Here is a 57,671-nt window from a genome sequence, read left to right as displayed (position 1 = left end):
AGGAACAAGACAAGAAAGTATTGAAAAAATGCAACACGAAAAGTTGGATCTGCTGATTATTGGTGGCGGTATCACAGGGGCTGGTGTGGCGCTTCAAGCCGCAGCATCAGGAATTAAAACGGGGCTAATCGAAATGCAAGACTTTGCAGAAGGTACTTCTTCACGCTCCACAAAATTAGTACACGGAGGGATTCGTTATCTTAAAACTTTTGACGTCGAAGTTGTAGCAGATACTGTAGGCGAACGAGCGGTGGTCCAAGGCATTGCACCGCACATTCCGAAACCTGATCCAATGTTACTACCGATCTATGAAGATGAGGGTGCAACGACGTTTAATATGTTTTCAGTCAAAGTGGCAATGGATCTCTACGATAAATTGGCAAATGTGACTGGAACAAAATATGAAAACTATACGCTGACACCAGAAGAAGTGTTAGAACGAGAACCATTTTTGAAAAAAGAAGGGTTAAAGGGCGCTGGTGTTTATCTAGATTTTCGGAACAATGATTCACGTTTAGTGATCGATAACATCAAAAAAGCAGCAGAAGATGGTGCTTATCTAGTAAGTAAAATGAAAGCGATTGGCTTTTTATATGAAGGAGATCAAATCGTGGGTGTCAAAGCACGTGATCTGCTAACGGATCAAGTCGTGGAAATCCACGCAAAAATAGTGATCAATACAAGTGGTCCATGGGTCGATAAAATCCGTAACTTGAATTTCAAACGTGCGGTATCACCTAAGATGCGACCAACCAAAGGTGTTCATCTAGTCGTAGATGCTAAAAAACTGCCTGTTCCACAACCAACATATTTTGACACGGGCAAACAAGATGGCCGAATGGTTTTTGCCATTCCACGAGAAAATAAAACGTATTTTGGAACGACAGATACGGACTATCAAGGGGACTATACGGATCCAAAAGTAACGCAAGAAGATGTGGACTATTTATTAGATGTCATCAATCATCGTTACCCAGATGCAAACATCACCCTCGCAGACATCGAATCAAGTTGGGCAGGGTTACGACCATTATTGATTGGTAATTCTGGTTCTGACTATAACGGTGGCGACAACGGCTCTATTTCAGATAAAAGTTTTAGTAAAGTCGTTGATACGGTTACTGAATATAAAGAAAACAAGGCTTCTCGATTAGAAGTAGAGGACGTATTGAATCATTTAGAAAACAGCCGTGATGAAAAAGCCCCTTCTTCGATTTCTCGAGGCAGCTCGTTAGAACGTGAATCGGATGGTTTGGTGACACTATCAGGCGGGAAGATCACAGACTACCGTAAGATGGCAGAGGGTGCACTAAAATTAATCCGCCAGTTATTGAAAGATGACTACCGGATGTCAGTAAAAGAAATCGATTCGAAACATTATCCCGTTTCCGGTGGAGATTTTGATCCAACGAAACTGGAAGAAACTGTGGAAGAATTGACAAAAATCGGAGTTGAATCTGGTTTAGCAGAAGCTGATGCAAAATACATTGCAGATTTTTATGGAACCAATGCGAAAAAGATTTTTGCTTTGGCAAAAGAAATGACACCGTATGAAGGACTAAGTTTAGCTGAATCTGCTCGTTTACGTTATGGGTTAGAAGAAGAAATGGTATTAGCACCAGGCGACTACTTGATTCGCCGCACGAATCACTTGTTGTTTGAACGTGATCAACTTGATGCAATCAAACAACCGATCATTGATGCCATTGCGTCTTACTTCGCTTGGTCAGCAGAAGAGAAGAAGCGTCAAGAAGCTCATTTAGAAGAATTGATCGCAGAGTCGGATCTACGTGAATTGAAGGGGGAAAAATAGATGAGTGCAGAAATGACGCAGATCATGGGAGAATTTATTGGTACGATGATTTTAGTTTTACTTGGTGATGGGGTATGTGCTGCGGTTAACTTGAACAAGAGTAAAGCCCAAGCTTCTGGTTGGATCGTAATTGCTTTTGGTTGGGGACTAGCCGTTACAATGGCTGTCTATATTTCCGGATTTATGGGACCTGCTCATTTGAATCCAGCCGTATCTTTAGCGATGGCGATGACCGGTGCAATTGGCTGGAACCTAGTGATTCCGTTTATTATTGCGCAAATGTTAGGTGCGATCGTCGGAGCTGTTTTAGTATGGTTGACGTATTTACCACATTGGAGTGTGACGAAAGACCAAGGCGCAATTTTAGGTACATTTGCGACAGGTCCTGCCATTCGAAATTATCCAGCGAACTTTATCACCGAGTTGATCGGTACCTTCGTTTTAGTACTAGGATTATTAGCGTTTGGACAAAACTCATTTGCCGATGGTACGAATGTCTTTGCTGTCGGAGGTTTGATCTTAGCAATCGGTCTTTCCCTAGGTGGACCAACTGGCTATGCGATCAACCCAGCTCGTGACCTAGGTCCACGTCTGACCCATGCGATTCTACCAATTGCAAACAAAGGAAACTCAGACTGGGGCTATTCATGGATACCAGTAGTAGCGCCAATGGTCGGAGCTGTCGTGGCTGTGGGCATGTACATGTTGATGGTATAAAAAAGCGATAAAGTGTGTTATTCCTTAATAAATAATATAGAAAACGGTAAAATAGGTCTTCTATTTTACCGTTTTTTAGAACTTGACAAAGAGCAGCGCTTTAAAAAATGGGTTATTGAAGATCGCAAAATCAACGGGGTGCTTTGCTGACAAACAGAAAATTTTTTTAGATTTGTTCATGGGTCTTGATTGAACTAACCAGAGTGAAATAAAGGGCTTTCGTTATTGATTGACAGTGACAGCTAAACTTGCTATAGTGAATTTGAAAATAAATAAAACCTAGATGAATGAGGTATTTTGATGAGTGTAGCAGGTATCTAACGTAGTAAGTTGAATAGCCAATAGAGCCGTAAGCTTATTTGGCATGCTTATAGATGATACCTGTCATTTCATAACCAACAATTCTATTAATGAGGGATGGGGCGCGTCTTATTTGAGATGTTCCTCATCTTTTTATTTTTCCTAGGTCTTATTTATTTTAGGACAGGTATCTCTTCAAAAAAGGAGAGAATATGAAACAAACAATCGATAAATTACAATTTAATCAAATCAAAGAAGAAGTGAAAAAACGAGCTATTGGACAATATAGCAAAAAGCGTATCGAAGAAATGACCCCGCAAACTAATCTACAGACAGTCAAAAATCGCCAAGAAGAAACAAAAGAAGCGCGACAAATCTTAGAAAGTCAGCAACACGTTCCCTTTATGGGATTGACACGGATTGATGCGTTGACTTCCCAAGTGAAAAAAGGCTTTTTACTGACACCAACTGAATTGATCGAGTATGCAGACTTTTTAAGAAGTAGTCGAATGATCCGTCGTTTTTTTGAAAAAAATCAATATCAAACACCCTTGTTGCATGTGTATAGTAAGAATATGCCTGATTTGTCGATGGTCGAAGAGTTGATCTATCAACAAATCAAGAACCAAAAAGTGAGTGATGAAGCCTCACGAAATTTACGGAAAGTACGAAAACAATTACAATTAACAGAAAAAGAAATCCAAGATCGTCTTTTAAAGTTTCTAAGACATCCGCATAACAAAGAAATGATCCAAGAAGCAATGATTGTTCAAAAAGGCGATCACTATACGATCCCAATCAAAGCTAGTTATAAAAACAAAGTGCTAGGCACGATTATTGAACAGTCAAATAAAGGAACGACCGTCTTTATCGAACCAACGGCTGTGGAAAAAGCGAGTATGAATTATCAATTGTTAAAAGCAGAAGAAATAGCAGAAGAATATCAAATTTTAGCTTATTTGACTGGTGCTTTAGCAGAACAAGAACAAGCAATCGATTTGATCATCGAAACGATTACTAGATTAGATATCATTTTCGCCAGAGGGAAGTATAGTCGAGAAATCCATGGTGTGACACCACTGATCAATCAATCAGAATACATCAAGATCAAACAAGGGAGGCATCCGCTGATTCAAGGAAAGGCTGTTCCGTTAGATTTTGAACTTGGTAAAGACTATCGAGGATTAGTGATCACAGGAGCAAACGCAGGTGGTAAGACCGTCGTATTAAAAACAGTCGGGTTATTAACATTGATGGCGATGTTTGGTTTACAGGTTCCGGCAGCCGAAGGAACAGAGCTAGCTGTTTTCGATGAGATTTTTGTGGATATTGGAGATCAGCAAACGATCGAGAATGCGTTAAGTACGTTTTCTGGTCATATGCAAAATATTGCCGAGATGTTACGCAAGGTGAGTAGAAATACCCTTGTATTACTTGATGAGATCGGCAGTGGCACAGAACCTAATGAAGGGGCGGCGCTAGCAGTTGCTATCATGGAAGCCATGTATGAACAAGGGGCACTGATCGTTGCAACTACTCATTATGGCGAAATCAAAAAATTTGCGAATGATCATGAAGATTTTATTCCAGCCGCAATGGCATTTGATAAAGAAGCATTGAAACCTAAATACCTTCTTCAAGTGGGGGAAACAGGAGAAAGCCAAGCGCTATGGATCGCTCAAAAAATGAACATGTCGCAAACCTTGATCGAACAAGCCCAATATTATATCCAGCATAAAGCTTATCGGACAACCAAAAAATTGTTTCAGACAACGAAAGTAAACGAGCCTAGGACGAAGACACAAGTGCAACAATTTTCGAAAGGGGATCGGGTATATTCTGCGGTCCACCAACAAGAAGCCTTAGTTTATGAAGATACAGCAGAAGAAACGGTTACGATTTTCTTGGATAAAGAGTTAATCAATGTCCCACGAAAACGTCTCACGTTAAAGATGTCAGCAGAAAAGTTATATCCAGTCGGTTATGAATTAGACCATTTGTTTACAGACTTTCAAACTAGAAAATGGCAAAAAGATCTAGCGCGAGGATCGAAAAAAGCGCATAAAAAATTAGCCAAAGAAGCTAAAGAACGACGAGAAAAAAGAGACTAGGGGTTAAATGAAGGCATTGTTTTAAAGAGGAATAGCCAATAGCTCTCGTCTTTTTTCGACAGTCGTTCCAGTAGTTTTTACGATCTAAGTATGTGAATAGCTAAATTGGAGAGTTATTCATGACTTTAGACAACGGGAAAAAATTGGCACTTGTACCGATTTAGGTTAAAATGGAACAAAGTTTATTTAGGGAGATGTCATGGATGAAACTGACTTCGAATTGGCGAAAAGAAATAGGAACGATCCCTAATCTCTTATCAATTTTTCGTGTGGTTCTTTTGCCGTTTTATTTTTACTTTGTTTTAGAGCAATCGTTTATGCTTGCCGGTATCTTGATTGCTCTATCAGGAATCACTGACTTTTTAGATGGATTTATTGCTCGTAAGTTCAACCAAATCACGGAATTGGGGAAATTATTAGATCCAGTGGCAGACAAGTTGACGCAACTGGTCTTGATCCTTTCCATGGCTTGGTATCGACCGATGATTTGGTGGATATTCGGTTTATTTCTGATCAAAGAAGGGTTCATGTTTTTTGCTGGTATCATTGGATTGAGAAAAAATGTGAAATTAGATGGAGCAAAATGGTATGGGAAATTAGCAACTGCGGTCATTTACGCAGGCATGGTGCTTTTACTGTTGTTTCCCGAACTTCCTGCGATCTGGGTCAATTGGATATTTGGATTGATCACTTATAGCTTGCTTCAATCCTTCGTTTTGTATATCCGTGAATATCATAAACTATTGAAATAAGAGAGTAATGTCTTAAATACAAATAAAAGAACTCAAACCAAGGAAGTGGTTTGAGTTCTTTTACTTGATGAGGGGATGGATTTCCGCTCATTGTTTTAAATTCTGTAGGAGAACCTTGCTTAACTCTCGAAGCTAGTAGTCTTAAGGTTTGATATAAGCATAGCCTTTTTCTTGTAATTCAATGAGGTCTAAAATACCAGCTGGTACCACGATAACCTTTTCAGGCAAGGATTCTGTACTGATGTGATTGCCACGTAGCGCATTAGCACAAGCGTGGAAGGTAACCCCTAAAGCAAGAAATTCTTCATTTGCTGGATCAAGGTAGCCGGTGATGCCTTCACCGTTGACACTAACCACAATCGTCGTTTCAGGAGCGATTTTCAATAGGTTCTTGACGTTATTCATCGTTTCATGCCACTTTCTCGTTTCATCGATATGAAAAACAACTTTCATTTGAGTCTCTCCTTATTTTTTGATGATCAAGTTGATTGCTTGTTCCATTTTTTTGGCTTGCTCTTCTGCGCTGTTTTCTGGATGCTCCAAACAGTCTTTTAAGTTTTCTGCCACGATCATTCCCATGACACGATCAATGCTAGAACGAACGGCACTTAATTGTGTGATAATTGCCATACAGTCTTTCTCTTCTTCAATCATCTTTTGGATGCCGCGAATTTGTCCTTCTGTTCGTTTTAGTCGATTGATGATGTTCTTGTCATTGATTTCCATTTGAAAACCTCCTTTATGCTTCTAGTGAGATGATACCCTATGTAGGTATATTTTGTAAATAATTATGTCGATTTAAAAAAGCTAGAATTTGAATAGTTGACAATTCTCTCTTTTTTGTGTTGAATATACCCCGTAAGGTATTTATAAAAAATAAAAAAGGTGGAAATCAAGATGTCACTATTTCAAACAGTCAAATCAATCTCAACAGCGGAATTAAAAGAAAAATTGAATGGTTCTATTCAGTTGATCGATGTAAGAACACCAGCAGAATACCAAGGGGGGCATATCAGACAAGCGAAAAATATTCCACTTCAACGTATTCTAAGTTTCAAAGGAAAACAAGAAGCGCCTGTCTATATCATCTGTCAATCGGGAATGCGGAGCAAACAAGCTACGAAAGAGTTGAAGAAAATGGGGTATGATGTTATCAATGTACGTGGTGGAATGAATCAATGGTTTGAACCAATAGTAGGAGGGAAATAAATGAAAATTGTTATTGTCGGCGGGGTAGCAGGGGGAATGTCTGCTGCTACTAGATTACGTCGTTTAAAAGAAGATGCTGAAATCGTCGTGTTTGAAAAAGGACCGTATGTCTCATTTGCCAATTGCGGGTTACCTTATTATCTCTCTGGTGAGATCAGTGAGAGAGAGAATCTTTTGGTACAAACACCAGAATCATTGGCTGCTCGTTTTCAATTAGATGTGCGTCCCAATCATGAAGTCACAGCCGTTTATCCAGATGAAAAGAAAGTTGAAGTTTTATCTGACGGGAAAAAATGGCAGGAAAGTTATGATGTGTTGCTTCTTTCCCCAGGGGCAAAACCAGTCAGACCAGCTATTTCAGGATTAGCAGAAGCCAAAAATGTTTATACTGTTAGAAATGTACCGGATATTGATATGGTAATGACTGCTCTTGAAGAACAACCCAAAAAAGCTGTCGTAGTAGGGGCAGGCTTTATCGGATTGGAAATGGCAGAGAATTTAAAAAAACGTGGACTGGCAGTTTCAATTGTAGAACTGGCACCACATGTCCTGCCTTCTTTAGATGAAGAAATGGCGGTGCATATCCAACATGAACTCATTAAACAAGGCGTCCATGTCCAAACAAAACGTTCTGTCACTGCATTTGAACATGGTGGCAAGCAGTTACGATTAGATGATGGCACAACGATCGATTCTGATTTAACGATCCTCTCAGTAGGTGTTCAGCCAGACAGTACATTGGCAAAAATGGCTGGACTTGAAACAGGGCTGCGTGGGGGGATCGTAGTCAATGAACACTATCAAACAAGTGACCCTTCCATCTATGCGGTGGGAGATGCCATCGTTGTCAAACAACAAATTACAGGTGCCGATGCGTTGATTTCTCTCGCTTCTCCTGCTAACCGTCAAGGGCGACAAGCAGCAGATAATATAGCGGGAATCGTTCGTAACAATCGAGGAAGTCTTGGTACGTCAATTGTGCGGGTCTTTGACCTTGCTGCCGCTTCTACTGGATTAACAGAAAGAATGGCCCAACAAGCCAACTTACCTTTCTCAGTAGTCCATGTTTCTGGGAAAGACCATGCTAGTTACTATCCTGAAGCTACAGATATTTTATTAAAACTGATCTTTCATCCTAAGACAGGTGAAATCTATGGTGCACAAGGAGTGGGTGCCAAAGGTGTTGATAAACGAATCGATAGTTTAGCCACAGCCATCAAAGGACAACTAACGATTTTTGATTTGCCGGAATTAGAATTTACCTATGCGCCACCTTTTGGTTCTGCGAAAGATCCAGTGAACATGTTGGGATATGTGGCCATGAATGTCGCAGAAGGGCTAAGTGATACGATCCAATGGCATGAATTGCCAGAAGCACTTGCACAAGGAAAAATCTTACTCGATGTTCGTAATGAAGGCGAGTTGCAAAACGGTGCTTTTAAAGATGCGCTGAATATTCCTTTAAATGATTTACGCTGTCGATTGGCGGAATTAGACCATGAGAAAGAATACATTGTCAGCTGTCATAGTGGACTGCGTAGTTACTTAGCAGAACGTATCTTGAAACAAGCAGGCTTTCATGTCCAAAATCTCGATGGCGCCTTTGCTTTGTATCACGCTGTTCGTCCAGAAGACTTGATTTATCCAGAAAAATAGAGCTTTGCCTTGCATTCTTAGTAAAATGGCGCTAGACTGGTTAGTTCTACTACTTCGAATCAAAGGAGAATGTGTATGGTCAACACACGAAATTTAGAAGAAGCCTATCTAGCGTCAGTTTATCGGCAATTACTAGAAAAGCAGGAAGAGTATCAGCAACTATTACAAGAAACCAGTGCGTACGGTCGGGACTCTCTACAAACGATGTCTGAAGATATTCGGATCAATTTTGACAGTTATTTAGACAATCTTGATACGTATTCACTGATTGAGATGAAAAATCGCGAAATCGATCAATTGAATCTCAAGATCCAATCAGCTAATGAGACTTTGAAAAAAATCGAACGGCTATTGATGAGTCCCTATTTTGGGAAGATCGAAATTGATTTTTTAGAGGAAGAAGCACAAGGAAAAAACAGTCACGAAGCTTTTTATATTGGGACGGCTAACTTTACCAATGATGAAGATGAAACCTTGGTTTATGATTGGCGTTCGCCGATTGCTTCTCTTTTCTATAACAACGATTTAGGTCATTCTTCTTATTTAGTGAATCAAAACCAAATCGAGGTAATGATCCATGAGCGACGTCAATTTATCATCAAAAAAGATCAATTGCTCCACTTTTTTGACACCTCGGTAGCAATCCAAGACGATGTCTTACTTGATGCTTTAGAACAAAGTGAGACGTCAGAGATGAAGGCAATCACGGCTACGATCCAATCCGAACAAAATACGATCATCCGAGACACTACAAGCCAAAATATCTTAGTCAATGGCGTGGCAGGCAGTGGGAAAACCTCAACGATCATGCAGCGAATTGCTTATTTGCTTTATCAATACCGAAACCAACTTTCTGCGGATGATTTGCTGATTTTGTCACCGAACCATCAATTTATTGATTATATCGGTAAGGTATTACCTTCGTTAGGTGAAAAAAATCCGTTGAATGTCACGATGCTTCAGTTGGTGGAACAACTTTTTTTAGGGAATGTTGAGTCAGAAAAAGCTTATTTTCATCGGATTACGCAGACGGATGTGGATGACCGGACAGCAGTTCTCAGAAGTCAGGCATTTATGAAGCAGATCGAGCAAGCGACCTCCTTGTTTACTGAACAGGCTGATTTCTTTTTAGCTATCAAAAAGAAGGAAAAAATCGTGATCTCAAAAGAAGTGATCAAAAAAATCTATGATAGCACGCCCGATTACCCGAATCTAAGAGAAAAACTTCAAGCGACTAAAGACCGATTGTTGCGCTACTGGGAAAAGCAATTGCTGAAACAAGCAGGTAGTGACGCCATTAAAGATCAATTATTATCCTTACCAGAAGAGATGCAACAAAAGTATTTCCAACAGTTGATCACCGATGAATCGCCAGAGAAATTAGTCAGTTATGGCAAACAATTGCTTCAAAGAAAATATCGAACAGTAACGAAACAAATCAAACAGATGGCGTGGGTTAATGAACAATTTTTATTTGAGGAGATTTATCAAAGTTACACTGGGAATAAGTATCAGCGGACAATTCCTTGTACATTAGATGAAGCCGTCGCACGTTTACATGTACGCCATCTGCTGATCGAAAAAATCACCCAAGTCAAAAAGTTCGTGTTGATCGATGAGGTGCAAGACTATACGAGTGCGCAACTTTTGCTCTTGTTAAACATCTTCCCCAACGCTCGCTTTACACTCGTAGGAGATGAAAATCAGGGGATTTTTAATTCCACGACTTCTTTTGAAGCAATTGAAAGCTATTTTTCAACGGCTGGACGATCTGTGACGAGATATGATTTATTGAATAGTTATCGTTCAAGCGGGGCAATCACGACTCTCTTTACCCAATATTCAGGGGAAAAAGAAAAGATCGCTATTGTTCCCGTTCGTCCTTATGGGGAAGAGCCGGAATTTGTGACTGCAGCGACTTTCGATCAGTGGCTCAGTCAGGTCAATGAACGACAACAGCACACGGGTGAACAATTAACAGTCATTACGTTGGAAGAACAGCAAGCCACGATGTTACAGCAAAAAGTAGAGCAAAACAACCAGCTGAACATCCAAGTACGCCCGTTGAGTCTTTCTAAAGGACTCGAATTTGATCACGTACTGATTTATCTAACAGCTGAACCGAACACCCCACGTGAAAGAAGGCAAATGTACACGGCTATATCTCGAGCAATGAAAACTGTCGTTATTTCTTTGGTAACAGATCAATAGAGAAAAAACAAGTTATCTTTAGTGAGACTCGCTAAGATAACTTGTTTTATATTTTTATTATTTTAGTTATTTTAATTTATTAAGAAAACCTTAACGTCAAGATCAAATCTCATACATATTTCAAGAAACAAGCTACTATTAAATAAACAAATTTAAATAAATACAATAAAAGTAAAGTATAAGTAAGGTCTAGTTGGTCATTTTGATGAATTGTTCGTCTAGCTGTCATCATCAAAAAATGTAAAGGCTTTTATAAAAGGGGACTAAATTTATTTTTTAAAGGTGGGAGAAAAATGAATACTCGAATAAAACGTGAAGAAGTAGCAACTCTTTTGATTAAGGATAAGTTTTTTGCCAAAGGAAATCGACGGTTAAAAATCAAGCAATGGATTGTTGCGATTCTAGGATGGTGTGGCGTGATTTTTCCATTTATTTGGGTAACTATTTCGTTTCGGGCTTCAATGAAAGGGAGAGGATTACAATGGCATTCGTTTCCGGAAGAACGAAAAACGTTTTCTTTTTTGTTGCTATTTTTAGCGGTTGCTTTTTTAGGCTTTGTTCTTTTATTCTTATTCATGACTCGTTGGAATAATCGTCGTTACCAAACGATGCTAAGAAGTGAAAAAATGTATGATGAAGAAAAATTAGAAAAGCGTCGAGATATTTTAGAAACGGAATTCAGCATGCGCTTTGGACCTAAGGAAGAGCGTGAAGCGGTTTGCTATTACGTAGTATCAGAAGAGCAAAATCTTGAAAAAGATTTGATCGAAACCCTCTACAAAAACGAGGGGGTCGAACTCTAATGGTCAGAGTCATTCATACAGGTAATGAACTACTGGATTTTGTAGCTACGATCATTTATTTTATCCTTGTTTCTTATCCAATCCTTGGCAGTTTTGCATGGTTTATTGGGGTATTATGCTATTCGTTTTTATTTAAATATAAGCACATTGATTGGGCGGAGATTCCGACAGAGGTCGAACCGTTTATCACGATCATGGTACCGGCCCACAATGAAGAAGTGGTGATTGAAGACACAATCGATTATTTAATGACAAAAATCAATTATGGGAATTATGAAGTGTTAGTGACAGATGATGGTTCAACTGACGAAACCCCAGCAATATTAGCTCGTTTACAAAAAAAATACCCCAAATTACGAGTGATCCGCATTGATAAAAATAAGGGGAAAGCTCACGCATTTGATATTGGGATGGCTTTTGCCAAAGGTCGGTTGATCTTAAGCAATGATGCGGATACGGTACCTGAACCAGATGCTTTGTCAAATTATGTGAATTACTTTATTCGCCCTGGTGGTAGAAATATCTCTGCTGTTACTGCCAATATGGACGTGAAAAATCGTACGTCTTTACTTGGAAAATCCCAGACTGTTGAATTTTCGAGCATCGTAGGGATCATCAAACGAACACAAGCAGGTGTACTTGGCGGTCTTTATGCGTACAGTGGGGCAAATACCATGTATCGAAAAGACGCATTGATCGATGTTGGCGGCTTTCGTCAAGATCGGGCAACAGAAGATATCAGTATTGCGTGGGATCATCAGTTGAATGGCTGGATCTCGGTGTTTGCGCCAACCATCATATTTTTTATGGAAGTTCCAGTAAGTTTGCCGATGCTTTATCGTCAGAGAAAACGTTGGGCAAAAGGGGGGACGGAAGTCTGGTTGACGAATTTTAAAAAAGTCCTCTTCCATCCTTTTGAAAATATCGGCAGGACGTTCATGTTTATTGATCAAACTTTTAGTATTATTTGGTCGTTGTTCTTTTGTATTTCATTTTTCGTTTTTATTATTTTAATGGGTATTTATCTTTATCAAGGAAATTTTGAACAAATCTATCGGACATTGACGATTAGTTTTCTGTTTGTTTGCTTCGAAATGATCTCAGGCATCATTCAACTGATTGCATCTTTGGTGGTAGACGATCAAGGAAGAAAATTGAAATATATGTTATTTGCCCCATTGTATATGTTGTTATTCTGGATGGTCAATGCGATCACCATCATGACAACCTTTATCCCAGCAATCAAAACGATTTTAGGATACGGAAGTGGCACATGGAAAAGTCCAGAACGAAAAAGTGAATGATGCAACTGAAAAGGACTAGCAAACAAGTGACTGTAGCAGAAGACGAAAGCCGTCTTTTACTACAGTCTTTTTGGTTACATAACTAACTAAATGATCTTAAAAAAACAGCTAAACGATTCCTGGAAACCGTTTACTAACTGTTTTTTATAATAACCATTATAATGTTTAATATAAACATAAAGGAGGAGATAATGTGGAATTGTACTATCTGACGGGGTTGTTTTTAATAATTATATTGTTGTATTTGTTGGCAAAAAAATATGATTTTGTCAAACAGCTTTTTTCAAAGATCACGATTACTTTTTTAGCTGTTTATTTGATATGGCGCTTGTTTTATACCATACCAATAGATAGTTCTGTTTCTTTAATATTTGGGATCATTCTTTACATTGCAGAATTTATCGGGTTATTTGTCTACGGTTTTTTTATTTACCTATTTTCGAATAAATTGTCAAATGAACATCTCTATGAGGCCTATGACGAGAGTTTTCAACCAAGTGTTGCGGCGTTTATTTGTACGTATAACGAAAATAGTAAATTAGTGATCGCCACGGCTTTGGCTGTCAAAGCGTTACGATATCCCAATAAAAAAATATATATTTGCGATGATGGTCATCGTGAGGAATTAAAAGAGATGGCGGAACGTTTTTCCATCGGTTATTAATCACGAGAGGGCAATGAGCATGCGAAAGCCGGCAACATCAACTATGCACTCTCACAAACGACTAGTGACCTCGTACTACTATTGGATGCAGATTTTATTGTCAAAAAAAATATCATTTTTGAAGCCGTTAATTATTTCAAAAATCCTAAAATGGCACTCGTTCAATATCCTCAAACCTTCTATAATAAAGATCCATTTCAGCTTTTAAGAAATTCCTTTTATAATGAGCAAGAATTATTTATGCGCTTTTTGGAGCCAGCTCTTTCTCGAGAAAATGCCCTGATCCATATCGGGACAAATGCAATTATTAGAAGAAGTGCTTTAGAAGAAATCGGTGGGGTTCCAACGAATAGTATTACAGAAGACATGGCGACAGGGATGTTGTTACAAAATGCCGGCTACGAGACTCTCTTTATCAACAAGGCTTATGCATTGGGAATTACCCCTTATACAGCGAAAGAACTAGCTTCCCAACGCTCGCGTTGGGCACAAGGTACGAAGCAGATTTTTGACCACTTCAAGCCACGAAAGTTAAAAGGGTTGTCATTGATGCAAAAATTATGTTATTACAACTCTTATTTGTATTGGTTTACTTCTTTCCAAAAAATTATTTTTTTATTAGCTCCTACGCTGTTTATGGTTTTTGATATTTTTATTGTAAGAAGTAACAACCATCAATTGTTACTATTCTTTTTACCGCCGTTTGTTATGATCACCTTATCCTTTAGGTTATACGTGCCTAAAATAAGAAATCTAACGAGTTCTCACATTTATGATTGCTTTGTGGCACCGATCCACACAGGAGCATTATTAAAAGAATTTTTCAAACCACAAAAGAAATTCAACGTAACGAAAAAAGAAATTGTCGGGAGTAACGCATTTGATTGGCGTACGGTGTTCCCGCATATCGTTCTTTTTTGCTGGATTCTTTTTGCTTTTATCATTGCTCTTTACCGATTGATTCGTGGGGAAGGCTATGAATTTGGTTATATTGTTACGTTAGTATGGTCAGTCTATAATCTTTATGGCTTGTTTTATGCCATCACGATCGGTAAAAACCGAGATATCGAAAGTGACAGTGAAGCATTAAGTATTACAGTCAATCGTCAGTTATCCTATGATTCGAAAATTTTTGAGATGTATCAAATGAGTTTTAATGGCTTTCGGATCAGAACGGGTGGGGAATCATTCATTCCGGGAGAAAACTATATGTTTGTTGATCAACAACAAGGGTTGCAGATTACTTCAGTGTGTCGAGAAACACAGGAAGCTTACACCACTTTCTCATTTGAAGATTTGACCCCACAATCAGCGGAAGAACTAGCGAGTTATTATAGTGACCAGCTGAATGCTGCCAAACAACTAGAATTTGATATGGAAGATGATTTAGTAGAAAGCTAAAAAAGAAGAATCACTCGCTTTTCAAAAAAGGCGAATGATTCTTTTTTCATTTTTTATCAGCTATTCAAGACTTCTCCACAGGCTCGACATGTACATCTGTTTCGTGGACTTGGAATTGTTCAAATAAAGTGTGTTCGATCAAATCAGAAATATCATGACTTTCTTTGACAGTCAAATTAGGGTCCATGGTAACAGTGATATCTACATAAGTATTTGAACCATAAGTACGCCCTTTGATACTCTTCACGCTTTGGACTTCCGGGATGTTATTGACTGCTTGTTTGTAGCGCTCTAATTTTTGTTGGTCAAAGCCATCAGATAAAGAAAAGGAGCTTTCTCTAAAGATATCAACTGCTGTTTTTAAAATCAATAAACCCACGACGATTGCAGCGGCACTATCCAACCAACCCAAATTGAAGGAGGCCGCAAACACTGCCACGGCTGTACCGATACTTGTCCACGCGTCACTAAGATTGTCTTTCGCTGCAGCTAGTAAACCAGGACTGTTGACTTTTGTGGCTAGTTTTTTATTAAAGAGATAAACCCCGTACATGATCAACGCTGAGACAATCCCAACAATGGCTGCGGTCATATCGGGTGATTCCATTTTTTTGTCAGTAATCGAGAGAATCGAAGAGTACAAGACTTCCAGACCAACCAATAACATAATAAACGAAGTGATTAAACTCGCAATATTTTCGGCTTTCCAGTGACCATAGCGATGTTCAGTGTCTGCAGGTTTGCGTGAGATTCTCAAACCAATCAATACAGCAACTGAAGCTAGGATATCCGTAAAATTGTTTAAGCCATCGGCTCTTAACGCTTCAGAATTTGCGAGATTCCCGATAGTCAACTTCAGTATCGAGACTACGATATAAGCGACAATACTAATGATTGCACCTAATTCTGCTTGTTTCAATTGTTTATATCTGTCTTTGTTCACACATTTTCACTCCAACATAAAGTATTTTATTATCTTATAATATTTTCGAATAAAATCACTAAAAGTGTGGAAAATATAATGGTTTTGGATAGGCGAAATTTGGAACTATCCCGAACTTAACTGAATCGATAGGAGCAGCGAATCAAAAGGGATCAGCTATGATGGCACCTGCAGTAGATTCAGAAATCACCTAAAAACAAAAAGCAGGAAAGTCATCTGATGCGTATGCTTTGAGCTTTAAATTTAACCGTGTTAGGGTAGATTTGTACCGAATAAGAAGGAGGAAAGAGACACATGGCAAAAAGAGATTTACCAAAAGTCGAAACTCGTCTTTATATCAATGGCAAATGGCAGACAGGAACAGAAGGTACCTTCGAGGTGATCAACCCTGCAACAGGTGAAACCTTAGCGAATGTTCAAAAAGGTGGAGAAAGTGAAACCCACGAAGCAATCAAAGCCGCTAAGAAAGCATTTGAAGAGTGGTCAAAAACTTCTCCTGCTCAACGGGCAAAATTAATGAACAAGATGGCAGATCTAGTGGAAGAAGACAGTGAACGTTTAGCTACGATCATGACGATGGAACAAGGAAAGCCACTCAAACAAGCTGCTTCAGAAATCAACACGAATGTTGAAAATTTGCGGTGGAATGCTGCCGAAGGGCAAAGAATCTTAGGCGAGATCATTCCTTCTCCGGCAACCAATGAATGGCAAGTACGTAAAGAATCAGTTGGAGTAGTAGGTGCAATCACTCCTTGGAACTTTCCATCCAATATGATTATCCGTAAGATATCTCCAGCAATCGCGGCTGGCTGCACGGTTATCTTAAAACCAGCAAAAGCGACACCGCTTTCTGCATTGGCGTTAATGGAGCTTTTTGATCAAGCTGGCTTTCCTCCAGGAGTCGTCAATATCGTGACTGGAGACTCCTCAACGATCGGTAAAATTCTAACCGAATCAGAAGACGTGCAAAAAATCACTTTCACTGGTTCGACAGAAGTAGGACAAATCTTAAATAAACAAGCAGCATCAACGTTGAAAAAAGTTTCCATGGAACTAGGCGGACATGCGCCGTTGATTATTTTTCCAGATGCAGATTTAGAATTAGCAACGGATCAATTGATCAAAACAAAATTCATCAATAACGGACAAGTATGTACGTCGCCTAATCGAATTTTTCTTCATGAAGCAATCAAAGATGAAGCTACGAAATTGATCGTCGAAAAAATCAAACAAGTATCCGTTGGTAATGGCTTAGATGATCCAACGACAGGACCTTTGATTAATCAAGAAGGTGTGGAAAAGGTAGAAGAACAAATCAAAGATGCCGTAGATAAAGGAGCCAAGATTTTAGCAGGTGGGCAACGACTGACAGAAGGAGAGTATGCGCATGGCTATTTCTTTGAACCCACTGTTTTGGATGGTGTCACGAAGGAAATGGACATCTTTTATCAAGAAACCTTTGGACCAGTGATTCCGTTGATTGCGTTTAAGGAAGAAGAGGAAGTGATCAAAGATGCCAATGATACCATCTTTGGGTTAGCTTCTTACTTCTTCTCAACGAATATCCACACGATCGCGAATGTTAGCCAGAAACTCCAATATGGGATGGTCGGTGTCAATGATACAGCTATTTCAAATTCAGCTACGCCATTTGGAGGGGTCAAGCATTCAGGCTTTGGTCGGGAAAATGGAACTTACGGTGTGGAAGAATATGTAGTAGCGAAGTTTGTGACGATTCGGACAGCTAAATAACTAGCATATCAAAAAGCAAAAAAATACCAAAGAAGCTAGATTCTTCCCAGCTAGTTTCTTTGGTTATTTCTACGTTATTTCTGTTGCTCTTGCTTTCGACATTCATGATAGACATGATAGAGATTTAGTTCATATTCTTTTTTGGCATTCGTTACAACAGTATCTAAAATCAACCCAGTAACTAATGAAAGTAAGGCAAGGATCATCAATCCGGTACTTAAAATAGCAGAAGGCACCCGTGTGATAAAGTGAGTCAGCATATACTCTCGGATCACTGGAACACCGGCAAATAAGCCGAATACAAAAAAGAAAAAGGTCCAGATGCCAAAAAACATCAATGGTTTGTAGTCTTTCCACATTTTAACGATCATCATGATCACTTTAAATCCATCAGAAAATGTATTCAGTTTCGATTCACTGCCTTCTGGACGGTCTCGGTAATCGATCGGCAATTCGACCAATTTGAATTTTTTGTCTAAGGCATGGATCGTCAGCTCAGTTTCGATTTGGAATCCGGAACTCATGATCGGGAAACTTTTGACAAAAATACGATTAAATCCTCGGTAGCCTGTCATGACGTCTCGTATTTTTGTTTTATATAATCGTGTGATTGTGTTTTTCACTAAATTGTTCCCAAAATCATGAAACGGACGTTTGTTTTCGTCAAAGTAAGTCCCATTTGAAAGTCGGTCACCAATTACCATATCCGCTTCACCTGAGCGAAGTTTATCCAGTAATCCATGCACCGCTTCGGCAGGATAGGTATCATCACCATCCACCATGAGATAGTAATCTGCATCAATATCAAAAAACATTTGCCGAATGACGTTTCCTTTCCCTTGTCTTGGTTCTTTTTTGACGATTGCCCCACACGCCACGGCAAGTTCATAGGTGGTATCAGTCGAATTGTTGTCATATACGTAAATCTCTGCTTCCGGTAATTCTCGTCTAAAGTCTGCAATGACTGTTGAAATCGTCGCTTCTTCATTATAACAAGGAATCAGAACAGCAATTTTCTCTTGTTGTTCCATTTTTCACTCTCCTTAAATCATAGAAAACAAAATCTCTATTAAGAATACTGTATCAAATTCTTAAATGCTAGTACCTAGAGAGAATTTTCACTTCTTTTTGTTTCTATTGTAAAAAGCCCCGTATAAAACCACTATTTTTATGTTCATGGTGATAGCTGAGGCTTCGCTTTATTAAATCAACTCATTCTTTTTTCTTGAAATCTCTAACACGGTGCCGGTATACGCATCCGCTAAAAATTCGTAGCAAATGATTTCGCCATCTTCCAGGCGGGAAATCCCTCCACGATAAGCTTTGGAATGGATCGCAAATTTTCTAGTCGGTTCTTTTTCAAATGAGATCCAAGACCCCTCGATGGAGCCTTCTTTTAAGAATGATTCTTTGACTTGTTCTAAGACTTGATCAGCTGATAACGTTTTCTTACGTTGATACAAAACCATTGAAGTGATGCCACTGATTAAACCAAGTCCGATACCTATAGCAAGACCGTTTTTAAAATTATTTGACTCACATTCTTCAGAATACATACGTCTTACCTCCTTCTTTGTCCAAAAAGATTATCTTCATTTATTCTACCATACTCTGTGTTTTTCTTAGAAATAAATAACCGCTATCAATTAAAATAAGCTATAATAAATGTGAGTGATTGACTAAGAGCAATACAAATTAGTCAGTCAACTATAAATTTGAGAGGAGCATAGTCTGAATCTTAGGCGAACTTTATTATGGATGAAAAAACATTTCAACGAATCAAAGAGTTAACAGAACTTCAAGGAACAAGTGGTTTTGAACAAGACATTCGTGCGTATATGGAAGCGCACATGGAACCCTTAGTGGACGAATTACAACTAGATGGTTTAGGTGGAATCTTTGGCTTACGCCAACATGAAGAGGCAGATGCCCCACGCGTGATGGTTGCGGCTCATATGGATGAAGTAGGATTTATGCTAACCCAAATCCAGGACAACGGTTTATTCAAAGTTGTACCTTTAGGTGGCTGGAATCCGTATGTGGTTTCTGCTCAACGCTACACATTGAAGACTTCTTCTGGCAAAAATTACCCATGTATTTCTTCTTCTGTTCCACCACATTTATTACGTGGAACAAGCGGCCAAAAATCAGTGGAAGTGACAGATATCTTATTTGATGCTGGTTTTGAATCACGTGAAGAAGCAATGAGCTTTGGCGTATTGCCAGGCGATACGATCGTACCATTCGCTGAAACCATCAAAACGGCTAATGGTAAAAATATCATCAGTAAATCATGGGATAACCGCTATGGTTGTACAATGGTGTTAGAAGCGTTAGAAGCGCTGCAAAATGAAAAACTAGGTCATACATTGATCGCAGGAGCAAACGTGCAAGAAGAAGTTGGTTTACGTGGGTCAAAAGCTTCTGTCAACAAATTCAAACCTGATCTATTCTTTGCAGTCGATTGCTCAGCAGCAGACGATACGGTAACAAAAAAAGGGACATTCGGACATCTAGGTGAAGGAACGTTGATGCGTATCCAAGACCCAGGATTGATCATGTTACCACGCTTGCGTGAATACTTATTAGACGTGGCTGAAACAAACAACATTCCATATCAATACTTTGTCTCAAAAGGCGGCACAGATGCAGGTGCGGCACATACACAAAACGAAGGAATCCCAAGTACGGTGATCGGAGTCGTAGGACGCTACATTCATACGCATCAAACAATGTTTAGCATTCGTGACTTTGAAGCAGCAAGAGAGATGTTGATCCAAACATTAAAAGGATTAGACAAATCGACTGTCAATACGATCGTTTACGGAAAATAAGAATACATCCTTTAAACGAAGTGAAACGAGAACCATGGATCGTGGAACAGAGACTGAAGGATAGTGTAAATAGTTAAGAAGTTCAGAAATAGAGGAAGTCCTATTATTGGGCTTCCTTTTTAGGTCTTCTTGTTTTTTCGTCAGTCAGTAAATACGGGGGAAATCGGTGAATCGTTTTTTTTGTTGAAGCACCTGAATTTTTTGAATACAAAAGTGAGGACTGGTTAGGAGTTGGTGACTTTTAAAGAAAGGTGTATAATTTAAATATAAGAAGAAAAGAGGGACAGCAATGATTATTCCAGAAAACTTAGAAGAATTAGCAGGTTACGTTGAAAAAGGGAACAGTGTCTTTTTCTTTACCGCAGATTGGTGTGGCGATTGTCGCTTTATCAAGCCTCAAATGCCAGAAATAGAAAATGATTTTGCCGCATGGCGTTTTATTGAAGTCGATCGTGACAAATACATAGATGTAGCCGCTGAGTGGAACATTTTTGGAATCCCAAGTTTTGTAGTGATCAAAGACGGTAAAGAATTAGGTCGTCTAGTGAATAAAGATCGGAAAACAAAACAAGAAATCGAGGATTTTTTAAATCGTGTGACGAACGGCTAACATCTGGATATTTGTTAGGAGGGATCAGGATGGAACAAGAATATAAAAATATTTTGGTCGGGATCGATGGAAGTGAACAAGCACTTTCTGCCTTTAAAAAAGCAGTTGAGGTTGCTCGAAGAAACGACGGAACCGTCTATGTAGCAAATGTGATCGACCAACAATTTTATAATTTCATGGGCTATGTCCCAATAGATCAAACGCTAGTTGACCAACAAACAGAAGCAGCGAAACAAATGATTGAAGACTGCAAAGCTTATGGAAAAACAGTTGACTATCAAAAAATCGAAGGAATCGTTGCTTATGGTTCTGTTAGAGAATCAATGGCAGTCAACTTACCAAAAAAATATGCGATCGATTTGATCATGGTCGGTCAATCAGGATTAAATGCGGTTGAACGATTTATGACAGGTAGTGTTTCCAGCTATGTCATCCGCCGAGCACCATGTGATGTCTTGATTGTCTCTGATGAAGTGGAGAACAACACCGTCAATTAAATACGTTAACGAAGAGATAGTGAAATGCCTAGCTCTAAGAAATAAGCCGGAGAATCCGAAAATAGTTCCTCCTATTTTTGGGATTCTCCGGCAAATTTTCTGATAGAGTGACTTTTTGCATGCTGTTTACTCGTTTTTTAGAGTGAAGGGCAAGGATATCTTTCACAGGCTCGTTGCTATTGAAAATTCTTGCGATTCCATAACTAAGAACATAGTTGTTCGCACTTTTTTTGAAGAATGAAAAAAAGCATGCACAAAAACTTTTTTTTTGTTAAGATAAATGTCAGCAAAGGATAATGGAGGAAAAAACATGATTTTTGCTTATAATAAAGCGCACGTGGGAGATACCTTGATGGTCATCGTCTCAAATGACAATGGAACCGAAAATACGGTCATCCGTAAATGGAATGTTGCTCAAATCAAAGATGAAACAGGACAAATCGTTGGCTGGAATTTTTTCCATATCTCCGACCATCTTACGATCGAAGGTAACGGACAAGTCAAACTAACAGAAGAACAAATTGCACAGTTGAACCGCTTGATCAAAGAAGCTGGTTTTGAAGAAACGTTAACAGAAGAAAATGAACCAAAAATCGTTGTTGGCTACGTCAAAACTTGCGTACCACATCCTGATTCTGATCACTTATCGATCACTGAAACACAAGTAGGTAAAGAGGAAGTCTTACAAATCGTTTGTGGCGCTCCGAACATTGAAGCAGGACAAAAAGTCGTTGTTGCCAAACCAGGAGCTATGATGCCTGATGGAATGATGATTTGGCCAGGAACATTACGTGGGGTTGAAAGTCACGGAATGATTTGTTCGGCAAAAGAATTACAATTACCAGATGCACCGAAAGAAAAAGGGATCCTTGTTTTACCAGAAGATGCAGTGATTGGCGAAGCATTTCCAAAATAAGCAAAAAACAGCACAGTTGCCGAGCAACCGTGCTGTTTTTGTATAGGAAATTAGTTATTAGTTACCAGAGTTCTCTGATTGACTTTGTTTTAATGCGGATTGATCAATTGTTAATTGAATCGTTGTTGTTTTCTTTTCTTTTCCGCGATAGTAAGTGACCTTCACTGAATCGCCGACTTTTTTCTGATACAAGACAGATTGTAATTCTACACCAGAAGAAACATCAGTATCATCGATTTTTGTAATGACATCATATTGTTTCAAGCCAGCTTTTTCTGCAGGTGTCGCCGGTTGAACGCTGGTAACAATCACACCATTTGTCACAGACTCAGGAATTTTCAAGATTTGTTCTTGTTGTTGGGTTGAAACGGCTGAAAGGTCAACCATTGTGATCCCTAGAGCAGGACGGGTTACTTTTCCATCTTTTTCAAGTTGGTTGATAATATTTACTACATCGTTACTTGGGATCGCAAAGCCCATTCCTTCCACGCTTACACCTGATGAAGAAGCAGAAGTACTTGCAATTTTACTTGAATTGATCCCGATCACTTGTCCTTCAATATTGACTAATGGACCACCAGAATTACCAGGGTTAATCGCAGCATCTGTTTGGATCGCATTGATATTGACCGTTTGATTTGACTCGTTCGTGCTGGTTACTTGGCGATTCAATGAAGAGATGATCCCCGAAGTCACAGAGTTGGCATATTCAGAACCTAGAGGAGAACCAATTGCGATCGCAGGTTCACCTACTTTCAATGAATTAGAGTCACCAAATGAAGCAACTTTGTTCACTTTATCTGCACTGATTTTCAAAACGGCTAAGTCAGAATAAGCATCCGTTCCGACTAATTCAGCTTTGACTTTGGTTCCATCTTTTAATAAAACTTCTAATCCTTGTTGCCCTTCTACTACGTGATTATTCGTTACGATATAAGCGGAATTACCACTTTTTTTGTAGATGACACCACTACCTTCACTAGAAGCCTCTAGATTGCTATCATCAGAACTTTCTTGTTGTTGTTGGCCAAACAGTTGACCAAAGCCGTTGGTCCCTTGATTTTGGCTTTGAAGATTGATAACAGATACCACCGCATCTTGGACTTTATCGACCGCATTCGTGATATCTGAATCGACATTGACTTTGACATTCTCAACGACAGTTTCGCCCGCTGAATTTTGATGACCACCCGAATTTGACGCTGCGTTTCCAGAACCCATGACAGCATAAAAAATACCAGCCGTTACCAAGCCCCCAATAATTCCACCGACTAAGCCTAGACCCAGCTTACGCCAGATTCCATTATTCTTTTTCATTTTTGGTGTCACATCTTTTCTCTCCATGTGATCTGCCTCCATTTATCATTTTCTTCTATCTCTAAGTATAGACTTATTTGTTAAGATTAGTCTACTTGGAGACTATGAACTTTTTATGAAAAACTTTAGGAAAAATCATTGCGTTCAGATGAAAAAACAAGAAAAAAGTTTTCCACAAATCCTGTGTAGAAATCAGCGGAAAACTCGCAGAAAAACAATACCCTTTTTTATCCACAAGATGTGGAAAACGTGGATAAATCGGTGCAAAACATACGTTTGCTTAAGAAATACTTATAAAATAAGCCAAAATCATCGTCTTTTCTGTGGATAAACCTGTGGATGATGTGCATAACTATGTGGGAATCTTTAAATAAATAAAAAATAACTCGCTTTTTCTTTTAGCAAACATTTCGTTATAATAGAAAAGAAGGAAATACGAACAACGAACAATGAAGAGGAAAAATGAAGGAGTAAAGCAATTGAATATCAAAATCATTTCAGTCGGTAAACTAAAAGAGAAATACTTGATCCAAGGAATCAATGAATACGTCAAAAGGCTGCAAGCATACGCTAAAATCGAACGAATCGAAGTCCCCGATGAAAAAGCACCTGAGAACTTGAGTGAAGCTCAAATGCGCCAAGTCAAAGAAAAAGAAGGCGAGCGGATCTTGAGCAAAATCAAAGAACAAGAATACGTCTACGCACTAGCGATCGAAGGGAAAAATCCAACCAGTGAAGCTTTCGCCAAAGAAATCGACCAACTAGGAATCCAAGGGAAAAGCCAGATCACTTTTGTCATCGGTGGCTCACTCGGCTTAAGCGAAGCCGTCATGAAACGCAGCAACACCCAAATCTCATTTGGCAAAATGACCTACCCCCACCAACTCATGCGCTTGATCCTCGTCGAACAAATCTACCGCGCTTTTCGAATCAATGCGGGTGCGCCTTATCATAAATAATGATATTTTTTCTGAGACAGGGAAAAAATAGTGAAACAGAGGAGTATAAATGAGTGAACTTAAAAAATTTTCTACATCTACTTTAGCTGAGTTGCAAAAAGATGAAAAACATCCTTACTATGTTTACTGTTTGGTTGATCCTAGAAACAACCAGACTTTTTATATCGGGAAAGGAAAAGAAAATCGTATTTTTGCCCATCGTCAAGCGGCACTGGGTACGCTGAGAGAAGATGATTTACTTGAAGAAAATGAAACAGCTAGAACCTTGAAAATAAGAATCATCCAAGAAATAAACAGAATGAACCTACAAATATTAAGCTATATACTCAGCTATGGGTTAACTGAGAGCGAGGCTTATGCCAGTGAGAATGCGTTGATCAATTATGCCCAACTGGTTCAAGGACTTTCGTTGACAAATTTAGTAAAAGGGCATGGTTCTAAGGCAATGTTAGTAGAAGAGATAGAAGAACAATATGGCTTCCAAGAGATGTCTATAAATGAAATAGCGACAGATGAGTTGATTTTAGCGGTAAAAGTGAGAGATGCTTTTAATCTTTGTAAAGATGAGTCAAAAGAATATCCGATTGATGACAGATTTCGTGATGATAATAATTTAAAATCTCGTACGCTAGGTAACTGGGCAATTGGTCGTGACAAAATTCATCGTATTCGCTATGTTATAGCTGTTAATACCGGAGCAGACAATGCGGTTGTTGCAGCATATAAAGTTTCTTCTCAATATTCTGAATCGAAGAAATTTGAAAATGGTCGAACACGCTATGCGTTTCAGGCATTATCGAATAGAGAAGATACTTTGCGAGAACTTAATTTATATAAACGATCTTTACCAGATATCAAATTTGGTAGTGGGAGTGCAATTGCATATATTAACAATTAGAACAATGATTATTATAATCATTTCCAATGGTATTTTTGGTAGTAGTAGTTACCTGAAATAAATATAAATTTAAATATATATTATATCCATGAAGAGAGTGGGACAATAGTCAGAAAAAATCTGATTATTGTCCCATTTTTTGATTTTAAGGTACGCAAAAATCAAAAAAATTTGTATGATTATAAATCCGTTTTTTACTCATATTCCAACATCTTAATAAATGTTTTTTACGTTTTTTTGAAAGAAAGTACGTTACTTAATGAAATTTGGCACGATAAAGTCTATCAATGGGTATCTAGAGATAGGGGACTATTTTTTGTTGGTTTCGGCTTATTTCAAGGGGCTACTGCTTAAACAGCGCTTTAGAGTTAGGGATAAGCTTGAGGTTTCAAATAAATCTTTAAATAAAAATAACGATATTTTTAATCATCAACTTGATGAAGCCTTTTCATGTCTATGTTATAGGTTATTAAATGACAAAACTAGTTGTTTTTTGATAAAATCACATACGTTATAAATTGAAATCTGTCAGTCCTTTAGAAGGGAGAAGGGATAATGAAACCATCTATTCGTCAATGGATAGCTTAAGGTTTAATAATGGATTTTGAGGGAACTAACTCATATGTTGAAAATAATCACACCTTTTCATTATTCAAAAGATGAAAAAAATAATGAATGAGTGAGAGAATAGAAAAAATATTTTCTTGCTGATTAGGTATAGTGTATTTCATGTTAGTTAAGAAAAATAAGTATGTCATAAACATAACTAGCAAGCTCTTTTAATATGAAATGATAAAAATGAGAGTGATTCACCCAATGAATAATCACTGAGTCATTTCAAATAGAGTGACGTATGAAAGGAGAAATAAAAATTGTTATGAGATTCAATCGAAAAATCATTTTGTTTGTTCTGCTAATAGCTATTGCAAGCACTTATTCCTTTATCTTTTTTAATAATACAGAAAAGATCGCAACGACAGGAGATATCGCTTTTCATTTTTCCAGGATCAAAGGATTGGCTTCTGTATTTTCGGGTCCGATCAATTTTACTACATTCAATAGTTATGGTGGTGGGGTCAACTTTTTTTATCCTTATCTAACCCTATTTCCAGCTGTGATCTTTTACTGGATTACCCATAATTTGATCTTAAGTTATATGTTATATGTTTGGGTACTGAATGTGTGTACAATACTCATCACCTTCTATTACGGACGGAAATTTTTTAAACGTGTAGATGCGGCATTTTTATTTAGTTGTTTCTATACTTTTTACGGGTATCGAATGATCGATATTTACCAACGTTCAGCGATTTCAGAATCAATTGCTCTGACGATTATGCCAGTAGTCCTCTACTACACGCATAGACTTCTTTTTGAAAAGAAGAATTGTGTGATTTCTTTAGCTGTTAGTATGAGTTTGCTTATTTATACGCATGCTCTTTTTACGTTTATGAGCGTGATAGTTATTGGGTTTCTGTTTATCGGTTCACTTTTGGCTAAACGAAAAAAGAAAGAAAATATTTTGGACTTGTTTGTTGGAATGGCAAAAGCTGTCGGCTGGACGACTCTTTTAACAGCGTATGTTTGGTACCCAATGCTGCAGCAAGTCCTGCATCAAAGCATCAATCGTCCTTTCCGCACAAACCTTCAGGAGCGGGGAGTGAACATTTTTGAAAGTTTGTTTGGTGCGATGACTAATGATTTGACGACATTTACAATGGGAACGATTGGTGTCGTGTCATTAGTCCTCCCGCTTTTCTTTTTGAAAAGATTTGAACGAAGAGAAAGAGTCATTTATTTTTGTGCAGTAGCTACGTGGTTTTTATCGACGAATGTTTTTCCATGGTTTCTTTTCCAAAATACACCTATCCAATTGATTCAATTTCCTTGGAGAATCTTAGGGTTTCAAGTGCTTTTCGGATCATTGATCTTGGTGATAGTCTTTTTGAAATGCAGACCAGATCAGAAAAAAAGTATATGGTGGATTGGCGGAATCGTCCTCCTGCTTTTGACACTAACAGTAGTAACGAAAATAAATTATACGCAAAAAATCCAATCCTATAACGGTCGTCTGATTATGACAAAAAAAGAGATTAAGCATTACACGACTTCAGGGACAGGGGGACTTTATGATTATGCACCGTCTGATGCACTGAAATACAAAAAACAGTTGAAAAAACATGAAGTAAAAGTTGGGAATGAATGGAAAAGTAGTTCTCATAAAGCGTATGATTCAAAAATCATTTATACAGTGGAAGATGCGCAAGGGCAAAAAATCACGTTACCTGTGTTTGATTATTGGGGAACCGTTGCGAAAGTAAATGGTCAAACGACTAGCATAGAAAATGATGACGGGTTAGTAGCGGTTAAAGGAAAAGAAGGAACGACTACGATTGAGGTTTCCTCCACCTATCCGCCAACGATGATTCTTGCATTACTAACAAGCGTTGGAACTTTTTTATTTATCTTTATTCGATATTTGCTGAGAAGAAAAAATTTAGTAAAAAGTAAAATGGTCCTCCAATGAAGGGATCTAAAGTGAATGGCAGTGCAGAACAAACGTGAAAAGAAAGAAAATTTATAGAGTTGCCTTTTATTTTATGGGTGAATAAATTGTCTATTAGAGACACCATTTTCAGCCATTTTTGAAATAGCAACCAATGATCGTATTCCTCAACGATACCGCTAGAAACAAGGCGGACGTTGAGGATTTTTTTGTTAATTGTATCAGTCTATTTGTTTTAGCTGTTTCTCTTGTGCCTAATGGTTTAAGTTCTGTATATTCACAGCAATTACGGAGAATATCTGAACAAAGAGTTAGATGTATTTGATACTAGTCATAATTGATAAATGAGGGAGTGCATTTTTCCGTGTCTCCTTATAGTTGATCAGTATTTTCTATGGCGAACTACTCCTTAGAAATCTACATAAAACTTTTCTTGAGTATCTGATTCTGATTTCGTAACGGTTAAACCAATTTTCTAGTTTGCAGATGAGGGATTGGTTAGAAATAATTTTTCAAATTTTCGGCATAATCTCAAGTTTGGTTTGTTAGAATGAGTGAAACAATCAAGGAGGAGTTTTATTAATGAAAAAGGGGATATTGTTGGCTGTGGGGTTGTTGTTTGTACTAGCTGGTTGTGGAACGGATCAGGCAAAAGATGCTTCAAGTAAATCGACAGACACTATTGTTACAAAAACAAGTAAGACAGGTTCAACAACGACGAAAGAATCTGATAAGACTGAATCATCCAGCTCATCAGAAACAAAGGTAAAAACAGAGTCCACGGCGACGAGTACATCAGAGTCAACTCAAACTACAACGGCTGAGTCTGCGACACCAAGTAGTCAGCCAGCTGAAAAAAATAGCTGGGATGCGAGTAAGGCGACTGAATTAGCTACGTTTATGTCAACTTGGGGTCAGGAAATGGGACAACAGTATAGAAGCTACAATGATCATGTGAATGCTAATTATTATGGATTGCAAGTACCACAATACATTTTTGATGGGCAATGGTCTATGGTGATTGATCAAACACCGGTTACCGTAGAATGGTCAGAAAATGGCAGAGGACAAGCGGGATTTGAATTAGTGGCGATCTACTCTGATATCGATCATCCAAAACCGTCTGGAGCTCATTTGTATTTCTTTGGTTTCCAACAAAATCAACCTAAGGTAATGGTGACTCAGCAAAATCAAGGAAACCCAAACAATTATTTGTATTTCAACGAAACTGAGAATAATGAATTGAAGAACGGTTTCGAGCGGATTGTGAATAGCTAGAGGAGACGTCCTTCCAAACTTAGAAAGAAAATTTCTTGGAAAAGAGGTTGTGAAAGCATCGGTTAGCTCCGATGCCAATAAGAAAGAATTTTTTGAAACAGCTCCTCATGTTTTGAAAAATTCAGGCTTATTGCAAGGAGCTGATGCTTGAACACCATTTATCTGTTTCCAGAGCAAAGAGTGAGATGGATGTCTCAGTCTTTTTTTCTGTTTCTAAAAGGATAGTTTACTAAATAAAACAGAAAAAATTATGAAAAATTCCAATAATTACGTTATACTTATTATGATTTTTTGAAAGGAGTCACTAATGAAAATAAAGAAAAAATTGCTCTTATTTGTTATATTAATACTTATTGCGGGTCTTTATTCTGTGAATTATTTTAGGCATGCACAAACGATTTCTACGACAGGAGATATCGCATTTCATCTTTCCAGAATTAAAGGATTATCCTCTATATTCTCAGGACCAATCAATTTTACGACTTTTAATAGTTATGGCAGCGGTGTGAACTATTTTTACCCCTACTTTACCCTTTTTCCATCGGTAATTTTTTATTGGATTACCAATAATTTGATCGTAAGTTATATTTTATACGTATGGGTGTTGAATGTTTGTACCATCCTATTGATGTTTTATTATGGTCAAAAATTTTTAAAGCGAGTAGATGCTGCCTTTTTATTTAGCTGTCTGTATACATTTTATAGCTATCGAACGATTGATATTTACCATCGTTCAGCGATTGCAGAAGCGATTGCACTGACGATTATGCCTGTAGTATTGTATTATGCTTACAAAATGATCTATGAGAAAGCAACGGCTGCGATCCCGTTAGCAATCAGTATGAGTTTGCTTGTTTATACGCATGTTCTCTCTACTTTCATGTGTGCGTTTTTCATTGGAATGATGATCATAGGCAAACTGATTGTGAATAAACTAAATAAGGAAGAAACCATTCGCTTGGTGTTGGAGATGTCAAAAGCTGTGGGAATGACGATTCTTTTAACGGCCTATTTTTGGTATCCTATGTTCAAGCAAACCATGTATCAATCCATCAATCAGCCAGGAAAAACAGATCTGCAAAATCAAGCGATCAATGTATCTGATAGTTTGATTGGGGCCATGAATAATGATTTGGCCTCCTTTACAATCGGGATTATCGGGGTTGTTTCCTTGATTCTTCCGCTTGTGTATTTTAAAAAGCTAACGAGCAAGGAAAAAGTGATTTACCTGATTGCAGTAGCTACTTGGTTATTATCAACTAAGCTGGTCCCATGGGCACTATTGCAAAATACTCCAGTTCGTTTGCTTCAATTTCCTTGGCGGATATTAGGGTTTCAGGTACTTTTTGGCTCATTAATTTTATCCATTGTTTTTAATAGGATGATATTTGGTCAGAAAAAAAGAATACTTAGTATCGCAGCAATTGTTTGTTTCATGTTTGTTGTTTCGGCAGCCACTAAAGCCAATTATAATCACAAAGTGCCAACACTAGGTGACCATTTAGAGGTGAATAAAGACACTCTAGGTAGTTACATCACTGTAGGTGTTGGAGGGGTCTTTGACTATGCACCACTAGAAGTCATGAAATATAAGGAGCATTTGCAAAAGCATGAAATAAGAGTAGACAATGAATGGCAAACAGCAGCATATAAAGCTTCTGATTCCAAAATAGTCTATACAGTCAAAGGTGCTAAAGATAAAAAAATCACGTTACCCGTGTTTGATTACTGGGGAACTACAGCAAAAGTGAATGGGCAAAATACCAAGATTGAAAACAATGAAGGATTAGCAACATTTGAAGGAAAAGCAGGAACAACGGTAATTGAAGTTTCTTCTAAGTATCCCTTTACAATGATTCTTGCTTTTATTGTCAGTCTAGTAAGCTATCTTTTTGTTTTTATTCGTTTCTTGATCGGCAAATGTTTCGTTTCGAAAAAAATTGCGTAACATAAATATTCGTACTAGGACAAAAAACTGAAAGATTCGTTAACATCTAGTGAGATCACTAGGTGTTTTTTTATTCTTATTTAGTTCATGATGAATTTCATCAATGATTATTGGATAAGGCAATCTTTCAGATTCGACAGAGATCCTACGCTTATAAGCATTCTTTTTCACCCAGTCAATAGTTAATACAGAATTTGAATAGATCATCTTCTAGCAGTCTTGCTTTTAACGCATTGATTAACACTTAACAAGCAGAACCCCAGATTCAACATTCACTTGTTCGTTTATTAATTTTTTTTCATAACTAAGTTATTGCTAGTCAATTTATTGTAAAGTAACGTATGAAATAAATGGACTGATAACATAGCTTCTGAAATTGCCGAGCTAGTGTAGCAATGAGGGATTTCAGCGTTAGATTGTTGCTAACAGAAGATGAATGGGGTGGGGGAACATGAAGAAACATTATTTGGCTTGTTTGTTGTGTCTGTTCTTTTTATTGGCTTTGCCAGTACAGGGCTTTGCAGTAGCGGGTGGACATGGAGGTGGCTCAACGAGAAGCGGTGGATCTGGTGGAAGTTTTGGTGGTAGTTCGGTCGGACATCATTTTTATGACGATCGGCCAATTATCGGACGATCACGAGGGTATTATCGATCGAGTTCATACGGTGACGTAGAGGACTATGTATTAATGGGGGCGTCTGTTGGTGGTTTTGCGGCGTTTGCTTTATTTAAAAGGAAGAAAGAACAGCACAGTGTGACCAGAGAGCTATTTTCTCGTATGCCGGGGAAAAAGAAAGCGAAGAAAAGATTGCTTTCAGAGATCGAAACCAGCTTCTTTGCGATTCAAAACGCTTGGGAACATGAAAAAATGGAAAAAGCCTCGCGCTATTATACGAAAAAATTATTTTTGGAGCATCAACAAGTCTTACAAAAGAATCAAGCAGAAGGTATTAAAAATCATACTAAAAAAATCGTCCTGCAACAGTTGGGGAACTATCGTCAAATAGAGGAAGACAGTTTCTCGATCCGAATTGATTTTAGTTGCTATGATTATACGATTGATCGAAAAAATAACCTGCTCTTATCAGGGTACAAGCATCAGCGACAATATTTTTCTCAGATCTGGTATTTCAATTATTCAGACAAAGAACAAAAATGGCAGGTAGATTATATCCAACCGATTTCATTGGGTTAAGGTAACGGTAGGAATGATTAGTGGATGCTGAGTTTATTGATAACAAAGCATAAATCAAAAAATGTCATAGTGGGGGGAGCCGTGATCAGAATGAATCTGGTCGGCTCTCTTTTTTTGTGGGAATGTTTTTCTTTATTAGTGAAGTACGGGGATACTCGTAGGAATGTTAGCCAACAGAGGGTATGAACCTGGCTATCATAGTACATTTTTCAACAGGACTTGTGGAGCAATGAAAAGTGGAGAGTGTACCCTATAATAGCTAAAAGAGAACCTCACGTTAATTAATTTCCGCTACCTAGGAAAAAAGTAAATTTGAAAGCGCATACCTTGGTAGCTAAACTAAACGTGTAAGAAAAAAAGGGGAGATGGTAAAGATGGCAAAAAATATTTTGTTGATTTGTGGTTCTGGTGCTTCTAGTGGATTTATGGCGGCTGCTATTCGAAAAGCAGCGAAAAAAAGAGGGGAAGAAGTAACTGTAAAAGCGGCTAGTGAGTCGCAATTGGATGAACGGATCAATGAGATCAATTATCTGTTGATTGGTCCGCATTTGTCTTATATGTTGGCAGATCTCAAAGCACAAATTGAAGGAAAGAACGTGAAAGTAGCAGTCATTCCACAAGCAACCTATGGCACTTTAAATGGAGATAAGGCACTAGATCTGATTTTAAGTATGGAGGGCTAACGAATGATGAATAAAATTATGGACTTCATGACGAACAAATTTGCGCCAAAAGTAAATAAAATTGTTAAGAATCCTTGGGTCTCGGCGATCCAAGATTCGATCATGGCGGCTTTGCCGTTAGTTTTTGTTGGTTCTTTAGTTACAGTGGTTTCTCTGCTAAAAAATCTTTTTGCAGGTTTACCTGATTTTTCAATGATTAGTAATTTTTCTTTTGGGATGTTTGGTTTGATTGTTTCTTTTTTGATTCCTTATTATCTCATGGAAAAAAAGGGAAACAGCGGTCAAAAGCTGATTTCAGGTGCTACCGGATTAGTGTTATTCATGATGTTACTATTTCCCACAGTATCTGCTGAAGGAAATGCTACGTTTATTCTTTCTCGGTTTGGCGCTACAGGCATGTTTCTTGCGATTATTTCTGGTCTTTTTGTTGCCTGTGTGATGAATTTTGCTGCTAAAAGATCATTTTTCGATGAAGATACACCGATCCCTGATTTCGTGGTGGGGTGGTTTAATAGTTTATTGCCGATTACGTTTATCTTGATCGTTGGTTGGTTTATCACGGTACAAATGAATGTTGACTTCTTTGAAGTGGTCGTTTGGGCATTCAGTCCATTGGCAAAAATCGTGCAATCTTATCCAGGTTTTGTCTTATCCGTTTTTATCCCAGTCTTTTTATATACGTTCGGTATTTCAGGTTGGGTGATGATGCCGGCCATCTATCCTGTATATATGGCTGGATTAGCTGCTAATGCTGAGGCTGTTGCAAATGGTGGACAAGCAATGAACATTGCTACTCAAGAAACTTGTTATGCTTTTTCATCAATGGGTGGTGTGGGGACTACCTTGGCCTTGTCTGTGATGATGTTGCTGTTAAGTAAATCAGCACAATTAAAAGCGATTGGTAAAGCGGTCTTTATTCCTTCAATCTTTAATATTAATGAACCGTTGGTTTTTGGGGCACCGATTGCTTTTAATCCTTATTTGATGATTCCTATGTGGATCAATGCACTGATCGTACCAACGATTTCTTATGTGGTGATGAATATGGGCTTCGTGAATATTCCTAGTCAATCATTCTTGTTGTGGTACATGCCATATCCATTTACATCTTATTTAGCCACTCAAGATTTCCGTGCGGTCATCGTCTGTCTGTTGATCTTTGTTATTACATGGTTTATCTTCTTACCATTTTTTAAAGCATATGATAGTTCATTATTAAAACAAGAAAAAATTGCTGAAGAACAAGAAGCGGCGCAAGCAAAAGCAATGCAAGCTTCAACGGCTCAATAATTGGAGGTAGTAGTATGTCACAACAGTTTGTGGAAGAAACAGATAGCCTAAACGAATTATCGATGAATATTTTGATCCATGCAGGTAATGCTCGTGAATTACTGGTAAAAGGTCTGAATGCACTGGAGGAAATGGCGTTCGATGAAGCAGAAGAATTGATTCAATCGGCACATAAAGAAGTGGTGATTGCTCACGGCTTGCAAACAGATACGTTACAAATGGAAGCTTCAGGAGAGCAGATCCGCTATTCTACGTTGTTCTGTCATGCGCAAGATACGCTGATGACAGCGCAAAGTGAGATATTGATTGGTGAACATATGGTGCGGTTGTTTCGAAACTTTTCAAAAAAATTAACTAAATAGGAGGTATTTCATGTTTAAAGAATACAAAATGCCAAAAGATTTTCTTTGGGGAGGGGCGATTGCTGCCAACCAAGCAGAAGGGGCGTATCAAGTTGATGGTAAGGGCATCAGCCTCGCTGATTTACATGTTTTCCATGCGGATAAAACAAATGCAGAAATTGCGGAAGAGCAACATAAAGGAATGTCTTTGGCTCAGTTGAAGGCGAATATGACAGACGAACAAGGCTATTATCCTAAACGCCATGGGATCGATTTTTATCATACCTATCCTGAAGATTTAGCGCTATTAGCAGAGATGGGCTTTAAAACGTTTCGGACGTCGATTGATTGGTCGAGGATTTTTCCTACGGGCGATGAAACGGAACCGAATGAAGCGGGTTTGGCTTATTATGATGCGTTGATTGATAAGATCCGTGAGTTAGGGATGGAGCCGATTATTACGATGCTTCATTATGAAACACCGGTAGACATTACTTTAAACTACGGGGGTTGGCATAATCGGAAAGTGATCGATCTATTTGTAAAATATGGAAAAACAATTTTAGATCGTTACAAAGATAAAGTGAAGTACTGGATCGTCATCAATCAGATCAACTTGATCCAATTTGAACCATTCAATTCAACTGCTATACCTTATGATACGGTGGATCATTACGAAGAAGCTAGTTATCAAGCGATCCATAATCAGTTCGTTGCCAGTGCTAAAATCTATGAATATGGGAAAAAGCTCAACCCTGAAATGCAAATCGGAACGATGGTTGCAGATTGCACTGCCTATCCATTTTCTTGCGATCCAGATGATATCATTTTGGCTTTACGTCGTAATCGGATGGAGTATTTCTATACAGATGTGCAATTTCGAGGGGAATATCCTCAGTATGCGTTGAATTATTTTGCTGAAAATAATATCCACCTCGAGATCACTGAAGAAGACAAAGCCATTTTACAAGCGAATACGATGGATTATTTGGCTATTTCTTATTATTATTCGCAAATGGTCGACTCCAAGAAAAACGATTTGAACCCTGCATCGGTGACACCTAACCCGAACTTGAAAGCTAATCCATGGGGATGGGCAGTGGATCCTAAAGGGTTGTATCATTCACTGTCGCAATATTGGGATCGTTATGGTAAAGCGATTATTATTGCAGAAAATGGCTTTGGAATGTATGACCAGTTGGAGAACGGCAAGATTCATGATGATTATCGGATCGATTATCTGGCTAGTCACATTGAAGAAATGAAACGTGCGATGTATGATGGAGTCAATGTGATTGCTTATTGTGCATGGGGGCCGATTGACATTATCAGCTGTTCATCTGCTCAAATGGAAAAACGTTATGGATTTATCTATGTGGATCTGGATAATGAAGGAAAAGGTAGTGGTGATCGAATTAAAAAAGATAGTTTTTACTGGTACAAAAATGTGATTGAATCGAATGGAGAAAATTTGTAAAGTCGCCAGTTTAAAGAATAGGTGTGATGCGAGACATGGATCTTCGTATCCACCTTTTTTTGAGATAGTGTGGCAAATCAATGGATAGCAACACATGTGTGGGGGAGATAGAAAGTGGCAACGAAAAGGCAAAGAGAGATTATTGCGTATCTTGCAAAACGACAGCAGCATTGGGTCACTGCGACGGAACTAGCAACATTTTGTAACTGTACGACTCGAACCATTCGTAATCAAATCACAAAGATCAATGAGACAGAGCAACAAATTATTTCTAGTAATCAAGGGTATCGGATCAAACAACCTACCCAGGATAAGCAAGTGATCCAAACAACGAATGACCGGCAATCACAGTTGTTTTTGACGTTGTTAAAAAGCAATCATGGCATTGATCTCTATGATTTGGCAGACACGATGTTTCTCTCTGAGTCAACGTTAAAAAATGACATCCAGCTTTTACGTAACGAGATTCAAAACAAACAATTGAAATTAACGATCAAAGCCAATCAAATTTATTTAGAAGGATCAGAAAGTGATAAAAGGCGTTACATGATTTCGCTATTGTATGAGGAAGGCGATTACCAGGAAAAACTAAAGTATCATGTCCAAGATATGATTGGCACGCTTTCGCTTATTGATCTAGAGCAAACCATCCATGATGTCTTAGCTTCACACAAAATCAAAATCAATCGCTATTCGATGAACAATATTGTGCTTCATTTTGCGATTAGTATTGAACGGATCCGCCAAGGAAATGATTTGAAAAGTGTGAAGGACTTTCCATTAAGAAATGATGCAACGGAATTTCAATTGTGTGTGGAGATTACTGAACTTCTTTCGAACACTTATCACATTCATTTTTCTGATGCTGAAGTCAAGCAGTTATCCTTACTTTTTATTGGATTACAAAATGAATATCTTACGAATCGCAAAGAGCTATCCTTGTCCAAAATTGTTGAAGCTCGAGTGATCGAAACACTAAATGAAGTTTTAGAGAAAGTCAAAGAAACCTATTTGATTGATTTACAAGATGAAGCTTTTTTCAATAAATTAGCTATCCATCTGCAAAATCTTTATGATCGCTCTCAATATGAACGGTTCACCCGGAATAGTAGCCTTTTAGATATTAAAACAGCCTATCCGTTAACGTATGACATTGCGGTTTACTTGTCGATGTTGGTACAGGAAAAATTAGCGATTTGGTTTAATGAGGATGAGATTTCTTTTATCGCTTTACACATCGGGGCTTACTTAGAAAGCAAAAAAGAAAAAAGACCAAAGTTGCGAGTGCTAGTTGATCACAACAATTACCATGATTTTGAAGAAACAAACGTTCAAAATATTCGTAGTATGCTAGGGGAAGATGTGGAGATCGTGGCGGTTGATCATCATGAAGTAAGCATACAGGAAAATGATGTGTATGTCTCTTCTGACCGTGACAGAGTGACTGAAATCAATGGCGCAGTATATGTCCATCCTATTTTGACACGCAAAGATTTTGCAAAGATCCAAAAACGGGTGACTGCCAAGCGAAAAAGTAATTGGCGGAAACAGATGTTTCATTTGATTGATCGGTTTATTATTGAAGATCTCTATTTTAATCAATTTGATCCGACCGATCAGACGCCTAAAATGATTCGGGAAAAATTGTTTGATCGATTGTTAGTGACAGGGTATGTGGAGGAAGAATTTTCCCAGAGGATGGAAAAACGAGAAGCGATGTCATCGACCAGTTTCCCATCAGGTATCGCAGTACCCCACTCGTTGGAACAACAGGCGAAAAAAAGTGCCCTTTCGATTATGACCTTGCAAGAAACTCTCAAATGGGACGAATATCCTGTTCAGATCGTGGCTTTAGTTGCGATTTCACAAGATGAAGCCAAAGAATTTAATGATTTTTTTGAAATGTTTATCGAAATCGTTTCTGATCCGATCAATGTGCGATTGTTAGCGGGTGCAGAAAATTTTACAGAATTCATCTTAAAAATGAAAATGTTGGTCGAAACGGAAGAATGATCCGTGAATGTTGAGGGCGTTGGTTTTATTCTTGCATGATAGGAAAGCTCGCTTTTGTCTTAGGGATCACTGCTAATCGATTATTGTCAAAGTAGCCGAAAGCTTTCTAGTGATTTTTGGTTACTTTGTTTTTTTGTGCTTGCAGTGATGGAAGGAAGTAATTTGAAACATCTTTCTGCTAACTTCCAATTGAACGGAGAAGTTTAGGATTGCCCATTTTTCTCTTAGGCAAGCTGATTTCACGTAAAGTAGTGTAAAAAGAAGGCTAAGCTATAGAATAAAATTGTGTAATAAATCTTAGATAGGTATAATGTAAGGCAAAAGGGAGGAATAAAACATGAAAATTGCAATTGCAGGAGCTGGAGCGATGGGAAGTCGTTTCGGTCTGATGTTACATCAAGGTGGAAACGAAGTACTATTGATCGACGGCTGGGCAGATCATGTCCAACAAATCAAAGAGCATGGGTTAAAAGCAGATTTCAATGGCGAAGAAGTAGTTGAGAAGTTACCAGTCGTTCTTCAATCAGAAGTAGGCGAAGAAGATCAGGTAGATTTGATCATCTTATTTACTAAAGCGATGCAATTAGAAAAAATGCTAACAGATATCCGTCCATTGATCAAAGAAGAAACGGAAGTATTATGCTTATTGAATGGTATCGGACATGAAGATATCATTGAAAAATTTGTTCCAATGGCAAACATTTATATTGGTAACACCATGTGGACGGCGGGCTTAGAAGGACCTGGAAAAGTCAAACTGTTTGGAAGTGGTTCAATTGAGCTGCAAAATCTTGGAGAAGGCAAAGAAGAACAAGCGAAAGCACTAGCTGAAAAATTATCAGAATCAGGCTTACATGCGAAATTCTCTGATAACATCCATTATTCCATTTACCGTAAAGCTTGTGTGAATGGCACGATGAATGGATTATGCACGATTTTGGATGTGAACATGGCAGGGTTAGGTCAAACTTCGACTGCGCATAAGATGGTGGAAACGATTGTTCGTGAATTTGCGGCAGTGGCAGAAGCTGAAAATATCTACTTAGATATCCCAGAAGTGATCGCTCATTGTGAATCTTGTTTCGATCCAGAAACGATCGGATTACATTATCCATCCATGTATCAAGATTTGATCAAGAATCACCGCTTGACGGAAATCGACTACATCAACGGTGCGGTTTCAAGAAAAGGGAAGAAATATGGTATTGCAACACCTTATTGTGACTTCTTAACAGAATTGATCCATGCGAAAGAAGATAGCTTGCAGGTAAAATAAAGGGGGATAATTGATGGAACAGACACAAAGCATGTCACCAAAGATTTTTCTGAACAAAGTACTAGCTGGTACAGCAACGGGGATTATCATCGGATTGATTCCTAACGCAGTATTAGGGGCGATTTTAAGATACTTTAGTGGTTCTTCTTTTGCGATGGCTGTTGCTCAAATGGCGGTCATCTTCCAATTAGCGACACCGTTGATTATCGGTGGATTGATTGCTTTGCAATTTGGTTTTGCACCGATGAAGATGATGGTGGTGGCTGGTGCCGCATTTGTCGGGTCAGGGGTGGTGAAGTTTACTCCTGAGCTTGGTGAAACAGGTGTGTACGTTGGTGCTGGTACAGGCGATATCATCAATACGATGATCACTGCTTCTATCGCAGTTGGGTTGATTTATCTGATTGGTGAACGGTTTGGTTCGGTAGCGATTGTGTTGACTCCGATCGTTGTTGGTGTCGGCGCAGGGGTGATCGGGTTTTATCTCTATCCTTATGTGGCAGATATTACCTCAGCCATCGGAACGGTTATCAATAATTTCACGACACTACAACCTTTACTGATGTCGATCTTGATTGGCTGTTCTTTTGCCTTCTTGATCATTTCACCGATTTCCACCGTAGCAATCGGAGTGGCGATCCAACTAGATGGTGTTTCAGCAGGAGCGGCAGCAATGGGTGTCGCAGCAACGACTTTCGTTTTGATCGTGAACTCGTGGAAAGTCAATAAATCAGGAGTGACGATCGCCATTACGTTAGGAGCGATGAAGATGATGATGCCTAATCTGTTTCGCAGACCGGTTATTCTCGTTCCTTGTCTGATCAGTGCAGTGATTACAGCTATTCCAGTTGCTTTGTTGTCTATTTCAGGAACCCCTGCCTCGGCTGGTTTTGGGATCGTTGGCTTAGTTGGTCCTTTAGCTTCTTTAGATGCAGGTCTAAATCCGGCTCTTGTTGTTTTGAGCTGGTTAGTCGTCCCAGTTGCGGCAGCATTGTTCACTCAGTTTTTATGTGAGAAAGTATTGAAATTATATGATCGAGCAGATGTGTTTGAATTCTTAGGCTAGTGAAACGGCTGATTTTTTGGCTGAGTCTGCTCCTTTGATAGTGAGACAAATCATCTCAATAAAAAAAGCTTGAATTTTTAATTCCTTTTTTCGAAGGAGATTAAAAGTTCAGGCTTTTTTAATATAAAAAACGAAATTTTTTGTGGATATAGATCAGTGTAGGTATTTTTTTGCTTCTTAGTAGCATTATTTAGTAATATTGATAGTATTTATTTTTCATTAAGCGGTATAATGTTTTTGAATATAATGGAGGGGCGTAATATGGAGATAATGCAAGCGGGTATCAGAGTTCCAAAAAACCAATTGGTAGAAAAAGTGAAGGAATTACATTTTTCAGAAAAAATTGTTAAACATTTAAATGGGGCAATAGTGACGAGTGGTACCGTCATGGAAATTATAAATAAAGGAGAATACGTATTAGATATTCCACCGGAAATATTAAAGGGACTAAAAAATGGAACGTATCGTTTTGTCTCTGGGAAAGATGGAGTATATGCACAGATTGCTGATAAAAAAAGTGGCGAATTTGTTAAAAATTTGACATTAAAAAATGGAACAAGCGTTTGTTCAGCTTTGGGTCCTGCAGCAATAGTAGTAGGAGTCATGTTAGAACTTAAAAAAATCGAAGACAAATTAGATGATCTTAATTTGAAAATAGACGAAGTAATCAAAAATTTTGAAAATGATCGTTATGCAGGTGTAGTTTCTGCTAAAGAGAAATATGAACAATCAGTGTTAATAAAAGATCCTCAAATAAAAAAACAGTTATTAGTTAATGTGCTAAATGATATCACTACTGTGAAATATCAATTGTTAAAACAGTTAGAAGGAAAGGTAATCAGTTACCGAAAAAACCGTATGAAATTTGGTGATAAAGAAAAGTCAGCAAATGATATTTTGCAAAATATTTTATTTATAAATGAGAGTTTTAATATCCAAGTAAATTGCCTTTCAGATTTAGATGAATATGTTGCTTTGAACTATAGCTTAAATCTCCATAAAAAAGATTTGGAAAGCATTTTGACTAGAGAAATGGCGTTAAAATTAGATGAGTATTTTCAAAAATCAACCAATCCAATAACAGAAGCAATTGATGATATTCATACGTTGATTCATACTATCTCTGATATGATCGAAGCGGATCCTGAGTATATTTTAAGTGGATATGTAACGGACTAATGGGGGGAAAGCAATGTATAAATGTACAAATTGTGGACGAGAAATATCTGAACCTAAAAAACTATGTGCATATTGTAAAAAAGAAAAAAATAGGATAACGAACGTGAGTAAACGAGCGTTAAAAAAGACAGTAGAATTTACGAATGAAAAGACAGAAGTAATCGGCAACAAGTTCTCTTCTTTGAAAATAAAACAATTGAAGTCATCAATAAAAATAAATACAAGCATGAAAGAAACAGGTACTAAAGTCAAAACAGAGGTCACGGATACACTAGCCAAAGTTACTGAACAACTAGTAAAAAAAGGAAATAGTCAAAAGAAAAAAAATAAAAAATAATCTTATCGAAAAATTCATTCTAAATCTATCAAAACACCTTCTTTGAGACTAAGAAATTCAAAGAAGGTGTTTTGTCTTATAGAACAACCAAATAAGTCAGCTTGTTTATTTGGTCAAAGAAAAAGGGAAGTCTTCAGCGTCGTGTTTTGTAGGATTAGGAACAATCCCCAACTGATAAGCAATCGTGCCACCAGTCAACAAGTCTTCATGTGTAAAGAAGAGTTTGCGATAGCTAGTTTCGTTTCTTGTGATCTCATGGATAAATTGTTGTTGTGGGTGATTAGGGCTTGTTTCGATTGTTAAATGTTCACCATTAGACAACGTAAGCACAGCTTTGTCGACTAAAGGCATCCCGATGACATATTCACCTGTTCCTGGCGTGACAGGATAAAAGCCTAAACTATTAAAGATATACCAACCTGCCATGCTCCCATTGTCTTCATCTCCTGGATAACCAGTCGGTGTATCATCGAATGTTTGTGTCAGCAATTGTTTGATCAATGGTTGTGCCATTTCGGGTTTACCAATATAACTGAATAAATAAGGATAGTGGAAGCTTGGTTGATTGGAGATGGCAACTTGTCCAAACTCGATCGCTGCCATTTCACTCATTTCATGGATCTCAAAACCATAACCGCCAACTTCAAAAGTCGGTGCTTGGTTACATAATTCAATCAGTTTTTCTTCAAATTGATCTGGTCCACCGTGAGCATTGATCAAACCAGCAAAATCATGGTAAACAGCAAAACTACTTTGCCAAGCGCTACCTTCTGCATAATCCTGACCCCAACGTGTGGAAGAAAACGGAGTACGGAATCTTCCTTCGGGATCTTTGGAACGCATGAAGCCAGTTTCCGGATCAAAGACATTTTGATAATTGAAAGATTGCTTTTGATAGTGTTGTGCGGTTGCTGCTTCATTCAAATCGGTGGCTACTTGGCTGATACAAAAGTCACTATAAGCGTAATCAAGGGTGTGGTTGATTGATTCGTGGTAAGTATTTGGTACATAACCATATTTTAGATAATCAGTCGTTCCTTGACGTCCGTAATTTTGTTTTTCACTTTGGATCGTAGCACCTTTTTTCATTGCTTCGAGAAATTCAGCCATTAAATCTTTACGGATTCCCTTAACCGAGGCATCAGCGATCACTGCATCAATCAATGTTCCTGGCATGAGTCCACGCTCATCTGGCGAAAGCCATTTTGGTAAAAAGCCAGTTTCACGATAGCTGTTCAAAAAGCCTTCAAGCATCTCTTCATATTTTTCGACAGCAATCAAAGAGTAAAGTGGATACACTGTTTTATAAGTATCCCAAAAACCATTATTGGTATAAAGTACACCTGGTTTTACACTTCGACTAGTGGTATCATAATGGATTTTTTGTCCGGTCGAGTCGATTTCATAGAACGTTTGTGGGAATAAAAATACACGGTAGAGATTGTGGTAAAACGTCCGTAACTGTTGCGGATCATGATGCTCGACTTTGATTCGGTCAAAATAGTTTTGCCATTGTTGTGAACTATTCAGCAAATAGTCATCAGGCGTTTGATGTAACTCTTGTTCTAGATTAAATGAAGCTTGTTCAGAACTGATGAAGGAAGTACCGAAACGAATGACTTGTTTTTTTACGTCGCCAAAATAAATCGGAACCGACCCAGCGTCATCGGCTGCTAACTGTGACAATTCCTTTGATTGGATTGGCTGTTCAAAATGTAAGACAAAATAGAACGTAAAATCAGAATCTTCGGCGCCTGCAAAATGAGTGACTTGTCCTTCAATCGTATAGGGATCTTTTAGAACTAATTGATGTTTACCAGGAAACGACAAAAGTAAACCGCTCTCATTTTTGTGGTAATCAATGGTTAGGACACCACCGTACATGCTAGGGATCAACGTGGAGCGAATACCATCACGTAATTGGTTGATCGTTAAATGAGTTGGACAGAATGTGCTTTCTTCTGGACGATACGAACTTTGTGCATGGAACAGGGTATTTTCAGGTAATAACCCATTGATCGGAGTGAAGACAAAATAGCTGAAGTCACCCATCCATGGACTTGGCTGATGAGTCAAACGGTAGCCTTGGAAGGTGTGATCGTCAGGATGGAACCACCAGCTACCTTTTTGATCAGTTGTCTGTGGGGCAAAGTAATTCATCCCAAAAGGAACACCAGTATAAGGCTGGCAGTTCCCATTTGAGAAGTTCGCTTGATTGGCTGTACCGTGACGAGTATCAATATGTTGAATGTTCATGTTAAATCTCCTTTGTTGAGTGTCGTTTAATAAATGAGACTGGTTGGCTCGTATCTTCGGGAATGTTATTTGTTTTGAGCCAAGTGATCAAAGCATTTCCTGCAAGTTCTCCTAGTTGGTGGAAATCTTGAGCAATCGTTGTTAATGGTGGATCAACTAAAGCGGCTGCTTGGATATCATCGAATCCAACGATCGAAAAATCATCTGGGATACGATAGCCTTGTTGTTTTAAATGATTCATCGTTTGAATAGCTACCAGATCGTTTTCGCAGACAAACGCAGTGACCTGATGTTCATTGATGTAGGTCAGTAATGTTTCAATCGTAGTGCCTTTTGCATCTAAAGTTGTATGAAACGGCAAATTGGCTTTGTCCAAAGCTTCCAGGTAACCCAAGTATCGTTGTCGGACAGATTGTGGATGCGCCTGTTCACCAAAAAGATAGGCAATCTTTTTATGCCCTTTTGAAATCAAATGAGCCGTAGCCAAAGAACCACCTTGGAAATTATCTGAAAGGACAGTTGGAAAAGGAAGTTCATAGATTTTTTTATCTAAAACAACAACTGGGAATTGTTTCAATGATAATTCAAAGAGCAGATCCAGATGTTGATCGGTCGCAAACGCATAATAAATCATTCCGTCAAATTCTTGCATGATTTCCTTCGCCGTTTTGTTTGCCAGAAAATCAACAGTCGTCATCATGACCTCTAACTGATTTTCTTGCATCACTGGATTTAGTCCTTTTGTAAAATCTCCGACAGAAAGGTCAGATAAAAAGGGAAGTAGGAACAGGATGCGACTATTTTTAATCACATCGTTTCTATTAAGATCACTAGTCGTTGCTTTGACAAAACTGCCTTTTCCTCTGACACGATAAATCAGACCTAATTGTTCTAATTCAGTTAATGCACGTTTAGAAGTGATTCGACTCACTTGATACTTGGTGGACAATTCCTTTTCGGTAGGTACCTGGCTGTCAACAGGTAACGATCCATCAGCAATTGCTTGTTGTAAGTCATGAAAGATTTGTTGGTATAGTGGTTGATTCATAAAAGCACCTTCTTATAAGATATATCATATAAAGATCATAGCATAAAACCACTAAAAGTAAATAAGAAAAATCTCATTTTGAAAGCGTAGACAATTGTAAAACGACGAGGTATAATCCTCTTATGATATATCAATAAAGAAAAGAGGAAAATAAATGGCATATAAAGATATACCAAAGTCAGTTCAACAGTTTATGGATGAAATTACTGCAAAATGTGGGGAAGAGCATGCAGATTGGGCAACGAATTTCTCTGCTGCCTTTGCTAGTACATTGTTAACGACAGTCAAAAGACATGAAGACGGGACGACTTTCTTATTAACTGGTGATATTCCAGCGATGTGGTTGCGTGACTCTACCGCTCAAGTCCGTCCATATTTAGTCATTGCAAAAGAAGATGAAGACTTAGCTTCGATGATTAGTGGGCTTGTCAAAAAACAATTTGAATATATCAACATCGATCCATACGCAAACGCATTCAATGAAGAAGCAAATGGAGCGGGGCATCAAAGTGACCATACTGAAATGAATGATTGGATCTGGGAGCGTAAATATGAAATCGATTCCTTATGTTATCCTATCCAATTAGCTTACTTATTATATAAGAACACTGGTCGAACGGACCAATTGAATGATTCGTTTGTTGAAGGAATCAAAAAAGCCTTACATGTCTTCAAAACCGAACAAGATCACAATCAATCTCCTTATACTTTCGAAAGAGATACGACGAGGAAAGAAGATACCTTAGTCAACGACGGGCGTGGAAGTACAGTTGCACCAACTGGAATGACTTGGTCTGGTTTTCGTCCAAGCGATGATGCGTGTCAATATGGCTACCTCGTTCCTTCAAATATGTTTGCTGTAGTAGTGCTGGGTTATATTGAAGAAATCTTTACGAACATTCTCACGGAAGAAACAAGTAGTAAAGCAATCCTTGAAGAAGCCAAACGTTTAAAAGAAGATATCCAAAAAGGAATCGAAGACTATGCGTTGACTAAAAACCAACAAGGAGAAACCATCTATGCTTATGAAGTTGATGGATTAGGAAACGCTTCTATTATGGATGACAGTAATGTACCTAATTTGATTGCTGCTCCGTATTTAGGTTACTGTTCTACCACAGATGAACAATATTTAGCAACGAGAAAAACGTTACTAAGTAAAGAGAACCCTTACTTCTATGAAGGGAAATATGCAAAAGGGATTGGATCATCTCACACTCCAGAAAATTACATCTGGCCGATTGCATTAGCGATGGAAGGGATGACCACTGAAGATAAAGAAGAGAAAAAGCGGATTTTAGACTTATTAGTTGCGACAGATGCTGGTACACATTTGATGCACGAGGGGTTTGATGTCGATGATCCAAACAACTACACCAGAGAATGGTTCTCTTGGGCGAACATGATGTTTTGTGAATTAGTGATGGATTACTTTGATATTCGAGTAGCGAAATAGGAGGAATAAAATGAAAAAGAAAGTATATATCATTTCACACAGTCATTGGGATCGTGAATGGTACATGGCTTATGAACAGCATCATATGCGTTTAGTCGAATTGATGGATGATCTTTTGGAATTATTTGAAACCGATCCAGATTTCAATAGTTTCCATTTAGATGGACAAACGATTATTTTAGATGATTATTTACAAGTACGTCCAGAAAAGAAAGAAGCGGTGCAACGAGCAATTGATGCGGGGAAATTAAGGATCGGTCCTTTTTATATTTTACAAGATGATTTCTTGATCAGTTCAGAAGCGAATGTCCGTAATATGTTGATTGGAATGGAAGAAAGTAAGAAGTGGGGAACGCCTGTGATGCTCGGTTATTTCCCGGATACTTTTGGAAATATGGGGCAAACACCACAAATGATGAAACAAGCAGGACTTTCAGCTGCTGCTTTTGGACGAGGCGTAAAACCAATTGGCTTTGATAATCAAGTCTTGGAAGCAGAAAATTATTCTTCTCAATATTCTGAAATGTGGTGGAAAGGACCAGATAGCACAGAAATCTTTGGGTTACTGTTTGCCAATTGGTACAGTAATGGAAATGAAATCCCGACTGAAAAAGAGAAAGCAAGAGCCTTTTGGGACCAAAAGCTGGCAGATGCAGAGCAATACGCATCAACCGATCATCTGTTGATGATGAATGGAGTGGATCATCAACCGGTTCAAAAGGATGTAACAGCAGCAATCAAATTAGCGAATGAATTATATCCAGAGTATGAATTTATCCATTCCAATTTTGTCGATTATCTTGCAGCGGTGCAAAAGGACTTGCCAGAAGAACTTGGTTCCGTTGAGGGAGAGTTGACCAGTCAGGAAACAGATGGCTGGTATACGTTAGCGAATACTGCTTCAGCACGTGTCTATTTAAAACAATGGAATACTAAAGTTCAAAGACAAATTGAAAATATCGCTGAGCCATTAGCAACGATGGCTTATGAAGTTACTGGTAAATACCCCCATGATCAATTAGATTATGCGTGGAAAACGTTGATGCAAAATCATCCACATGACAGTATTTGCGGGTGTTCGGTTGATTCTGTCCATCGAGAAATGATGACACGTTTTGAAAAAGCAGATGAAGTAGGGAAGTATTTAGCAGAAGAAGCGATCAAACAACTTGCCCAAGCGATCGACACTAGCAGCTTACCAGCAAAAAGCTATCCTTTCTTAGTTATGAACACGGCTGGATCAGCAAAGACTGGTGAAGCAGAAATAACGATTGAGTTAGAAAGAAAATGTTTTGCAGAAGGAATACCTGAGAAATTATATGAAGAATTAGAAAAGCAACCACCAAAAAGCTATCATGTAGAAACATCCAATGGTGAAGAAGTCCCTGCATCACTATCAGAAACATTTGTGACGTTTGATTATGATCTGCCCAAAGATCGGTTTAGGATTCCTTACATGGCGAGAAAAATCACGGTCACTTTACCAGTGAGCGAAATGCCAGCTTTTTCTTGGAACACGTACGTATTAATAGAAGGAAAAGCTAAAGAAGAAAAAGAGACGATGATCCAAAAAGATGGACGAGTATTAGAAAATCAACAAGTTCGGCTAGAGATCCAACCGAATGGCACCTTGACGTTGAAAGACAAAACGACGGGCAAACAACTAGATGAATTATTGACATTCGAAGATGTTGGGGATATTGGAAATGAATATATCTTCAAACAGCCTGAAAATGACCAACCTATTTTATCAAAGGAAAATGATCAAAGTACCGTAGAAGTCGTAACTGATACGAGTGAATTAGCACAAGTAAAAGTTACCCAGGAATTATTGATTCCAGTAGCTGCTGATGAACGTTTAGCAAAAGAACAACAGATGGTCATTGAGTTTCGTCACCGTAAAGCAGGTCGTTCAAAAGAAAAGCGTATGTTAGAAGTAACAACTGTTATCACTTTAAGAAAAGACAGCAAAAAAATCGACTTTGAAACAAAAGTGAATAATCAAATGGATGATCATCGCTTACGTGTGTTGTTCCCAACAAAGTTACATGTGAAACAACATCAAGCTGATAGTATTTTTGAAGTGGTTACCCGTCCCAATGATGTATCAAGTAGTTGGGAAAATCCAACAAATCCACAGCATCAACAGGCGTTCGTTCATTTAGAAGGAAACGATTATGGAGTAACAGTTGGCAATTATGGATTAAATGAATATGAAGTAATCGATGACAGTGTGATTGCGGTGACTTTACTACGTTGTGTAGGGGAATTAGGAGATTGGGGATATTTTCCAACACCAGAAGCCCAATGTCATGGGGTACATTGCTTTAACTACAGTATCGAAGTGCATCAGCCAGAAGAAAAATTTGCTAGTTACCATCATGCTTATAGCGCACAGATTCCTTTTTCTACCACGCAAATGGCGATTCAAACAGGAACCTTGCCAGCTGAAAACAGCTATTTAACTTGCGAAGGGGAAACGTTTGCAATTACTGCTTTGAAACGAAGTAAATTTAGTGATAAAGTAGTGGTGCGTGGGTTTAATCTGTCCGGTCTTGATTCACCATTACAAATCACTAAAAATGGGAAACAAGGGGAATTATTGAATCTGCTAGAAGAAACAGTTGAGCAAACGATTGCTCCGACCGTTAGACCTTATGAAATTCGGACAATCGGATTCGAGGAGGAATAAGCAATGTATGGTGGAATAGAAGCAGGGGGAACAAAATTCATCTGTGCCGTTTCAAATGAAGGCGTTATCGTAGAAAGAGTAAGTATTCCTACAACTACACCTGAAGAAACACTAAAGCAAGTATTTGATTTTTTTGATCAATATGAACTAGAGGCGTTAGGGATCGGTTCGTTTGGTCCGATCGGTATTGATAAAAATGCCGATAATTATGGGTATGTTTTGGCAACACCTAAACCTGGATGGGGAAACTACAATTTTTTAGGCAGCATCCAAGAACGTTACGGGATTCCGATGGCTTGGACGACAGATGTGAATGCAGCAGCTTACGGCGAATTGCTAAAAGGAGCCGCACAAGGGAAAAAGAGTTGTATTTATTTGACTGTCGGTACAGGGATCGGTGCCGGTGTGGTCCTTGAAGGAGATATTTTTTCTGGACTTGCCCACCCAGAAATGGGGCATATCTGGGTAAAACGTCATCCAGAGGATACCTATGAAGGAACATGTCCTTACCACAAAGATTGTTTGGAGGGGTTAGCGGCTGGACCTTCAATTGAGGCACGAACTGGAATCAAAGGCCAAGAACTTCCTCAAGATCATCCAATATGGGACATCCAAGCCTATTATATTGCTCAAGCATTGATCAATTATACGTTGACGTTAGCTCCTGAAAAAATCATTTTAGGTGGCGGAGTGATGAATCAAGACCACTTGTTGCATAAAATTCGACAACAATTCGTTGAGTTAATGGGTGGGTACATGGAAACGCCACAAGTAGATGAGTACATTGTACGCTGGGGGCTGCCGAATGAGAGTGGAATTATTGGCAGTTTGCTTTTAGCAGAAAAAGAACATGGTAAACAATAAGGTGTATATATTCTATATATAGTAATAAAAAACGGCTAGAGGTGTATCCCTAGCCGTTTTTTGATTGTGATCAGTAGTGGATCACTCCTTACAATAGTGTCTTTACCATAAACCAGGGAGGGCTTTTGCGACAATGGTTTCTTGCGTGAAAGGATGAGACATGTGTAATTCTAACGCATGGAGCATGAGACGGTTCGCAGGCCGTGTTTGGTAAAGTGGATCGCCGACAATGGGATGACCAATGTGAGAGAGATGGACCCTGATTTGATGAGTACGTCCGGTTTCCAAAACACAGTAAACCTGAGTCTGACCATTCACTACTTGATCAACGGAAACATGTGTGAGAGCCGTTTGACCTTTATGAGGATCTACCACCCGTTTTCTGCGATCGTGCCGATCACGACCGATTTTGTCTTTCAAAATCAAATCCTCTTTGATTGTTCCCCAGACAAGTGCTTGGTATCGTCGATAAATCTTCTTTTGTTCCAACATTCTGCCTAGGATAGGTAAAACAAAGGGATTTTTAGCAAATAAAATTGCACCACTTGTTTCTTTGTCCAATCGATGCACGACATAAGGGCGTTGCTCTTTTTTCTTTAAATACGCAGCTAAATGATTCAATAAAGTATCATTTTCGGTTGGTTCATTCGGATGAGTTTTCATGCCGGCGGGTTTATTGACAATGAGTAAATGATCGTCTTCATATAATGGTTGGACGAAGGAAGCTTTACCCAATTGGACTTCTTGGTATTGATAATCAGTTTCTTCAAAACGTAACGTAATATGGTCACCAGCGTGGACTTCAAAATGAAATAAGGCAGGTTCTTGATTGATCCACACATTTTTTCTTATACGTAAAAAGTGGCGGACTTTTCTTGGAACGAGCCATTCTTGTTCTAATAATTCTCGAATGGTGGTTGTTGGCTGGGTGTCAGGTAACGTAATCGTGATTTCCATAAAAATACTCCTTTTAGCAAAAATGCAGCTCTATTGTACCATTTTTAAAACTTATTTAAGAAAAAAGTGACTAATTTCTGATACTTCTTATGCTAAACTATCGTCAAAACTTAAAAAAACAGTTTGCCTACATCTCAAGCAGGAAGAATGAAGAACGTACCTGTGGTAGAATAAGGCGATTCAATCAAATAGACAGGAGAAGAATAAATGGATTTTCAAAGCATTTTAAGTAAAATAAAAGCTGCTTTGATCAGTTTTTGGCATTGGATTAAACCTTATTTAGGGCGATTCCATCGATGGCGAAAACGTATATGGAAAAAGTATCATATCAATAAACTGATTCTATTGATTGGCTTGATCTGTGTATTGATCGTCAGTATCTATCTTTTTATTTTAGCAAAACAGGCAAATGTCTCCACATTAAAATCGGGGCTAAGTCAGTCTACCGTTATCTATGATAAAAAGAATGAAGAAGCAGGTACCCTGTATGCTCAAAAAGGGACTTATGTGGAATTGAATGCAATCTCTCCAGATATCCAAAATGCGGTTATCTCAACCGAAGATCGTAATTTTTATCAGCATCATGGATTTGATATCAAAGGGATCGCTCGGGCAGCAGTTCGGATGGTCCTTTCAGGTGGCACTTCTGGTGGAGGTGGGAGTACAATTACCCAACAATTAGCTAAAAATGCTTATTTGACACTTGATCAAACTTTTGACCGTAAAGCAAAAGAATTATTTTTAGCCATTGAAATTGAAAAGAAATACAGCAAAGAAGAGATTTTGACCATGTATCTCAACAATGCTTATTTTGGAAATGGGGTATGGGGCGTACAAGATGCTTCAAGGAAATACTTTGGGGTAGATGCTAATCAGGTTAATTTAGCAGAAGCGGCAACGTTAGCTGGGATGCTTAAAGGTCCGGGTATCTATAATCCGATCGATCACCCAGAAAATGCAAACAATCGAAAAAACACCGTATTGAGTGTCATGGAAGAAAACGGCAAGATCACGAAACAACAATACCAAACGGAAAGCAAAGTGGATATCAAACAATACGTGAAAGATACGTATGATAATTCGGAATCAGGCTATCGCTATCCTTATTACTTTGATGCCGTGATTGATGAAGCAGTCAATGATTATGGTTTGGATGAAGAAGATGTGATGAACAAAGGATACAAAATCTATACATCACTTGATCAAAATTATCAAAAACAATTAGAAACAACGTATCAAAACAATGCACTATTTCCGGCAAATGCTGCGGATGGGGCGATGGTTCAATCCGCATCAGTCGCATTAGATCCTAAAACTGGTGGTGTTGAGGCGCTGGTAGGGCGACGTGGGGAACATGTTTTCCGGGGATTCAGTTTTGCAACACAAATGAAACGTTCTCCTGGCTCAACGATCAAACCATTGAGTGTGTATGCACCAGCGTTAGAAGCGGGATACACCCCAGCAAGTATTTTGAAAGATGAACCATTATCTTATTATAAAGCTCATAATTACGACGGAACGTACCGTGGTGAAGTACCGATGTATCAGGCGGTTGCTGAAAGTTTGAATCTTCCTGCTGTATGGTTGCTTCATGAAATCGGTCTTCAAAAAGGTTATGATAAAGCAGAAGAATTTGGATTGCCTCTATCGAAATCAGATAAGTATTATGGTTTAGCATTAGGTGGTTTAGCTAAGGGAGTTTCGCCGTTAACGATGGCTGGAGCTTACAGTGCATTTGCTAACGCTGGTAAAATGTACAAACCACATCTGATTACTAAAATCGTGGATTCAACGGGTGCAGTAATTGTTGATAAGACCAATGAAAAACCTAAACAAGTCATTTCAGAAGAAACGGCTAATCAAATGACTTCAATGCTGCTTGGGACTTTTTCTAATGGGACAGCCGTTGCAGCTAAACCGGCTGGTTACACAGTCGCAGGGAAAACAGGAACGACTGAAACCAATTTTGATCCTACCAAAGCTAACGATCAATGGATTGTTGGCTATACACCTAATGTCGTGATTTCAACTTGGATGGGATATGAAGAGTCTAGTGAATTGCATTATTTAGCAGGAACAAGTGGGAATGTGGTTGGTAAAGTCTTCAAATCGGCCGCAGAAGGCATTCTTCCTTATACCGAGCAAGAGCCTTTCCCAGTAGCAGATGCATATGCGACTGGCGGAAAAGTAGTCCCTGCTGATCAAGTCAATAATAATACGCAAACCAATGAGAACTCAGAACAATGGAAAGAAAATCTGAATAAATACGGGGAACAAGCTAAAGATGGGCTGAAAAATATCGGTGATATGGTAAAAGAAGGCGTAAGAGGTTTAGGTGAAGCTGCGAAAGATCTCTGGCGGAAATATCAAGGACAGTAATCCTATGAAAAACGATAAACAAATGGTACAATAAAACTAAACAATCTATAGAAAAGAGGCTAACTATGTCAAATATTTATGATAGCGCAAATCAAATCGAACGCGAGATTCGCGAATTGCAAGAATTCAAAGCTTTAGAAGAAGCCTATGCAAAAGTTAAAGAAAATGAAGAAGCACATCGTCTATTCAAAGATTTCCAAGCGATGCAAATCGAATTGCAAGAAAAACAAATGAGCGGGCAAGAATTTAGCGATGAAGATGCAATGAAAGCGCAAGAAATGGCAATGAAAATTCAATCAGAAGAAGTGATCAATGATTTGATGCAAAAAGAACAACAATTCAGCACGATCATCAATGACTTGAATCGCATCATCATGACACCAGTTAGAGATTTATACAGCGAATAATTAACGTTGTAGAAAATAATTTAGCCAGAACAAGCAAAAGCAACGTAAAACAAAATTGTTTTGCGTTGCTTTTTTAGTATGAAGAAATCAGACGGGGATAACTCATAGAAAATTAGCTTATTTTTCATTGTTTAATAAATAATTATTGTTAACCTAGCTATAATAGCTGATTTTGTCTATTATAGAAGCGTAGAAATGTCTATTCAAGTAGTGAATTTCTCTCATATAAAGCAAGGAGGTGGAGCGATGAAACACAAAAAATTTTCTTGGAAAGATTTTTGGGAAATCAGTGGCTCGTATCTTTTCACGATTATTTTGCTACCCGCATTTTATTCTTTAACTACAAATCAGCCATTAACAAATGTTTTTAGCGACCAATATCTGATCGATATTCTTCTCTTGTTTCTTTTTGTGATCTTGCCATTAGCTATTTATAAAGGTGTGCGGTATCGAAAGTAAGATATGAGAGATATTTGTTGTTTGAGCATGAAAATAGTTAGTCATTGCAGTAATCGTCTGAAGTACCGATGAGTCTAAATAAGAAGATAGGCAACTAAAGTAGGTTAGACCAATAGAGAGAAATAAAGTAAGGTGCTGCTAAAATTAATTTTTAGCTTGACCATTCTTTTTTTTAATGGTAAAGTAATTGACGTTGCTGAAAAAGAGAAAAAGATCGTGAAATTTATTTAGAAAAATTCATTGACATTTACTTTTTAAGGTGATAAGATAACTAAGTCGTAAAAAATCAATAGCTTACGAAGCTTGATTTCATCGAAAAAAACTTCAAAAAAGTTGTTGACAAATAACAAACGATGAGTTATGATAAATGAGTTGCTGAAGCGTTTCTGAAAAACGAAGTGAAAAAAACTTTTAAAAAAAGAGTTGACAAACAAACGTCGCTCTGATATGATATAAAAGTTGCTACGGCAATCTCAACTGATTAGCATTTAATCAAGTAGACCTTTGAAAACTGAACAAAGCAAAGACAAACCAAATGTGTAGGGCGTCTTGATTGATTCAAGACAACAAACATTTTTAACAAGCAAGCAATATGCTAGCAAACAATTGAGCTTAACAATCGCAAGATTGTTCGAACTTTTTATGAGAGTTTGATCCTGGCTCAGGACGAACGCTGGCGGCGTGCCTAATACATGCAAGTCGAACGCTTCTTTTTCCACCGGAGCTTGCTCCACCGGAAAAAGAGGAGTGGCGAACGGGTGAGTAACACGTGGGTAACCTGCCCATCAGAAGGGGATAACACTTGGAAACAGGTGCTAATACCGTATAACAATCGAAACCGCATGGTTTTGATTTGAAAGGCGCTTTCGGGTGTCGCTGATGGATGGACCCGCGGTGCATTAGCTAGTTGGTGAGGTAACGGCTCACCAAGGCGACGATGCATAGCCGACCTGAGAGGGTGATCGGCCACATTGGGACTGAGACACGGCCCAAACTCCTACGGGAGGCAGCAGTAGGGAATCTTCGGCAATGGACGAAAGTCTGACCGAGCAACGCCGCGTGAGTGAAGAAGGTTTTCGGATCGTAAAACTCTGTTGTTAGAGAAGAACAAGGATGAGAGTAACTGTTCATCCCTTGACGGTATCTAACCAGAAAGCCACGGCTAACTACGTGCCAGCAGCCGCGGTAATACGTAGGTGGCAAGCGTTGTCCGGATTTATTGGGCGTAAAGCGAGCGCAGGCGGTTTCTTAAGTCTGATGTGAAAGCCCCCGGCTCAACCGGGGAGGGTCATTGGAAACTGGGAGACTTGAGTGCAGAAGAGGAGAGTGGAATTCCATGTGTAGCGGTGAAATGCGTAGATATATGGAGGAACACCAGTGGCGAAGGCGGCTCTCTGGTCTGTAACTGACGCTGAGGCTCGAAAGCGTGGGGAGCAAACAGGATTAGATACCCTGGTAGTCCACGCCGTAAACGATGAGTGCTAAGTGTTGGAGGGTTTCCGCCCTTCAGTGCTGCAGCTAACGCATTAAGCACTCCGCCTGGGGAGTACGACCGCAAGGTTGAAACTCAAAGGAATTGACGGGGGCCCGCACAAGCGGTGGAGCATGTGGTTTAATTCGAAGCAACGCGAAGAACCTTACCAGGTCTTGACATCCTTTGACCACTCTAGAGATAGAGCTTCCCCTTCGGGGGCAAAGTGACAGGTGGTGCATGGTTGTCGTCAGCTCGTGTCGTGAGATGTTGGGTTAAGTCCCGCAACGAGCGCAACCCTTATTGTTAGTTGCCATCATTTAGTTGGGCACTCTAGCAAGACTGCCGGTGACAAACCGGAGGAAGGTGGGGATGACGTCAAATCATCATGCCCCTTATGACCTGGGCTACACACGTGCTACAATGGGAAGTACAACGAGTCGCAAAGTCGCGAGGCTAAGCTAATCTCTTAAAGCTTCTCTCAGTTCGGATTGTAGGCTGCAACTCGCCTACATGAAGCCGGAATCGCTAGTAATCGCGGATCAGCACGCCGCGGTGAATACGTTCCCGGGCCTTGTACACACCGCCCGTCACACCACGAGAGTTTGTAACACCCGAAGTCGGTGAGGTAACCTTTTGGAGCCAGCCGCCTAAGGTGGGATAGATGATTGGGGTGAAGTCGTAACAAGGTAGCCGTATCGGAAGGTGCGGCTGGATCACCTCCTTTCTAAGGAATATTACGGAGACTACACTGTTTGTTTTTCACTTTGTTCAGTTTTGAGAGGTTTACTCTCAAAGATATATTTTTGTTCATTGAAAACTGGATATTTGAAGTAAATTAGTAATACAAACCGAGAACACCGCGTTGAATGAGTTTTTTAATAAGTTCAATTGCTTATTTTCTTGATCGGACTTCTATCGCTAGAAGAAAGATCAAAACCCAACCGCAAGGTTGATAAGGTTAAGTGAATAAGGGCGCACGGTGGATGCCTTGGCACTAGGAGCCGATGAAGGACGGGACTAACACCGATATGCTTTGGGGAGCTGTACGTAAGCTATGATCCAGAGATTTCCGAATGGGGGAACCCAGCATCTTTTATAGGATGTTACGTTTGCGTGAATACATAGCGCATTCGAGGTAGACGCAGAGAACTGAAACATCTAAGTACCTGCAGGAAGAGAAAGAAAATTCGATTCCCTGAGTAGCGGCGAGCGAAACGGGAAAAGCCCAAACCAATGAGCTTGCTCATTGGGGTTGTAGGACTCCAATATGGTAGTTCTTTCAGATAGTCGAATGACTTGGAAAAGTCAGTCAAAGAGGGTAAAAACCCCGTAGATGAAATTTGGAAGGCACCTAGGAGGATCCTGAGTACGGCGGAACACGAGGAATTCCGTCGGAATCCGGGAGGACCATCTCCCAAGGCTA

At 38.7% G+C, this 57,671-nt stretch carries 44 protein-coding genes, 2 rRNA genes and 1 pseudogene (2 of these 47 cut by a window edge); 38 read left to right on the top strand and 9 right to left on the bottom strand.

Translation table 11 applies throughout. The annotated features are described in order from the left end of the window. The 4 genes from glpO to IGJ27_RS11375 all read left to right on the top strand — a co-directional run. Nucleotides 1–1,813 carry the 3' portion of a type 1 glycerol-3-phosphate oxidase gene (glpO, locus tag IGJ27_RS11390; protein ID WP_010737029.1) on the top strand. The gene continues 11 nt to the left of window position 1, outside the view, so only the last 1,813 of its 1,824 coding nucleotides appear in the window; its start codon lies beyond the left edge, outside the window; its stop codon occupies nt 1,811–1,813. Further along, entirely contained in the window at nt 1,814–2,530 is a 717-nt protein-coding gene (locus IGJ27_RS11385) for an MIP/aquaporin family protein (protein WP_010720960.1), read from the top strand. 512 nt (nt 2,531–3,042) lie between these two features. Continuing rightward, complete coding sequence (locus IGJ27_RS11380) at nt 3,043–4,941, top strand: endonuclease MutS2 (RefSeq protein ID WP_178306355.1); 1,899 nt, start codon at nt 3,043–3,045, stop codon at nt 4,939–4,941. A 203-nt stretch (nt 4,942–5,144) separates the two neighbouring features. Further along, complete coding sequence (locus IGJ27_RS11375) at nt 5,145–5,693, top strand: CDP-alcohol phosphatidyltransferase family protein (RefSeq protein ID WP_178306356.1); 549 nt, start codon at nt 5,145–5,147, stop codon at nt 5,691–5,693. A gap of 141 nt (nt 5,694–5,834) precedes the next feature. Here IGJ27_RS11375 and IGJ27_RS11370 read toward each other — a convergent pair whose 3' ends face one another. Further along, nucleotides 5,835–6,146, bottom strand: coding sequence for a DsrE family protein (locus IGJ27_RS11370; protein WP_010720957.1), 312 nt, complete (start codon nt 6,144–6,146; stop codon nt 5,835–5,837). 12 nt (nt 6,147–6,158) lie between these two features. Then, on the bottom strand, nt 6,159–6,419 hold the full coding sequence (locus IGJ27_RS11365) for a metal-sensitive transcriptional regulator (RefSeq protein ID WP_010737033.1): 261 nt from the start codon (nt 6,417–6,419) through the stop codon (nt 6,159–6,161). Between the two features lie 171 nt (nt 6,420–6,590). Here IGJ27_RS11365 and IGJ27_RS11360 point away from each other — a divergent pair, with 171 nt between their 5' ends. The 6 genes and pseudogenes from IGJ27_RS11360 to IGJ27_RS11335 all read left to right on the top strand — a co-directional run bounded on the left by IGJ27_RS11360 (nt 6,591) and on the right by IGJ27_RS11335 (nt 14,941). Beyond that, nucleotides 6,591–6,902 carry a rhodanese-like domain-containing protein gene (locus IGJ27_RS11360; RefSeq protein WP_178306357.1) on the top strand — a complete coding sequence of 104 codons (312 nt, stop codon included), beginning with the start codon at nt 6,591–6,593 and terminating at the stop codon, nt 6,900–6,902. Beyond that, nucleotides 6,903–8,558, top strand: coding sequence for an FAD-dependent oxidoreductase (locus IGJ27_RS11355; RefSeq protein WP_178306358.1), 1,656 nt, complete (start codon nt 6,903–6,905; stop codon nt 8,556–8,558). Nucleotides 8,559–8,633: 75 nt separating this feature from the next. Beyond that, entirely contained in the window at nt 8,634–10,769 is a 2,136-nt protein-coding gene (locus tag IGJ27_RS11350) for a HelD family protein (RefSeq protein WP_178306359.1), read from the top strand. A gap of 293 nt (nt 10,770–11,062) precedes the next feature. Continuing rightward, entirely contained in the window at nt 11,063–11,572 is a 510-nt protein-coding gene (locus IGJ27_RS11345; RefSeq protein WP_178306360.1) for a hypothetical protein, read from the top strand. Then, a complete protein-coding gene (locus IGJ27_RS11340) occupies nt 11,572–12,876 on the top strand; it encodes a glycosyltransferase family 2 protein (protein ID WP_010720951.1) in 1,305 nt (434 codons plus the stop codon). Before IGJ27_RS11345 ends, IGJ27_RS11340 begins: the two co-directional genes overlap by 1 nt. A gap of 193 nt (nt 12,877–13,069) precedes the next feature. After that, nucleotides 13,070–14,941: pseudogene (locus IGJ27_RS11335) on the top strand (glycosyltransferase). 64 nt (nt 14,942–15,005) lie between these two features. Here the strand turns inward: IGJ27_RS11335 and IGJ27_RS11330 are convergent. After that, on the bottom strand, nt 15,006–15,884 hold the full coding sequence (locus tag IGJ27_RS11330; RefSeq protein WP_010737041.1) for a cation diffusion facilitator family transporter: 879 nt from the start codon (nt 15,882–15,884) through the stop codon (nt 15,006–15,008). Nucleotides 15,885–16,178: 294 nt separating this feature from the next. Between IGJ27_RS11330 and IGJ27_RS11325 the strand changes: the two genes are divergently transcribed. Continuing rightward, nucleotides 16,179–17,636, top strand: coding sequence for an NAD-dependent succinate-semialdehyde dehydrogenase (locus IGJ27_RS11325; protein WP_178306361.1), 1,458 nt, complete (start codon nt 16,179–16,181; stop codon nt 17,634–17,636). A gap of 74 nt (nt 17,637–17,710) precedes the next feature. Here IGJ27_RS11325 and IGJ27_RS11320 read toward each other — a convergent pair whose 3' ends face one another. Next, nucleotides 17,711–18,667 (bottom strand): glycosyltransferase family 2 protein, encoded by a 957-nt coding sequence (locus IGJ27_RS11320; protein WP_002317103.1) that lies wholly within the window; start codon nt 18,665–18,667, stop codon nt 17,711–17,713. A gap of 171 nt (nt 18,668–18,838) precedes the next feature. After that, entirely contained in the window at nt 18,839–19,192 is a 354-nt protein-coding gene (locus tag IGJ27_RS11315; protein ID WP_002317104.1) for a PepSY domain-containing protein, read from the bottom strand. Nucleotides 19,193–19,390: 198 nt separating this feature from the next. On the opposite strand from IGJ27_RS11315, the gene pepA reads away from it, so the two are divergent. The 4 genes from pepA (at nt 19,391) to ytpR (ending at nt 22,493) form a co-directional block, all read left to right on the top strand. Further along, a complete protein-coding gene (gene pepA, locus IGJ27_RS11310) occupies nt 19,391–20,470 on the top strand; it encodes a glutamyl aminopeptidase (protein WP_010720947.1) in 1,080 nt (359 codons plus the stop codon). 289 nt (nt 20,471–20,759) lie between these two features. Beyond that, nucleotides 20,760–21,080, top strand: a complete 321-nt coding sequence (locus IGJ27_RS11305; protein WP_002317106.1) for a thioredoxin family protein — start codon at nt 20,760–20,762, stop codon at nt 21,078–21,080. A gap of 29 nt (nt 21,081–21,109) precedes the next feature. After that, entirely contained in the window at nt 21,110–21,577 is a 468-nt protein-coding gene (locus tag IGJ27_RS11300; protein WP_178306362.1) for a universal stress protein, read from the top strand. Nucleotides 21,578–21,887: 310 nt separating this feature from the next. Continuing rightward, on the top strand, nt 21,888–22,493 hold the full coding sequence (ytpR, locus tag IGJ27_RS11295; protein ID WP_010737044.1) for a YtpR family tRNA-binding protein: 606 nt from the start codon (nt 21,888–21,890) through the stop codon (nt 22,491–22,493). Nucleotides 22,494–22,550: 57 nt separating this feature from the next. On the opposite strand, the gene IGJ27_RS11290 is transcribed toward ytpR, so the two are convergent. Then, nucleotides 22,551–23,837 (bottom strand): S1C family serine protease, encoded by a 1,287-nt coding sequence (locus tag IGJ27_RS11290; RefSeq protein WP_010737045.1) that lies wholly within the window; start codon nt 23,835–23,837, stop codon nt 22,551–22,553. 452 nt (nt 23,838–24,289) lie between these two features. Between IGJ27_RS11290 and rlmH the strand changes: the two genes are divergently transcribed. The 15 genes from rlmH to IGJ27_RS11215 all read left to right on the top strand — a co-directional run bounded on the left by rlmH (nt 24,290) and on the right by IGJ27_RS11215 (nt 42,256). After that, nucleotides 24,290–24,769 (top strand): 23S rRNA (pseudouridine(1915)-N(3))-methyltransferase RlmH, encoded by a 480-nt coding sequence (gene rlmH / locus IGJ27_RS11285; protein ID WP_178306363.1) that lies wholly within the window; start codon nt 24,290–24,292, stop codon nt 24,767–24,769. A 49-nt stretch (nt 24,770–24,818) separates the two neighbouring features. Further along, on the top strand, nt 24,819–25,667 hold the full coding sequence (locus tag IGJ27_RS11280) for an LEM-3-like GIY-YIG domain-containing protein (RefSeq protein ID WP_178306364.1): 849 nt from the start codon (nt 24,819–24,821) through the stop codon (nt 25,665–25,667). A gap of 877 nt (nt 25,668–26,544) precedes the next feature. After that, a complete protein-coding gene (locus IGJ27_RS11275; protein WP_178306365.1) occupies nt 26,545–28,194 on the top strand; it encodes a hypothetical protein in 1,650 nt (549 codons plus the stop codon). A gap of 561 nt (nt 28,195–28,755) precedes the next feature. Continuing rightward, nucleotides 28,756–29,451, top strand: coding sequence for a DUF4767 domain-containing protein (locus IGJ27_RS11270; protein ID WP_178306366.1), 696 nt, complete (start codon nt 28,756–28,758; stop codon nt 29,449–29,451). Nucleotides 29,452–29,758: 307 nt separating this feature from the next. Next, a complete protein-coding gene (locus IGJ27_RS11265) occupies nt 29,759–31,399 on the top strand; it encodes a hypothetical protein (protein WP_178306367.1) in 1,641 nt (546 codons plus the stop codon). A 451-nt stretch (nt 31,400–31,850) separates the two neighbouring features. After that, nucleotides 31,851–32,594, top strand: coding sequence for a hypothetical protein (locus IGJ27_RS11260; protein ID WP_178306368.1), 744 nt, complete (start codon nt 31,851–31,853; stop codon nt 32,592–32,594). 365 nt (nt 32,595–32,959) lie between these two features. Beyond that, on the top strand, nt 32,960–33,277 hold the full coding sequence (locus IGJ27_RS11255) for a PTS sugar transporter subunit IIB (RefSeq protein ID WP_196763502.1): 318 nt from the start codon (nt 32,960–32,962) through the stop codon (nt 33,275–33,277). 6 nt (nt 33,278–33,283) lie between these two features. Next, on the top strand, nt 33,284–34,567 hold the full coding sequence (locus IGJ27_RS11250) for a PTS sugar transporter subunit IIC (protein WP_218619969.1): 1,284 nt from the start codon (nt 33,284–33,286) through the stop codon (nt 34,565–34,567). A gap of 14 nt (nt 34,568–34,581) precedes the next feature. Continuing rightward, nucleotides 34,582–34,929 (top strand): PTS lactose/cellobiose transporter subunit IIA, encoded by a 348-nt coding sequence (locus tag IGJ27_RS11245; protein ID WP_010720932.1) that lies wholly within the window; start codon nt 34,582–34,584, stop codon nt 34,927–34,929. Nucleotides 34,930–34,939: 10 nt separating this feature from the next. Then, on the top strand, nt 34,940–36,385 hold the full coding sequence (locus IGJ27_RS11240) for a glycoside hydrolase family 1 protein (RefSeq protein ID WP_088745709.1): 1,446 nt from the start codon (nt 34,940–34,942) through the stop codon (nt 36,383–36,385). A 114-nt stretch (nt 36,386–36,499) separates the two neighbouring features. After that, nucleotides 36,500–38,398, top strand: a complete 1,899-nt coding sequence (locus tag IGJ27_RS11235; RefSeq protein WP_178306369.1) for a BglG family transcription antiterminator — start codon at nt 36,500–36,502, stop codon at nt 38,396–38,398. 337 nt (nt 38,399–38,735) lie between these two features. Next, nucleotides 38,736–39,674, top strand: coding sequence for a 2-dehydropantoate 2-reductase (locus tag IGJ27_RS11230; protein ID WP_161652328.1), 939 nt, complete (start codon nt 38,736–38,738; stop codon nt 39,672–39,674). 13 nt (nt 39,675–39,687) lie between these two features. Further along, a complete protein-coding gene (locus tag IGJ27_RS11225; RefSeq protein ID WP_010720927.1) occupies nt 39,688–40,740 on the top strand; it encodes a PTS sugar transporter subunit IIC in 1,053 nt (350 codons plus the stop codon). A 261-nt stretch (nt 40,741–41,001) separates the two neighbouring features. After that, the gene (locus IGJ27_RS11220) at nt 41,002–41,919 is read left to right on the top strand and encodes a hypothetical protein (RefSeq protein WP_010737054.1); all 918 of its coding nucleotides are present in this window, start codon (nt 41,002–41,004) and stop codon (nt 41,917–41,919) included. Nucleotides 41,920–41,932: 13 nt separating this feature from the next. Next, on the top strand, nt 41,933–42,256 hold the full coding sequence (locus tag IGJ27_RS11215) for a hypothetical protein (protein WP_010737055.1): 324 nt from the start codon (nt 41,933–41,935) through the stop codon (nt 42,254–42,256). 105 nt (nt 42,257–42,361) lie between these two features. Here the strand turns inward: IGJ27_RS11215 and IGJ27_RS11210 are convergent, their stop codons facing one another. Further along, entirely contained in the window at nt 42,362–44,566 is a 2,205-nt protein-coding gene (locus IGJ27_RS11210; RefSeq protein ID WP_178306431.1) for a GH92 family glycosyl hydrolase, read from the bottom strand. After that, the gene (locus IGJ27_RS11205; protein WP_010720919.1) at nt 44,514–45,560 is read right to left on the bottom strand and encodes a GntR family transcriptional regulator; all 1,047 of its coding nucleotides are present in this window, start codon (nt 45,558–45,560) and stop codon (nt 44,514–44,516) included. Before IGJ27_RS11205 ends, IGJ27_RS11210 begins: the two co-directional genes overlap by 53 nt. A gap of 154 nt (nt 45,561–45,714) precedes the next feature. Between IGJ27_RS11205 and IGJ27_RS11200 the strand changes: the two genes are divergently transcribed. From IGJ27_RS11200 to IGJ27_RS11190, 3 genes are read left to right on the top strand one after another with little or no spacing between them, the layout of a single operon-like run. After that, nucleotides 45,715–47,016: a glycoside hydrolase family 125 protein gene (locus tag IGJ27_RS11200; RefSeq protein ID WP_178306370.1), complete on the top strand. Its 1,302-nt coding sequence runs from the start codon at nt 45,715–45,717 to the stop codon at nt 47,014–47,016. A 10-nt stretch (nt 47,017–47,026) separates the two neighbouring features. Beyond that, entirely contained in the window at nt 47,027–49,708 is a 2,682-nt protein-coding gene (locus IGJ27_RS11195; RefSeq protein ID WP_161652323.1) for an alpha-mannosidase, read from the top strand. Nucleotides 49,709–49,711: 3 nt separating this feature from the next. Further along, a complete protein-coding gene (locus IGJ27_RS11190) occupies nt 49,712–50,572 on the top strand; it encodes an ROK family protein (protein ID WP_034700407.1) in 861 nt (286 codons plus the stop codon). A gap of 102 nt (nt 50,573–50,674) precedes the next feature. On the opposite strand, the gene IGJ27_RS11185 is transcribed toward IGJ27_RS11190, so the two are convergent. Beyond that, the gene (locus IGJ27_RS11185) at nt 50,675–51,529 is read right to left on the bottom strand and encodes an RluA family pseudouridine synthase (RefSeq protein WP_053766248.1); all 855 of its coding nucleotides are present in this window, start codon (nt 51,527–51,529) and stop codon (nt 50,675–50,677) included. A gap of 207 nt (nt 51,530–51,736) precedes the next feature. On the opposite strand from IGJ27_RS11185, the gene IGJ27_RS11180 reads away from it, so the two are divergent. The 5 genes from IGJ27_RS11180 to IGJ27_RS11160 all read left to right on the top strand — a co-directional run. Then, the gene (locus IGJ27_RS11180) at nt 51,737–53,908 is read left to right on the top strand and encodes a PBP1A family penicillin-binding protein (RefSeq protein ID WP_034867921.1); all 2,172 of its coding nucleotides are present in this window, start codon (nt 51,737–51,739) and stop codon (nt 53,906–53,908) included. A 65-nt stretch (nt 53,909–53,973) separates the two neighbouring features. Then, on the top strand, nt 53,974–54,315 hold the full coding sequence (locus tag IGJ27_RS11175; protein WP_178306371.1) for a YlbF family regulator: 342 nt from the start codon (nt 53,974–53,976) through the stop codon (nt 54,313–54,315). A 246-nt stretch (nt 54,316–54,561) separates the two neighbouring features. Further along, nucleotides 54,562–54,774, top strand: a complete 213-nt coding sequence (locus IGJ27_RS11170) for a hypothetical protein (protein ID WP_010720912.1) — start codon at nt 54,562–54,564, stop codon at nt 54,772–54,774. Between the two features lie 638 nt (nt 54,775–55,412). Continuing rightward, nucleotides 55,413–56,972 (top strand): 16S ribosomal RNA (locus tag IGJ27_RS11165). Nucleotides 56,973–57,204: 232 nt separating this feature from the next. After that, a 23S ribosomal RNA gene (locus IGJ27_RS11160) occupies nt 57,205–57,671 on the top strand; it runs 2,447 nt beyond the window's last position. Together the 16S and 23S rRNA genes form the textbook arrangement of a ribosomal RNA operon.

Source organism: Enterococcus sp. DIV1726a, from assembly GCF_051710985.1.
GTDB lineage: Bacteria > Bacillota > Bacilli > Lactobacillales > Enterococcaceae > Enterococcus_B > Enterococcus_B hirae.
The sequence above is the reverse complement of the archived record's forward strand: the minus strand, read 5'-3'. Positions and strand labels throughout refer to the sequence as shown.

Excerpts from the sequence above, each read along its gene's own strand:
- IGJ27_RS11385 (WP_010720960.1), top strand. The coding sequence starts at position 1,814 with ATGAGTGCAGAAATGACGCAGATCATGGGAGAATTTATTGGTACGATG.
- IGJ27_RS11380 (WP_178306355.1), top strand. The coding sequence starts at position 3,043 with ATGAAACAAACAATCGATAAATTACAATTTAATCAAATCAAAGAAGAA.
- IGJ27_RS11375 (WP_178306356.1), top strand. The coding sequence starts at position 5,145 with ATGAAACTGACTTCGAATTGGCGAAAAGAAATAGGAACGATCCCTAAT.
- IGJ27_RS11370 (WP_010720957.1), bottom strand. The coding sequence starts at position 6,146 with ATGAAAGTTGTTTTTCATATCGATGAAACGAGAAAGTGGCATGAAACG.
- IGJ27_RS11365 (WP_010737033.1), bottom strand. The coding sequence starts at position 6,419 with ATGGAAATCAATGACAAGAACATCATCAATCGACTAAAACGAACAGAA.
- IGJ27_RS11360 (WP_178306357.1), top strand. The coding sequence starts at position 6,591 with ATGTCACTATTTCAAACAGTCAAATCAATCTCAACAGCGGAATTAAAA.
- IGJ27_RS11355 (WP_178306358.1), top strand. The coding sequence starts at position 6,903 with ATGAAAATTGTTATTGTCGGCGGGGTAGCAGGGGGAATGTCTGCTGCT.
- IGJ27_RS11350 (WP_178306359.1), top strand. The coding sequence starts at position 8,634 with ATGGTCAACACACGAAATTTAGAAGAAGCCTATCTAGCGTCAGTTTAT.
- IGJ27_RS11345 (WP_178306360.1), top strand. The coding sequence starts at position 11,063 with ATGAATACTCGAATAAAACGTGAAGAAGTAGCAACTCTTTTGATTAAG.
- IGJ27_RS11340 (WP_010720951.1), top strand. The coding sequence starts at position 11,572 with ATGGTCAGAGTCATTCATACAGGTAATGAACTACTGGATTTTGTAGCT.
- IGJ27_RS11325 (WP_178306361.1), top strand. The coding sequence starts at position 16,179 with ATGGCAAAAAGAGATTTACCAAAAGTCGAAACTCGTCTTTATATCAAT.
- IGJ27_RS11320 (WP_002317103.1), bottom strand. The coding sequence starts at position 18,667 with ATGGAACAACAAGAGAAAATTGCTGTTCTGATTCCTTGTTATAATGAA.
- IGJ27_RS11315 (WP_002317104.1), bottom strand. The coding sequence starts at position 19,192 with ATGTATTCTGAAGAATGTGAGTCAAATAATTTTAAAAACGGTCTTGCT.
- pepA (WP_010720947.1), top strand. The coding sequence starts at position 19,391 with ATGGATGAAAAAACATTTCAACGAATCAAAGAGTTAACAGAACTTCAA.
- IGJ27_RS11305 (WP_002317106.1), top strand. The coding sequence starts at position 20,760 with ATGATTATTCCAGAAAACTTAGAAGAATTAGCAGGTTACGTTGAAAAA.
- IGJ27_RS11300 (WP_178306362.1), top strand. The coding sequence starts at position 21,110 with ATGGAACAAGAATATAAAAATATTTTGGTCGGGATCGATGGAAGTGAA.
- ytpR (WP_010737044.1), top strand. The coding sequence starts at position 21,888 with ATGATTTTTGCTTATAATAAAGCGCACGTGGGAGATACCTTGATGGTC.
- IGJ27_RS11290 (WP_010737045.1), bottom strand. The coding sequence starts at position 23,837 with ATGGAGAGAAAAGATGTGACACCAAAAATGAAAAAGAATAATGGAATC.
- IGJ27_RS11280 (WP_178306364.1), top strand. The coding sequence starts at position 24,819 with ATGAGTGAACTTAAAAAATTTTCTACATCTACTTTAGCTGAGTTGCAA.
- IGJ27_RS11275 (WP_178306365.1), top strand. The coding sequence starts at position 26,545 with ATGAGATTCAATCGAAAAATCATTTTGTTTGTTCTGCTAATAGCTATT.
- IGJ27_RS11270 (WP_178306366.1), top strand. The coding sequence starts at position 28,756 with ATGAAAAAGGGGATATTGTTGGCTGTGGGGTTGTTGTTTGTACTAGCT.
- IGJ27_RS11265 (WP_178306367.1), top strand. The coding sequence starts at position 29,759 with ATGAAAATAAAGAAAAAATTGCTCTTATTTGTTATATTAATACTTATT.
- IGJ27_RS11260 (WP_178306368.1), top strand. The coding sequence starts at position 31,851 with ATGAAGAAACATTATTTGGCTTGTTTGTTGTGTCTGTTCTTTTTATTG.
- IGJ27_RS11255 (WP_196763502.1), top strand. The coding sequence starts at position 32,960 with ATGGTAAAGATGGCAAAAAATATTTTGTTGATTTGTGGTTCTGGTGCT.
- IGJ27_RS11250 (WP_218619969.1), top strand. The coding sequence starts at position 33,284 with ATGAATAAAATTATGGACTTCATGACGAACAAATTTGCGCCAAAAGTA.
- IGJ27_RS11245 (WP_010720932.1), top strand. The coding sequence starts at position 34,582 with ATGTCACAACAGTTTGTGGAAGAAACAGATAGCCTAAACGAATTATCG.
- IGJ27_RS11240 (WP_088745709.1), top strand. The coding sequence starts at position 34,940 with ATGTTTAAAGAATACAAAATGCCAAAAGATTTTCTTTGGGGAGGGGCG.
- IGJ27_RS11230 (WP_161652328.1), top strand. The coding sequence starts at position 38,736 with ATGAAAATTGCAATTGCAGGAGCTGGAGCGATGGGAAGTCGTTTCGGT.
- IGJ27_RS11225 (WP_010720927.1), top strand. The coding sequence starts at position 39,688 with ATGGAACAGACACAAAGCATGTCACCAAAGATTTTTCTGAACAAAGTA.
- IGJ27_RS11220 (WP_010737054.1), top strand. The coding sequence starts at position 41,002 with ATGGAGATAATGCAAGCGGGTATCAGAGTTCCAAAAAACCAATTGGTA.
- IGJ27_RS11215 (WP_010737055.1), top strand. The coding sequence starts at position 41,933 with ATGTATAAATGTACAAATTGTGGACGAGAAATATCTGAACCTAAAAAA.
- IGJ27_RS11205 (WP_010720919.1), bottom strand. The coding sequence starts at position 45,560 with ATGAATCAACCACTATACCAACAAATCTTTCATGACTTACAACAAGCA.
- IGJ27_RS11200 (WP_178306370.1), top strand. The coding sequence starts at position 45,715 with ATGGCATATAAAGATATACCAAAGTCAGTTCAACAGTTTATGGATGAA.
- IGJ27_RS11195 (WP_161652323.1), top strand. The coding sequence starts at position 47,027 with ATGAAAAAGAAAGTATATATCATTTCACACAGTCATTGGGATCGTGAA.
- IGJ27_RS11190 (WP_034700407.1), top strand. The coding sequence starts at position 49,712 with ATGTATGGTGGAATAGAAGCAGGGGGAACAAAATTCATCTGTGCCGTT.
- IGJ27_RS11185 (WP_053766248.1), bottom strand. The coding sequence starts at position 51,529 with ATGGAAATCACGATTACGTTACCTGACACCCAGCCAACAACCACCATT.
- IGJ27_RS11180 (WP_034867921.1), top strand. The coding sequence starts at position 51,737 with ATGGATTTTCAAAGCATTTTAAGTAAAATAAAAGCTGCTTTGATCAGT.
- IGJ27_RS11175 (WP_178306371.1), top strand. The coding sequence starts at position 53,974 with ATGTCAAATATTTATGATAGCGCAAATCAAATCGAACGCGAGATTCGC.
- IGJ27_RS11170 (WP_010720912.1), top strand. The coding sequence starts at position 54,562 with ATGAAACACAAAAAATTTTCTTGGAAAGATTTTTGGGAAATCAGTGGC.